We start from the raw sequence: 43,887 nt of genomic DNA on the forward strand, positions 1-43,887 counted from the left end.
AAGGAGAATATTATCCAATGTTCTCCATCAACCGACGGGATTGCTGAGAATAATTATGGCCAATATCGAGACCGTATCACTATGGACTACGGAAAAGTCTATGTCTATCGTCCGAAAGACAAGAAGGATAAGGATGATGACAAGGAGGAAGTAGATGCAGATACGTGTGGTGACAGCGATAGTAGTAATCTCAGCACTGATACTGGTCAGCCACTCGATGTTCCTTATACCATTACCCAACTTTTCGGTGCAGCAGCTAATGCAGGTGGACCAAATGCGGGTTCAGGACACACAGGAATGGACCTTGCAGCACCAGAAGGCTCTCCAATTTACGCTGTTACAGACGGAGAAGTAGTAGAGGTCAATGAAGAAGCGATGAATATTGACGGTAACCACGTGATGCATACTCTTCCAGATGGCACTATTATCTATTATGGACATATGCGTGATGTTCCTCTTGTTAAGAAAGGGGATAAGGTCAAAAAAGGCCAACTTATCGGATATGTTGGACAAACGGGAGCAGCTACTGGACCACATATTCACTTTGAACGTCGGAAAACGAAAGTCTTCCAGTACGGTGATTTCTTGAGTCCAGCGTCGATTATTCTAGGAGATACCCAACCACAAGTTGGTATGGTGATTGATCCTAGGACACAAAAAGGTGGAGCGCCGTCTAAAGAATAGACCAAAAGGAAGACATAGTAGTTAGTAATTAAAATGATAATTTTTACATAAACATAGTTATGTATATATTGGAATAAGGAGTCCCAAAGTGGGACTCCTTTTCTGAGTTCTTAATAGTTACTAGTAATACATAAAAATATATTATTGAATTATTAATATTTCGAACGGAACAAGAATGTTGATTTTTATGGTTCAAAAAATTTCAATAAAAAATAATTTTTTCTGACATAATGTATTTGTAAAGTCAAAAGGAGGTCAAATAATATAAATTTTAAAGAATAAAATACAGCAGGAAGGTAAGAGTACGATTTTCTTCTTTCTTGCTCAAAAAAATTTAACTGAAAAATAATTTTTTCTGACATAATATAATTGAAAATGAAAAAAAGGAGGTGAAATAATATGAATGGAAAAAATATGATACAACGAAGAGTTAAGAATACGATATTCTTCTTTCTTGCTGTGTTTTTATTTATTCTTCTATTCAGATTTGTATTGATAAATTTTGTACAAAACTAAGAATAGAAATATTAATTTTTTCGTTTTAGAATAAAATCTATCGGAACGTAATAAGTATGAAACTTGTTGTTCTTTCCGAAATTTTGTTCATTATAGTAATAGATTTCAAACTACCCCTTCATAATAAATGTAAGAGTAATTCTTACATTTTTTTCTGTTTGGATTAAAGTTGTACGCTGAACTAGGCAATAGATGCTTTTATTCGTAACTAATCACGTTGAGACTTTTTACTAATGAAATAAAATTTAAAGTGTTTTTGATTACTTCAGTCAATGCTATTTTGTTCTTGTCGATAGGTTGCAGGAGTCATTCCGTAGGATTTTCTGAAGAGTGAGTAGTAATGATTTAAGTTTGAAAATCCTGCTTCTAGGGCGATATCTCTGATAGAGCTTTTGGAATGAAGAAGAGCAGGTAGAGTAGACTCTAGGCGTTTTTTTTGGAGTAGCTTAATAAACGTTTCTCCTGTGTATTCTTTGACAAGAGAGCTGAAGTAACTAGCGTTATATCCAAACTGTAGGGCACAGCTATCCAATGTAGCGTGAGTATAGTTGTCTTCTATATAGGCTAATATTTCTAAGGTTAATTGTTTTTTGTGGGAATTTTGGTTTATAAGATTTGATTCGATTGAAAATGAACGAATAAGCTCCAAAAATATTAGTTGTAAGAGATGATTTTTGTAATCCTCATCCAGAAACTTAGGTTCGAATACCTCAAACAAAAGTTGTTGAAATAATAGTTTTAGGTTTTGTGATTCCTTACAGTGAAAGAGTAAAAACTGATTATGATTGTTAGTGTCACTAATAGCTTGAAAAAGAAATTTTGTTAATGCTGACTGATTCTGTAGATGATTAAAAAAATGTTTTTTAAAGAAGTTTTGTTCAATGTTGATACTGATGATGATATCAGCATAATCTGTACTATCAACCTTATGAGTTGCTTGTGTATCTATAAGAATTAAATCACCTTCAGATAAAGTGATTTTTTTACCATTGACGTAATGTGTGCATTTTCCATGATAAATATAGTTTAACTCTATAACATCCGTAATATGATCTGGTACGGGTGCAAAGCGGCTTTGTTTACGGATGTGGTATTGGGAATTATTTGAACCTCTTATCATATCTTTCATATAAAATTGGAATACTTCGGTATTATCTATATAAACAGATGAAGAAGACTGTCTGTAGTCCAAATATTCCTTTTTTTGATATCTTTTTTCGCTATCTGTTAACTCATAAAGTTTTTGTTCTAAAGTTTCAAAATTCATATAATCACTTCCAAAAAAATGGTATTAAATTCATGATAAAACGATATTTTTATTATAGCATGTAAGCGTTATAATTACTAATATAGTATATATTTTACTTATTGGTACTATTATAGAAAATTGATACTTGAAAATAAACTTTAGATAAAATATAAATATCTGGCTAGGAGAGAACAATGAAATATTTTGAAAAACAATTAGACAAAAACGGGTCTTATGCGAAATATTATTTACAAGAAGCAAATGGAGAAATTGATAGAGCAAGAGTTTATCCAGTTATTGTGATTTGTCCAGGAGGTGCGTTCTTTTGGACATCATTTCGTGAGGACGAAGCTGTCGCACTTCGCTTTTTAGCAGAGGGGTTCCATGTTATTGTAGTTCATTATGCTACAGAGGGCTTAAAGAAGATGGCTCCTGATAAAATTGAGGATTTACCTCAAAATCCAAGTAGTGCCTTTCCAAACTCTCTTGTAGTTTTATCAAAAACTGTTGCAGACATTAAAGAAAATGCGATGACCTACCGTGTAGATTTGGACTATGTAGTTGTTGCCGGTTTTTCAGCTGGAGGTAACATTGCTGGTCAGTTGGGAGTATATTGGGATAAAGAGTGGCTTCTAGATTTGGTAGCTAAGGAGGCAGAATTAATACGTCCAACTCACTTATTGCTATCTTATGCAGCTTTTGATGTTTACCCTAATGCGGATCTTTCGATATTTAATAAAGTTGCCTATGCTGCAACAGGTAAGGAGTTTCCAACTCAAGAGGAACTCGACAAAGTGAATCCGATAAAGAATGTTAGTAAAAAGACTCCACCAAGCTTTGTATGGCATACGATGGAGGATAAACTCGTTCCTGCAGAAAATGCCTTACGTTACTGTAGTGAGTTGGTAAGAGTAGGAGTTCCCTACGAACTGCATATATTTAATAAGGGGAAACATGGTCTTGTATTGGGAGACTTAAGAACAGGAGTAAAAGAAAGTAGTCAAAATGCTCAGGTCTATAAATGGGTAGACTTATTTTTGGAGTGGTTAGCACCTATAAAAAGTCGAAGACGAGGTTTTATTAACCCAATTGATGAGTGATATAGAATGAATCTCAAAGTATGAGGTTCATTTTTTATTTTGGAAACAGATTTGAAACTAGACACTCCAATTTAATCTAAAAAAGTGATAGTAATTACATAAAGAATGGTTATTTAATTACGAAAATGAAAGCGCTACAATAGTTAGTGTAAAAGAAGAAAAAAGAAAAATTTACTACACTAAAAAATGATAGTAATGGAAAGGTTTAAAATGTTCCAAGTTTCAGAAAACAAAAGGTACTTCGAGAAAAATGGTACTCCCTTCTTTTATCTAGCAGATACTTGTTGGTCAGCATTTACAAATATCGAAGAGAAAGATTGGGAATACTATATTGACTATCGAAAAGCACAAGGATTTAATGTTTTACAGGTTAATATGTTGCAACAATGGGATGCCAGTCAAACCGATTTAGACATTGTTCCTTTTAAAGTTAATCAAGATGGATCCTTCGATTTTAATAGTTATAATGAGCAATATTTCGAACGTGCGGGTCGAATGATTGCAAAAGCAACTGAGAAAGGGTTAACAATTGCCTTGGTTTTACTTTGGTCAAATTATATTCCAGATACATGGGCGAGTCAGATGCCTGTTAAACAGCCTGGACAGCTTCCCAAGGATATGATTCTTGACTATGTAGATAAGATGATGGGCCTATATGATCAATATGAACCTATCTATGTGATTAGTGGTGATACTGATTTTCAAACTTCCGAAGTTATAGAAGAGTACTATAATGTAGCTCTAAACAGGGTAAAGAAAAACAATCCTAATGCTCTAACAACTCTTCATATCAGAGGAAGAGAGAATGATATTCCGAGTGTACTCAAAGAAAATTCAAATCTAGATTTTTACATGTATCAATCGGGCCATAATAGTGATTTCCAATCAATGTCATATGAGTTAGCAGAAGCTTTTTACCAAAAAGAACCTAAGCGTCCCCTATTAAACTCAGAACCTTGTTACGAGATGATGGGATATAGTCGCAAAGTTTATGGCCGATTTTCTAGAGAAGATGTTCGCAAAGCTGCTTGGCAAAGTGTCCTATCAGGAGCATTTAGTGGAGTTACTTATGGAGCACATGGTATTTGGTCATGGCATGAGAGCGAGTTAGGATTTGATACGAATATTGGTGAAGCTTTTGAAACACCGTATGATTGGAGAGATGCGTTGCATTTCAAAGGAGCTTGGGACTATGCTTACATCAAAGAAGTTATAGAAAGTTATGATTTATTTGATATGGTCCCTTTGCAGGAGTTACTCAAGAATGATACAAGTGAAATACGTGTTTCCAAAAATGAAAACTATATCATACTTTATATACCTTCAAATATCACAATAAAATTGGAAGGGAATTACACATCAAAACGGATGATGTATATAGATTTAGAAAACAAAGAAAAAATGTTTCCAGACGCTATCTACCTAGACGATATGAATATTACACGTGTCTCAATGCATCGATTCACAAGGGATGCACTACTTATTATTAAGAAGTAAGCAAATAAAAAAGGAGAATACTATGGCATACGAACAAATGGTATCTGATATACTAAAAGCAGTTGGAGGTAAAGAAAATGTTTCTAAAGCTTCTCATTGTGCAACAAGACTTCGATTAGTTTTGAAAGATGAAAGTCTGGTTGATAAGAAAAGTATCGATAATTTAGATAAGGTTGCTGGTTCAGTCTTTTCAGGTGGTCAATATCAAATCATTATTGGTATGAGTGTACCAGATGTCCATAAAGAATTTTTAACGGCTATGGGAACACCTGAGGTCGATACAGAAGTCGAACAAGAAAAAGAGACTAACGTATTTAATCGATTCTTTAAAGCTATTGTCGGTATCATGACACCAACATTTGGTGTTATGGGTGCTGCAGGTATTATGAAAGGACTGTTAGCCTTAGCTTTAGCTTTGGGTTGGTTAAAAGAAGCGGATGGAGCTTATCAGATTTGGTACGCTGTTGCTCAAGGTTTCTTCTACTTCCTACCAATTTGGGTTGGTTTTAACGCAAGTAAACAATTTGGAGGAAGTCCATTTGTTGGTGCAGTGTTAGCAGCTGGTTTGGTTTATCCAACAATAGTTTCTGCTTATACAGATCACACAGCATTAACCTTCTTTGGAATCCCAATTGTAATGGTTAATTATACGCAGTCTCTTTTCCCTGCAATGTTGTCATCATATATTGCAGCAAAACTAGAGACCTTCTTCCGTAAGGTTCTTCCAGATGTTTTGAAATTAATGTTTGCACCATTTTTAACAGTTCTTATTGCAACACCATTAGTATTTTTGTTGGTAGGACCAGTGATGACATGGCTTTCTGATGTACTTGCTGCAGCAGTCATGGCTATTTACCATTTCAATCCTATTCTCTTTGGTATCATTGGCGGTGCCTTCTGGCAAGTAATTGTTGTTTTTGGACTTCACTATGCTTTTATTCCAGTTCTTATTAATAACATTACAAACTTAGGTCACGATCCAATCAATGCTGTTTTCCAAGTAACAGTCATGGCTTTGGCAGGTGCTGCAATTGGATATGCATTGAAAACAAAAAGCACAAAACAACGTACACTAGGTTTCTCAGTAGGTTTGACAGGACTCCTTGGTGTTACTGAACCAATTATTTATTCTATTGCACTACCTGTTAGACGTCAGTTCATTTATGCTTGGATAAGTGGAGGAGTTGCAGGTGCTATTATGGCTGCAACAGGTTCACTTATCTACAATTTTGGTAATGGTGGTGTTATGGCAATCCCATTATTCATTGCACCAGATGGTAAACTCTCAAGTATGTTTGCCTTCCTCGTGGCATCAGTAGTTGCTTTTGTAGGACCAATTGTTATGAATTTCATTTTTGGAACTGGCGAAGGGAAATAAAATAATAATGAAAATCTTGCTCTTATATAGTTATAGGAGTGAGATTTTATCGTTTTATGAACTTTGAATATGAAAGTATAGCGAGGAAAATAATATGGAAAATCATTTATTCCCTTTCTTCTGGCAACATGGAGAAGACGAGAAAGTATTAGTTGAATATGTTGAAAAAATCTACCAGTCTGGAATGAAAGCCGTATGTGTAGAATCTCGACCTCATCCAGATTTTGTGGGCGAGAAATGGTGGCAAGACCTAGATATCATTATAAGAGAATGTCAAAAACGTAAAATGAAAGTATGGATTCTTGATGATTCTCATTTCCCTACTGGTTTTGCTAATGGAAAAATCAAGAAAGAACATCCAGAGTATTTAAAACAATATTTAGCATTAAGGAGATATGATATTGCTGGCCCTTTAAAACACGCTAGAATTGATGCTTCCCAATTAAAAGGACGTCCATGGGAGAGTGGACAGACTGAAATTATTGATATTCTTGGAGTTTATTTAGTTGAGAGACATGCTGGATTAAATAAGAAGGGTGACCCCATTCAAATGGATACATTAGTCGAAATCTCTGATTCTTTCAAAGGGGATACGATTTATCTTGATGTTCCTAAAGGACATTGGAGTGTTTTAGTTGTCTTTTCAACACATGAAGGTGGTGAGGAATCAACAAAAGACTATCTAAATCCACTTGTAGCTGATGCAACACAAGTGTTAGTAGATGAGGTATATGAAAAACATTTTGAACATGTAGGTACTTCTTTTGGAAAGACTATCACTGCTTTCTTTTCAGACGAGCCCCGTTTTGGTAATGCTAAAGGTACAAATATAAGGATAGGGAATCCCGACATAGTTCTACCATGGCGACCTGGTTTGGAAAAACTGTTAAGCTTCCCTAAATCAAAATTGCCTTTGTTATGGATTCCTGCAGTAGATATGAGTGAGCGAGAAGTTCGTTATGACTATATGAACGTAATTACAAAAGAATATAATAAGAACTTTGTGAAAGTTCTGGCAGATTGGTGTTATGATCACGGAGTAAATTACCTCGGACATAATATTGAAGATAATGGCGCACATGCTCGGCTAGGTTATGGGGCTGGTCATTATTTCCGAGGACAAGAGGCACAGCACTATTCAGGTATAGATGTAATTGGTACTCAGATAGTTCCTGGAATGAATTATCATCATGATGCCTTTCAAACGGGAGGTAGTGACGGGCAATTTTATCACTATGCACTTGCTAAGCTTGGGGCATCTGCTGCAGAGCTTTATCCGCACAAAAAAGGACGGGCTATGTGTGAAGCTTTTGGGGCCTACGGTTGGAATGAGGGTCTAAAAATTATGAAATGGATAGCTGATCACTTAATTGTTAGAGGGATAAATAATATTGTACCTCATGCTTTCAGTCCAAAGGAATATCCAGACTTTGATTGTCCACCTCACTTTTATGCACGAGGCAATAACCCACAATTTAGGTATATGAGTAATCTTTCAGATTATATGAACCGATTGATGTCAGTATTCTCAAGGGGGAGACATCAGTCCTCAATAGCTCTTTTCTATCCAGCAGAATTTGAATGGGTAGGGGAATCAATGCCTATTGAAATTCCGGCAAGATTACTAACACAATCACAACTCGATTTTTCAATTGTTAGCACAGACTTACTGAAGAATGCCGAATTTAGCGACAAAAAATTTAGCATCAATCAACATCATTTTAATGTTCTAGTAGTACCTTTTGCAGAGTATATTCCAAAGTCCGTCATGCATGAGTTTAATAAGATGATTGATAATGGTATTAGAGTGATTTTCATAAACCAGTTTCCTATAAATCGTAGTGAATTTAGAAATGCACCGGAGCTTGTGAAACTTGAAGAGTTAGCATCAAAATTAAATGATATAGCAGATATTCACTTAGATATTCCATTTTCTGAACTAGTTTATTATCACTACCAAAAGGATGGAATAGATTACTGGATGTTTTTCAATGAGAGTGTTTCAGAAACTGTAGATGTCACTATTTCATTTTCCAATGAGGCACGACAGCCTATTGCATATGATGCTTATAAGGATACTTATTGGGTTGTAGAAAAAAATCATCTTGTTCTTGAACCTTACCAAACGATTATTTGGGTATTTGGAGATACTAAGGAACCTATGAGTTTAATACAAGAAAAAGTTCATGAAGAGGTGATTCATTCCGAATGGACGGTAGGTTTTGCACGTGCGGAGGGATACCCAGAGTTTCAAGAAATTACTAAAATGGATAAATTACAACCACTAAGTAACTTAGAAGATTTCGAGAGAGTGAGTGGAACAGTTTCTTACAGCACTAGCCTTACCCTAAATCAAGCTAATGATATCATAGAAATTGAGTTAGGGCCTACCTTTGAAATAGCAGAAGTATTTGTTAATGACGTGTCAGCCGGTGTTAATATTGCTCCGCCTTACCGTTTTGATGTATCTGGCTTATTTAGAGATGGGGAGAATGAACTGAGAATAGAAGTAACGAATACACTAGGGACGGAGTTTCGTGGAGGTTTGAATCAGTACCTAATGATTGAACCTTTCGGGCTCATTAGTGATATCAAAATGAAAAAGAGAATAATATAAGAAAATCTCCAATACTGAACTGTACCCCAGAAGTTAGACAGAAAAATCTAACTTTTGGGGTGTTTTTATTATGAAATTGACTTATGAGGATAAAGTTCTTATCTATGAACTGAGAAAGCAAGGAGAGAGCTTTAAACAGCTTTCAAATGAATTTGGGGTGAACGTTTCTGGTCTAAAGTACATGGTGAAATTAATTGACCGTTATGGAATAAACATCGTCAAAAAGGGAAAGAATCGTTACTATTCTCCTAAATTAAAACGAGAAATGATTGATAAAGTTATGCTTGAAGGTTGTTCTCAACAAAGTGTTTGTCTGGACTATGGCCTCTCAAATCGAGGATTGCTTATCAATTGGATAGCACAATACAAGAAAAATGGGTATACTATTGTTGAGAAAACTCCGATTGAGGGAAGTTAGATGCTGTACTCTAGGACTTTAAATAAGATTGATAGTTGGAGGTAGAATATGGTTACGATTAAAGAATTAAATCATATTCTGACTAGTCAGGGGATTAGTCAGCAACATATCGAAAAGATGAAAGAAAGGCGATTTGAAGCGGTAGATTTTTATTATAACTTTTTTGAGAAGAAGTGTAAGAAAGGAATACAAAAAGTCCCTTTATCTAAGTTAAAGGGGCTGGATACTGCATGGAATATTGTGGGAAGAAGTGTATATGATTGTTTTACTTCAATTGCTAGCGATTCGCCTTTGAACTCAAAATCAGAATGTATTGTTAAATATACTCGCATAATGGAAAATATTGATTCTTTAAAAAAGAATGGCTTGGAGTTTCAATATAATTTTTATGAAAGCGATTCTGAGAAGGGTTTACGAGCTGGACTCCCTAAATTTATACATTTTTATAATAAAGATTTAGGAATTGACTGTTATTTTTCTGATGCAACACATAGAAGTATTTGTGCATTGATGTTTGGGGCACCATTTTTAACTGGTTATGTTACGGAGTATGAGTTAAACATACAGAAATACGAAAATTATCAGTTTGTCGAGAAGACTTTAGTAGACTTAGTTAAAAAAAATTTTGGGCAACTTAGTTTGAAATTTTCGAGTCATTGCTTAAGCGAGTTTGAAATTTACTATAAAGGACATAATACTGAACTAGGAGGCAACATTCCGATACCTGTATTTTACGAAGACGACGAGATACTCGCATTCAAGCAATCCATTGATACACTTAACGAAATACTTAACCTCCTAAACAATAAAGTTCAAACCAGCATGACTTTAAAGCTTCTTAACAAATTAAGTGACGAAAATTCTTATATTACTAAGCTTATAGACGTTATATTTAGGAAGTTATTTAAATATGGCAATCAGTATAAGAAACCAGTAGGTCTCTATCTTTGTATAGAAGATGTTTTCAATATTTCTGAGACAACAGATGAGATGTTGAGAACACTAAAAAATGAGTATGTTTACTCCATTGTAAATAAACAGACCAATTGTGATAAATAATCACCAATATCATGATAGTGAAGTTCGTGACTATCTGAGCCATCTTTTACTAGAATTGAAATTGCAACCGGAGTACGACTACCCGAACCAAAGATTTTCCCGCCTTCTCTTCGGGATTGTTCTCCTAATGTTCTTTGGTCACCACGGAGATTAAAGATATAAAGATGATTAAATTCTTCATAAAGCCCTGCACGCAAGCCATCTGCTGAATTGGTATTAAGATAGTTACCATTTGTAACAAATCCAATCACTCCTTGATTTTTAAGACGATCTGATGCCCAACGGAAAGCTTTTATATAGCTGTCATATAATCCTTTGACAGAGTTTGAAACACTTATATTTGCATACGTCTCTGATATACGATTTTCTAATTTAGGATAAGAAATATTTTGGTTATTATCGTTCTGACTACCTTGCCCAATAGAATAAGGTGGATTTCCAATGATAGCAGTAATTGGTTTTTCTTGCTGGCGTTTTAAGCGTTTATCATTGGTACCAAAGAAGGAGTCATCAAGCGTATCTTCTGTTTCTGATGATTCAAAAGTGTCCGTTAAAACAATACCTTCAAATGGTGTATACGGTTCATCACCATTAATTTCATCAAATACAGCTTCAATATTAATAGCAGCAATGTAATAGCTTAGAAGAACAATTTCATTAGCATGAAGTTCTTGTGTATATTTTCTTAGAATGTCATCAAAGGTAATTTCACCATTATCCATCAGCGATTTCAAGTAATGCAATGTTCTAGTGATAAATGTTCCAGTTCCAGTAAACGGATCCAAAATATGAACATTTTCACTCGCTAAAGTTTTACCGAAGTGCTTTCTCAAGACCACATCCACGGATTTAACTATAAAGTCTACGACCTCAACAGGAGTAAAGACAATACCTAGACGTTCAGTTGTGGATTTGAAACCAGTAGAGAAAAACTTATCGTAGAGTGTAATGATGATTTTTTGTTTGGCTTGTGCATTATCAATTCCTTCAGCCCGTAAGCGAACAGAATCGTAGAATGGTTGAAGTTCTTTTTGCTCTTTCTCAAACCCATATTGAGAAAGTTCCTCGATTATTTGTTCCATTGCAGAACTTACGGGATTGTTATTTACAAAGCCATATTCTCCAAATAATGTGTCAAAAATTGGTAAAGTTATCAAATGCTGTGCCAGCATTTCAATTGCTTGATCTTGGTTGATAGACTCATTGATGTTATGTTGTAAACTACGTAAGAACTTATCAAATGCAACTTTACTTTCTTGATTCTGTTTTAGGATAATCTCAATTCCTTGAATATGACGTCTAGCAATCTCAGCAACATCTTTGGACCAATCTTCAAGATAGCGTCTATCACCAACTTTTTGAACGATCTTACCATAGATAGCTCCTTCGACAGCCTCCCATTCTAACTCTAGTTCAGTTTGGTAAGGTTTGAAAGGTTGTTCTTCATAATCTCCGTTTGCATGTAACGTTGGGTCATCTGGTGCACCACCTACTCCAATAACTTGGATGTTTTTAGGTTTCTTTTTATTTAGCTCAAGTTTATTAACTGTTGCTTCAAATCGCTCGTCAACGGAACGTAGTGCATTTAATACTTGCCAGACAACGTCGTAGGATTTGTTATTATCTAGAATAGTTTCCGGAGTCTCACCTGCTGGAACAACGATAGGAAGGATAATATAACCATATTCTTTTCCTTCAGACTTCCGGATGATTCGGCCAACTGCTTGTACGATGTCGACCTGAGATTTACGAGGTGATAGAAAGACAATGGCATCTAAGTTAGGAACGTCAATTCCTTCTGTTAAGAAACGAACATTTGAAAGAATACGGGCCGAATCTTCAGGGATATCATCGCTTGCTAGCCAGTCTAAAGCTTCGTTTTTCTGAAGGGCATTCATACTACCATCAACATGTCGCACATTTACAGAATAACCTTTATCACTATCAAGGTAATCATTTACGACATTCTCAAATTGTTCAGAAAGACGTTGACTATCTTTAATTGTACGCGAGAATGCAATTGCACGTTTCATTGGCTCTCCAGAAACCTTATCTGTAAAGCTTTCACGTTTAATCATACCATTCCAGACACCTATAATACGACCAACATCATCAATATTTAGTCCATTTTCCGGATCGGAAAGTGATTTTTGCATATCTTTTTGAACGATTGTTTCATCAACAGCTAGTACCATGAGTTTATAGTCAGTCAAAATATCGTGACTGATGGCATCTCCAAAGCCTAAGCGATAAAATACTTTCCCATAAAGGTTTTCATCGTCCATGCTTGATACTACAATCGAGTTGCTCTCAGCCTTTTTTCTAGCTTCTGTTCCGTATAGCTTAGGGGTTGCTGTTTGATAAAGTCGTTTATAACCTTTTACATTTGAATTACTGTGTACTTTTGTAAATGAAGAATCTTCCTCACCTAAAGCCTTTGCACCAGTAGTCCTGTGAGCTTCATCAGCAATAATCAAGTCAAATTCTGGGAATCCTTCCTTTTGAGCTTTACCCAAAACATCGATAGATTGATAAGTTCCAAATACAACTAGAAGTTCTTTCTTAGGCTTCGCCATTAGTTCTCGATAGTTACTAAGTACTTTTTCTGGTGATGTGGTTGCTGGATAACCAATATCACTAGCCTTAACTTGGATATTAGATTCATCTTGTTTCACAGAACTACGGCTGGCATTTCTATCGCTGGTAACAGCCATAGATGACATTGTCATATCAGTATCGTTATTCCAGCCTCTAAGTGTCTGGGTTAATAGTTGAATACTAGGAACAAGATAAAGAACGACATATTGTTCTTTATCAGACTCCTTAGCCATAGCTTCAGCAACTTTTAGGCTCGTAAAAGTTTTCCCAGTACCTGGTGCCATAATTAGCTGACCGCGGTCATTTTCTTTGAAATAGGTCAGAGCCTTCTCGATGACTTCTTTTTGATAATATCTAGGTTTCTTTTTAGCTTTGACAGTTACCTCATCAGGACGCTCAAAGGAAAATTTATCCCAGTCAATACGAGAATTACGAAGGTCTGAAAGCCCAATACGAACGACATCGCTTCTGTCTGCGAGAGCTTTTTCAGCATTTTTCCCCCATTTATCAGTAGAGGCGACAATAATGCCTGATTTATAGTAATTTTTACCTAGTTCACTTAGAAATGAATCAATATTTGATTTTTGAATCGCACGATCATAGAATTTTGCCTGTATAGCAACTAATTCGCCAGTAAAGGTTTCAGCGACCAAATCAACACCAATATCTGTTTTAGGAATACCATGCTTTTCTGGAACGTCAGCTAGCATCCATATATTTTTAAATTCATTTTGATATGTGGGTTCATTTTGAAAATAAGCTCGTGCAAGATATTCAAAGTATGTTCCTCTATCACGTTGTGTTTCAGCTAGTTCGTTTATTTGTTGTACCAGGCTGTCAAAGCTCATAAGTATGTCTCCTTTTTATAAAAAACTGCTAACAGATCCTAATGTATTCAGAAGTATAACCCCTATAATAGTAGTGGTAATTGTTCTTATTATAACATATAATATTAAGCAAAAATGAGGTTTGTATTTATGTCCATATCTGATTTAATACAGCTAATATCTATCGGAGCTTCAACTCTAACTAGTATTATTGGAATTTACTTATCTGTAAAAGCTATTAGGCAAACAAATGTTGCAAATAATTTAACTAGACAATCTGCTGAAGATATGGCTAGACCTTATGTTAATATTTTTGTCGATGCATTTTCTGTAAAAAGTCAGGACAAGGTTTATGTCATAAAAAATTTCGGGAATAGTCCTGCATATATTACCTCTATTTCAGTAAATGGTGAACTGGGAGAAATAAACAGGTACCATTTTCAATCTTTAGTTAACAATATGCTAGCCCCAGGACAAAAGATAACATCAACGATTGATAAAGACTTTAAGGGATGCTCTGAAATTACAGTTCATTACAGGGATGTTAATAAGAAGGTATATCAGGATACTTTCAATCTTGATACACAGATTTTTGATGATTTTGCTTTTAGAACAACAGAAGCTAGTAATTCCAATGAGACGGCATCAGCAATTCGTCAATCAACAATGGCTTTGCTTCGGGAACTAAAGTAGTACTATCATTTCAAGAGTTAATATTTTTCTTGGCTCTTTGATTTTTGAGAGGTATCATAGGTGATATAAACAACGCTTATTTCATACTAGGATTCTTTCGAGTTGAAATCGTTTAAATGTTATAATAGTGGTGGGAATGAAATTAGGAGGGTATGGTTATGCCTAAAAAAATACTTTTTGCGGTTCTGATGGTTGTTTCATTGTTTTTATGCAGTTCTGCAGTTAATAAGGCAATAACCTATGATAATGACTTCATCAATTCCTTAGCTAAAGGGTTAGATAAACGGTGGGAGGATGCCGCATCAAATTACGAGGATACTAGGGCGTACTATGAAAAGGCCACACAATTTGAGTTATCGGAAGTTGGAAGATATAAGGAAAGAACTTTTAAGGATAACAAACTCAAGAAATTAGCTATTGAATATATAAATGTTCTTGAGGATTCAAAAGAATTAACATCGAAGGAAAATGATCATTTCTCTTCTGATCGTTGGGTTGAGTACAGAAGAAAGAGATATGAATTGATACTTGATATTCATTCAAGAAAGAAGATACCTGTCCAGGATACTAGGAACTTACGTGATATACTAGACATAGGAATAAAAGTAAAGCAAACAAAAGAAATAATCCAAGAACTTAAAAAAATTTTTAAAGGGAACAACTTTACAATTAGTAAAAGTAGCGAAAATAGTGATGAATTGAATTGTTCTGGTGCATTTGAGAATACTACCAATTATTATCTAAGATATGTGCCCATGACTATTGTAGCTTGTAACAAGAATGGTAAGGTATTTTTTAGCACGCATTATGCAGTCATCACTGAGTGGAGAGAAGGGACAACTAAAGAATTAAATTTAACAGTTTATGATCCAAATCATGAATTCAATGAAATCAAAGTGTCGTTGGATGAAAAATATCTCCAATTTAGATAAATCATTTTAGGTATTACTGTGAAACAAAAAAGGGGGGTGTCACTCCCTTTTTCTCTTATATAAATGATGCTATACTGGGCATATGAAAAAAGATTCTAAGTACATTATTATTTTAGTGGTCATTTTCCTCGCTCTTGGAGTCATGTTCTTGGTCTCTGCGTTAATGAAGAAGAATGAACCTAAGAAAAAAGCAACACCGCCTAGCACCGAACAGGTGATTGAAGATTCATCCTCGGAAGACATTCCAAAAGAAGATAAGTATGAGAGATGGCGTAAAGAGGCACTTGCGACCTTAGAAACACAAACACCTGCAGATGATGCTGATACTCAAACTGTAAAGAATGCACTGAAAGAAATGTGTTCTTATGTTGAGACTGTTCAGAACGTAACCGATGTTAAGCCAGATTATCAAAATCACTTAACGATTACTGGAACCAAGATGCAGTATGAGCTTGTAGCGAAATTTATGCTAGGTTATAAGTACTCTGATGCTAAAACGCAAGTATTTAAAGCTAAAGCGGACAATGTTCGTCAGTTTGTCCTTGAGGTTGCTAACCCAGACGGAGCAAAACTTTATTTCTGTGGGAATTACGTTATGGGAACAACTCAAATAGAAGTAACATCAGTTCATGGAGTAGCTGAAGCTGACCATGCTGAACATGGCCATGACTAGAAGTAGTCAATGTGTCATACATATCTTGTTTAGCTTCATCATGAGATGGAGCCTTTCTTTATATATTTAACTCTAATAGGAATTTTTGTCCCTGTGTAAGTGCATATCTTCTTAATCCTTGATATAATAGTGCCATAGCACAAGGATTAAAGAATTAGTGATAATAAGAGAATATGATTAAAGAACGATTGGAGATGAGGGATCATGGAAAAAGAAACAAAGCGTCTTTTAAGAAAATTGGTTAGATTATATGACGGACAGACTAAGGAATTTCTTTTAAAATATACTGATGAGGTTTCTGAGTTAGATATCGAAGAACAAAGTAAACTAGCTCAAGAGTTACCAGCTAGACACCTAAGTGCTGAAATTCTAAGTGATATTCAACGAATAAAAAACGGTGAAGATCCACGTTTCTTTTCTAAGGATGGACAATATAAGGGACTATGTGTTGAAGAATACAACCAGCGTGACTTTATGACTCGTCAGCAACGTTACGTTCTAAGTTGGGCGTTCGGAATGTTACTCTTTTTAGCAGTCTTTACAATTGTATCCTGGAACTTTGTTCCCAATGTTATTCAAAAAATGGAAAGTAGTGCATCACTATTGAACTATACTGAGAACTATGGCACTCGTCCTGAACAGGTTTTTGCAATGGTTGTTTGTGGTGTCTTATTGATATTACTTTCGGTAGTTGTTTCACTAGTATGTTTGAAGAGGTATCGTAAAGATACTGAAGAACCTATCAATGTCGTATTAACTGATGAATTGAGACTATAAAAGCTGAAGCTTATGCCTCGGCTTTTTTTGGTGTCTTTTCACTAAATCACCCCATGTCACTGGGTTATAAAGGGGAATTTCTTTATGATAGAATTCGCTTATGATTACATACTTAGCAGAAAAAAGAGACCAAGGAATAGCCTACTATATGGCCCTTGCTGCAGATAATACACTTTCTGCAACTCAACTAGATGAAAAATATAAAAAACAAGGTTATATTCAATTTAAAAATGCTGCTTACCACAATGGCGAGTTGATCACGATTATCTGGGCTCAAGGACATATGCTAGAGTTAAAAGAACCAGAAGACTATAAAGCTGATTGGAAAGAGTGGCGTTTGGACACCTTACCTATTATTCCTGAAAAATTTGAATATAAGGTTATGACACAGAAGGAATGGCAGTACAAGAAGGTTAAGGATTTCTTTGAGAAATCTAGGATGATTGTTTGGGCTACTGATATAGACCGTGAAGGTAGTCATATTGCATATAGTATTAGCCTTATGACTGGTATTTTAGACCAGGAAGGTCCAAAGAAAATGATCAAGTCTCTTTGGGTTGATGAATTAACACCAACAAAGATTCAAGAAGGAGTGAAAAAACTACGTGAGATAGACTATCGTGTTTTGCAAGCTATTGAAGCCCAAACGCGAGCTATTGCTGACTGGCTTCTTGGGATGAACGCTTCCCGTGCTTTAAGTCTCCTATTAGAAGATAAGATAGGATTGAAATTGGATAGGTCTGGTAAGGACGGTAAGATTGCAGTTGGAAGAATCAAAACCGTAGCTCTATTTTTGATCTATTTAAGAGAATTAGCCATCCGAGATTTCGTTCCAACAACTTATTGGGAATTAGAAGCAACCTTTGAACATCCTAATGGCATCTACAAGGGTAATTATGTTCCTCTTGATATTCCGTACTCTAAAGGTGACAAGAAGGGTGAACCTTGGGAAGGCGACTGTCCTACTAGAGAAGATTGGGAAAAGCTAATTCAGAATCCAAAAATTATTGGAGATAGTAACAAAGGAGTTATCGTTGAACATGAGGTTGAACTAAAAGAAAAACGACCACCAAGGCTTTATTTCCTTGACTCGATACAAGAGGAATTAGGAAGAATTTTAGGAATGACACCAAAAGAAGTTTTAGAAGGACCTTGCCAAGAATTATATGAGGTGAGAAAACTAATTACATATCCAAGATCTTCGTCTTTTTACATTTCTAGGGAACGCTATGAGACTTTGAAGCAAGAAGCACCAGCATTAGCTCGATTAGTTGGTTTCAGTGAAGAAGATTTAGTATATCCAGATCGTCCAGATGGCTTTTTTGTAAATGACAAGAAAGCTGCAAACCACTCAGCAGTAGTTCCAACTACCTTAATACCCACTGAAGAAGAAGTAGAAGCCCTTCCTGATGCACTGAAGATTGTCTACAAAGCAGTTATCAGAAGAACACTAACTATGTTTTTCCCGAAATACCAGTATGAACAGACGACAATCATTACTCAGGTAGGTGCTGGACGGTTTAAAACGGTAGGACAAGTCCCTAAAAACCCTGGTTGGCAAGTTCTATTCCAAGATAGTGCGAGTCTGCTTGATGGAGTGATAAAAGAAAGTGAGGCGAGGGAGCTTATTAAAGTTCAAACTAACGATACTGTCACTTCGCACCTAGTGCCAGCGGAGAGACATGTTAAAAAACCGCCTCGCCACACGAATAGTACCTGGCTTCGAGCAATGAGAACTGCTGGTCGGGACCTAGAGGATGAGGAGCTTATCGCTATCATGAAACAAATCAAAGGGTTAGGTACCGCAGCAACTAGGGGAGCAATTCTTGATGAAATCGTAGTTAATAAGTGGGTGATAGTCAAACAAGGAAAAATCTATTTATCTGAACTTGGTTGGTTGATCTGTGAGACGCTTAAAGATGAACGTGTCTTATCTCAACCAGAAACAACTGCAATATGGGAGCAATCGCTCAGTAAAATTGCTGAAGGGACCAATACACAAGAGAAATTCCTGAGAAATATCTATAGGTATCTAGGTATTGAGAATCCTCACAACAACCTCATCGAAAATCTGGTTAATGCTGTCGATAGAACTGATTACACTCCTTTCCAAGACTTTATCGAGCAAGCAGTAGCAAAAGCTGATGGTAAGCTTGGTAACTGTCCTTTATGTGGAAAGGCCGTCAAAGTACTAGGAAAATCAAAAGTGGCTCAGTGTGAGGATAATATCTTATCAAAAGAAGAAAGAGAAGCAGGTGCAACACCTGTTTGTAGCTTTAACTTCTGGATCACTGTAGGTTTTATTAAAGACAAGAAAAAAACACTCACCAAGAAACAAATCAGTGACCTTTTATCTGATAAAGGACGAACAAACCTTATCAAGAACATCGAAGGTAAATATGGCCCATTCGATGCTTACGCTTATCTTTCCTTCAATGAAGAAAAAGGAATTTATCAAGTAAACCTTGAAGTTGATAAAGCAACGTCTAAAAAATAGTTCATTTTAAATGACTTTTAAAAATTTAGGGCTCTCTGCGCTTGCTCTTGTAATTTCCTCTGTGCTACACTAATTTTAGTTTAAGAAAAGACGAATCAAATATCTATGAAAGGAGAAAAATATGAATACACCTCGTATTAACCGATTTTTAGGTGAGTGGCTGGACAGACAGACGAGTCCTAACTTTTGTCAAGAAGGCTTGATTCTTCTGAATGCGTGTGACTTTATTGATAGTAACTCGGATGCCATCCCTGGTCTCATCGCTCATAAAAAAAGCCCTCTACGTCAGCAATTAGATGAAGCTCTCGCTAGTCGTGGGTACTGTTATCTTAAGCCTATTGAAGTCAATGCTCAAGACTCGATTGAAGTAGAGAAGTACTATCGATTTGAAGCTACACCTAAAGGTTCTAATGAAGCTATTACTTATTATGGTCTAGGTGCGTACTTTATTTGCCGTGCTATATTTAACAATGAATTCGACATTGATTTTGGCTTTCAATATGATGACGAAGAACTCTTTTATGAAGACATTGGATTTGATGCTCTATTCCATAATAAGTCCGTTTTCCTATTAGGAGACACACCCTCTGATGATATGGAGGTATCTTGGCAAGAAATTGGGATTTCAATGCGTAGACGAGCTTTTAATTAATATGCTTTTCAAGGACTTCCGCAAAACGTGTTATAATGGGAGAAGGAGAGTAAGAGAATATGAAAAATATTAATAATAAAGCTAGCATAAAGAGATATAATAGCAAATTGTTAGTCGAACCCTCAGAAACGTTGTTAGATATTTTCCAGATAATGTCTAAACGAAATAGGATAACTAATATTTTGGGAAAGGTTGGTTCTGGAAAAACCTACCTCGCAAGAAATTATATTGAATATTTAAGTGAAAACACCAATAATCTTATCATCTATTTTAATGGCAATAATAAGAAAGAAGTGAATTGTGACCTATCGTTTAGCGACTTTGATAGCTTCATAGATTTTTTGTTAAATGTAGAAGTCAAAGATACATCTATATATTTGGTTATTGATGAGGCATCCTCTTTAACTGACGAACAACTGGTACATTTAAATGCGACTCTCAATAAGTTACTCGCTAATGATTTGGAGGTTGTCGTATCTATTCTGTCCTATACTATATTACTAGATAAGTTTGAAGGGGAGCTTGAACGTTTCGTACTAGAAACAAAAAGGTCTTAAATAATTAGACGACAATAAATTTCATTAATAGATTACAAAAGAGCATACTGCTCTTTTTTTGTGTATTCATAGGGTGTCACTGGGTTTGAGTAAGGGATGACTTTTGCTATCATCTAATTGTAATTTTTTAAGAAAGGAAATTGCTTATTCATGGATAAAAACAAACGTTCAATGATCCTAAAATCTGGAGCTTTTTTAACAGCCCTTGTAGCAACAGGTTTGGTTAATAATGGGGTATCAGCAGATGAAACTGCCGCACCAACTGGACCAACAGATAATGCTACTGTTGCGACTGGACACTCCGATACACTTCTTCCTCCCGCTTCATCAACACCAGCGACACCCGGTACTAATACCACAGATGTCCCAGCTGCTGAAGCACCTAAAGTCGACACTCCTAAAAATGAAGGTGTAACAACTGAGACACCTAAAGTAACTGACGGTTCTACTGGTACTGGTGTATCTACACCTACAACACCAAGTGTTACTACGCCAAGTCAAGACGAAGGGAAGACATCAGAAACTTCTGAGGCTACACCTACAACTTCTGAAAATGCAAGTACAACTGCTGAAACGTCTACAGCTACCTCTGAAGGAAGTGAAGGAAACTCTACTTCTGATACAACTTCAACTGCATCAGAAACACCTACCCCTTCAGAGCACACAGTAACTGAAACTCCTACTAAGCCTAACGCTACGGATACTGCTAATGCTAACCATAATAGTGAAAATAACACTAGCAGTAGCAGTGAAAGTTCAACAAATACTGTTAATGATAAAGGGTCAACTGTTGCCACACCAACTCCAGCACCAACTGAAGGGAATAACGCTTCAAGTTCTGAAACACCTAGTGGCTCATCAACTTCAGCTGAATCTTCTTCAACAAGTTCAGAAACACCAAAGGTGTCTGATGGAACATCTGGAACAGGTGTGAGTTTGCCAAGTAGCGAAGGAAAAACATCTTCTGAGAAATCATCAACTTCTCCAGAACTGTCTGAAACAGCTACAAGTACACCTCACATTCTTGACGGGACTATTGGAACTGGAGTTTCTACGCCTACTGAACATAAATCAGATAGTCGTACAGAAGTAGCTTCAACTTCAGCAACTACTTCAAACAAAGTGGTTGAGTCACCTAAATCTGAAGAAACTCCTAAAGTTAGCGACACAAATGTTCAAGAAGCACCTAAACCAGGGGACGTTTCTCCTTCAACAAAACAAGTTGTACTTAATGTGACTCCTAGTCAACCAGTCGTTACAAATACTGGTTATAAAGTTGTCTCAACAAACAATAGTGATCTTGTCGTACAAAACTTCGATGGTTCTGTAGCCTCAGTTCCAGCTTCACAGGCAGGAGGAGCAGTGAATGAGGATGGAACTGTCTCTGTTAAGACCGAGGCTGGAGAAATGGTAACACTTCCTGAAACAGGGGAAGCTGGAACAAAACTCGTTACCTTTGGATTCTTGATTTTGGCAGTACTTGGTCTTCAACGTACAGCTGTAAAACAAGATAAATGGTACTCAAACTAAGAAAGGTGATTATTGAAAATGTTTAAAGACTCAAATAACACGAAAGGACATGGCTCTATTCGTAAAAATAAAGTCTATGGAGCTGTAGGTGTACTTGCACTTGGAGCTGCAGCAATCGTTGGGGGAACTTCCCAAGCATCCGCAGATGAAGTAACTGAAGCTCCTGTAAATTCAGAACCAGTTGCTACCTCACAAGCAAACGCAGACAGTCTTATGTCACAAGCTACAGCTGTTGCAACTTCAGATGTCTCTACTCCAACAACCACAGCGACTGCAACAAACACTACTGTTTCACAACCTACTGAAACAGTAGCAGAAGTAGCCACTACACAACCAGTAAGCACTAATGATAATAATGCTTACGCTGAAAAGGCTAATACATCTACGGAAGCTGAAAAGGTAACTATCGACAACACAGCCGTCACAGATACAGTTGCTACTGCCAAAGATAGCGGTGTAAAAGTGACACAAGATACTACCCAAGACAAGGGTACTGCGACTACAAGCGAAGAACTCGCAACAAAGCAAGCTGAAATCAAGGCCGACCAAAATGAACAAGTAGCTACAATCAAACAAGCTACCCAGGACGCATCTGGACGCCAATCAGCCTATGATGCAGCTGACAAAGCTCACGACACACTTGAAACTCAAGTAGACAAAGCGGTTAAAGATAGTAATGGACTTATTAAAGCTGAAGCTACTGAAATCTCAAGTGGGGATGGTAAAAATGTAGGTGATTACAACACCTATACTGAACAGGTTAATAAGCAGATTGCGTCAAACAAAGAAACCATCGACAAATTTAACAAAGATTATGCTGCTATGAAGGATAATGCTAACGTTAATGTTGACGGACGAGTAACAACACAAAATGTTGACCAGCTGACTTATGGGAACTCTGTTCAAAACGGTAGTGTTAATCCGGACGGTACCTTCTCATTTACTCATGATATGAATGACTCAGCTAATGATAGCTTGGGTGTTTTGGGTACAGGTACCCTTAATGGTAAGGTTAATTTCACGTCTGCAGCTAACGGAGACGGTTCGACAACCGTAACACTTAATAGTCTCGATTTGTGGAACTATGCTTATACAAGTAACCGTCTGAATACTGGTGTTAACCAAAATCTTAACTACCACGTTTACACAGACGGAGAAGAAATCTACTCAGTAAACCATGATGGTAACTCTAGCTTTGCGGAAGATATCAATCGTAGTATTGCACTTAACAAGTCCTATGTCTTGAAACCAGGCGAAACTACTGGTATTATCCCAATTCTTAACATTGATGATAACTGGATTATCAATACTCATGGTCAGTTGAGTCTTGATTTCACTAATCCAAACGTGGTTCCATCAGCTACAGTTAAAAAGGTTAATGAGCCTGTTAAACCAGAAATTCCATCTGTAAGCTACCATGACTACAGTATGAATTATCAACCAACTGTAACTAAAACTGTCCTCAACAGCGACGGCGAAAATGTTAATGGTAAGATGATTCCGAAAAGTGATGAACTTACGTACGTTTTGAATAATGGAAACATTTTTGCCAATGCAAAAGTTGGCGATACCGTAACAACTCGTGATCCTCTTGAATTTGGAGAAGTTCCTAACATCGAAGCCAACAAAGCTGAAAATGAGGCTAAAGGTTGGAACGTTGACTATGATGATGCTTCTAAGACCTACACATTTACGGCTAAATATGAAGGTAAAACTCTAGAAGCACCTACAATCAAGTTTGTAGCAACTGACGATAACGGTTTCTACGATAATACTTATAAAGCTGGTCGTAATGGTTACGAAACCTTCTCTGATACTGTCACTAACAAGACACCAACGGCTCCAAAACCACATAAGTCTGTTACGGACTCAAAAGGAAATGACATCGACGGTAAGACTACTGACGATGATAAAGTAACCTTCCATTTGACGACTGACTATAGCCCATACAAAGATATGGCTGCATCTAAACAAGCACTTAAATTTGCACTCCTTGATGATGTGCAAGATGGTGCCTTCACTGTAGATGAAGATGCTATTACTATTGTCGATAGCAAAAACAACGATGTCAAAGAACTCTTTGATATGTATCACGTACTTTCGGATGAAGGACGTACTGATGCCATCAACAAGATCCTAAATGAATCTGGTCTTAACCCAACTGGTGAATTCTATCTCTGGGTAGCCAAAAATCCAGTTGATTATTACCAAGACTACATTCTAAAAAACAATAATGTAACAGTTAATCTCCCTGCTACATTGCAAGTCCCTGCAGGTACTACTGTAGAAAATGATTTCTATCAGATTGATTTTGGTAATGCCTATAAATCAAATCTTGTTTCATTCGATACACCACCAGCAGCACCAGTAGGAGAGTCTGGCGGACCTACTTCTACCCCAGTAACTCCAGTAGAAGAAGTGCCTGTCCAACAACAAGCTATTAAAGTTCTTCCTAACACTGGTGAAAAATCAACTTCGGCTATTGCTACTGCAGGAGCAGTTATTCTAGCTACTGCACTTGGCATGCTTGGTTTCTCTAAACGTAGTAAAGAGTACTAAGATAGCACCCACTTCTTAAAATTCCTTTTCCCTATTCTAAATTCATAATTCCCTAAAAACACAGCTCACAAGAGTTGTGTTTTTTTAGGAGGTGTCACTAGGTTACAAATAGATATTTGTTTTCCTATAATTAGAAAGTACTTTAAAACGAACTAGGAAGGAAGTTGTTGCTTATATGAGGACTGATAATTTATATAACTATGGACTTATGAAATCAAGACAAGACCATATAAGTAGAAAGAAGGTGTCTTTTTGAAAAATAATAAATTAATGTTCATGTTACTGATGAAATGGTTTGCTGAAAGTATTTATTTCCTTGAAATCATATTTATAACAGCCACTTCAGTTCTGTTATTAGCAAACAATATTCTCAACGTTTCAACAAAGACGATTCATATTGTCGCCCTGGTATTACTGGTAGTTTATGTATGTATTGGTTTGTTATTAGCTAATCGAAAAAATAAATTTACGATGTCAGTTAATTACTTTAAATTGATAGGTGCATTGGCTTATATCGTACTTATCACCACTCTAAAAGGTATTGTCTTTGATATTCTGACACACCCACTAGTTACATTGGGGATTGCACTTCCTTATGTTGTAGCTATTGCCTTAAGAAACTTCAGCAAAGGGCAGATCAATAAAATCATTTTTGATGATAGACACAATGCAAATATCAGAGGACGATTTGACACCGTAGACAATATCAAAGAGTCGATGCGTTCATCCATTGCTAGTAGTATTTCTCATGAATTTAAAGGTCTTACGGAAATCAGAGATGAAAAGTTTAGACAAGATACAGAGGGGAATGTAGCTGGTATGTTCAAAGTGTTGCTGAAATCTGGCTTTTGGGGGCTTAAACACATCCCATTGACTAAAGTAACACTGACATTTAACTTAGAATAAGAGGTAATCACAATGAAGAAAAATATTTTAACAACGGAACAAGCAAGTTTTTTGAAGCAGTACAATTTCTCACTATACCAGGAACGATTTGAGGTATTATGTGAAGCTCAAAAAGCTGAAAAAGAAGGGCATCTAAATTTTGCCTCGGACGATGAATATAAAACATTCATTGATGCTGTAATGACTGGAGAATGGTCTGAAGAACTCTTTATGATCAATCTCTCAAATCCTATTGGATGCGAACACTTCCTTGCAGCACGAGAAGATAGTAATGGCGGACTAATTTGGGATGTCGTCGATTATAGTGAGGGAGACCGCTTCACTAAAGAACAAATCCAGACGATTGTTCCAGAGGCATATCGATATAGTGCCTTTATGGTCTCTGAGATTGCTGCAGAAAAAGACTGGGGCCCAGAAGCTCAGCACCAACGGATGGAACAGGCTATAAAACAAGCTAAAGAACATGAAAAGCCTATCGAGAACTTTCCAAAACCTCGTGCAATCACAGATGAAGAAAGACAAGATGAACTTACACAAAGTTCTATTAGAACAGTAGCCGCAACCTTGAGACCTGCACAATAAATATGGGACTAGCTAAGGATAACATATGAAGCTTTTATAAATCGAGTTAGAATTCTAATGGGAATAATTGGTGTATCAGAAAGTATGATGTTATTGATAGCTGGTATTGGTATGCCAATTTAACTGATTTTTCAGATAGAGTTTCGGCATTGTTTACATTAGCATATGGTTTAAAAATGTTATTTAAAAAGACGAATATAGATAAAAATAAATTGAAATATGTAATTATGATTAAACAGCCAGATTTTATTACAAGAGATTTTTGATTTAGCTATCAAGAGTGTTAGAGAGAAAAAAGCCTAATAAATTATATGATGAAATCATTTTTGATAAAGTAGAAGGAGGCAAAACAGTTCAGATTTTACATATTGGAAGTTTTGACACAGAACCACATTCATTTGAAAAAATAGCTAGTTTTATGGAAAAACATGGTCTTTTAAGAAAATTTGATTATCATACAGAAATCTATTTGAGCAACAAGAACAAGAACAAAAGAAGATTTATCATGCTCCTTGTATTGAAGTTTTTTTCACCAAATATGGTAACATTGGAATTTAAGACATTTAAGATTCAGTCTACCACCCCGGCCCTAGCTGTACTCCCAATGATTGCTAATCAAGGAAAAGGAGAAGTGGAACTTTCGACGAATGTGGTAACTCTAAGTACGTTGCTCATTATCATTGTTATTCTAATGCTCCAAACTTTATTAGGATAAGTAGGGGTATGGTGTGAATGAAAGTTATGAATTAAGAAATTTCCCTATTTAAAAAATATTGATTCAAATTTTATGAAATTCATTAGTAGATACCGTTCTTAAAATTCCTGATGTAGTGCTGTTTTTAGTTCAACTGAAAATGTTATGTTTTAAACCAGTCTTGAAAAAGGCTCATAAAGCATCATAACTTAGTAAACGTTAAAACTTATTTACATTTTTTGAAAGCATTTCGTATACAAAATACGAGATGCTTTTTCTGTTTCCCTCAAATTTTTGTAACTAAGTGATATTTGAAATTGATACAAATTTGGTTGTTTTTGATAAATCTAAGCAACAATAGATGGTTAAGTGAAGGGGGGTGAATCTGAAGGGAAATGTATCTCTGCTAGTACTCATTTATCATGAAATGTGATATTTTTATTAATTAGATGTATGAATATAGTATAATTGATTGCATAAGTAATTAATTAAGAGAGGTATATATTATGTTTTTTCCAAAAAATTGTCAAATTAAATTATATGATGATGATATAATCAATTATGTTTCATTTGGTTATGGAAACAAGAATTTATTATTGATACCAGGTTTGAATATCGAGCGAATAAAAGGAAAAGCTTTACAACTTGCTTTTTTCTATAGAATTTTTTTGAGAGACTATAAAGTTTTTATATTTGATCATAAAGAACATATCAATGAGAGTTACGAGATAAGTGATATGGTGGAAGAAATTGTTTATTGTATAAAAAAGTTGAATATAGATAAAGTAGATGTTGTAGGGGTATCTCAAGGGGGGATGATTGCACAACTATTAGCTATAAATTATCCTGACATTGTTGAAAAACTAGTTTTAGTGGCAACTACATCAAGAAATAATCCTACACAAAACAACGTCATAGATAGATGGATTGTTCTAGCTGAAAATGGTGAGTTACAAGAACTGCAAAAAAATATGCTTGAAACTGTTTATTCAAAAAGATATATAGCAAAAAATAAGTGGTTATCTATATTAGTACGAATTATATTTAAGCCAAAATTAAATCAGCTTGATAGGTTTATTATTTTAGCTAGATCGTGCTTAAAATTTGATGTTTTTGATAAATTAGATAAAATTCAATCTAAAACTCTGGTCATAGGTGCTAAATTAGATCAAGTTATCCCAGTAGAATTTTCTAATGAACTTGCTGAAAGAATTAATTGTCAGAAATTTATTTTTGAAAAATCTGGTCATGCAGTACATCAAGAAGTTTCTGATTTTAATAAAACAGTTTTAAATTTTTTGATAAGTAGTAATTGAGAATTTAATATATAATTAAAAATTCAATAATTGTTATTATTTTTGTTTTAGTAGTATTATGCTTTTATAAGATTCTTGTTAGATTTTCAAAGTGAATGTGATACAATGGAAATGGGGTTTTAGGTACTTGAACAAATTTTAGTTTTAGGAAGGGATCCCTTCCTTTTTTATCACATAAAAAAGGAATATTAATAGTTATTAACTATATCAACTATCTGGTGAAAATTACAATAGTGTAGTAGTCGGAAAACGTATATTTTCAGTATAAGAGAATTGACTATGGTAATTTTACAAAATGAGATACATGAAAGCAAGGAGGGGATTAAAATTTATATTTATTCGGTAGGGACCTTTTATCCTGAGTCTAGCATAAAAGTTGATGACTTTGAGAAATGTAGGGATGTACAATTAGTTGGTCAAAAAGCTGGAATTATGTCCATCAAGTACCCATCAATTATGGATACTGTTTCTGAAATGGGGAAAGCTGCAACGGAAAATGCTTTAAGACATAAAAATTTAGATGCAAAAGCATTAGACCAATTAGTATTCATTTCTGAAGGAATCAGTGATTATTTATATATGGATACTTCTAAAACAATAATAAAAAAATTAAATCCTGAAGCTGATGGTGCGATTCATGCTAATGATTTCTTTAAAGGATTTAATGGAACGATGGAGCTTATTCGATTAGTTTACAATCAATTAGAAAGTAACACCGATATAAAGTATAGTGCAGTATGTACGTCACTAAATTGGAAATATCATAGTAAAAATTTTATTATTGGTAATACCATATTAGGTAATGGAGCAGGAACAGTTATCCTAAGTGATAAAGGTGATAGAAATGAGATTTTAACGATTGAGTCACGAAATTTATCAGAGTTTAATACCATTCTAGGTTTTAAATATGGTGGAAGCAATGAAGATATTACTGAAGATACCATAAAAAATAAATTATTTAAATTAGAAATTATTAATAATGATCACTTTGAAGGCATACAGACTTTGTATCAAGAAGTCTGTTTGGAGCTTATTGATTTGATTTTAAATAGAGTTAATATTGATATTAATAGCATAGATTATCTAGGAATTGCTGCACCGACTCATAATATAATAGATACTTTGAGAGAAATTATTCCTCAAAATATTAATATTATTTCTTCATTATCCCAAAAAGGGTATTTGGGAAGTCTAGGTGTTATTGACCTCTTAGATAGCTTTATTAATAATGAGGAAATAAAGAATAATTCCTTAATGTTGGTATTATCAATAGGGCTTGATCCTAATATCGAATCTTTTATCATTAGAAAGTGATTTTATGACATATATCGAAAAGAAAATAGGGGTTGCTGGAATTGGATTGTATTTCCCAAAAGAAAAAATTGACACACTTGATCTTGTAAATGAAATTAACCTTCCAATAGAATCCTACAATAAAATTGGTATAACACAAATATTTAAGCCTTCACAATCAGATACTCCTAAAAAAATGGCGGTCAAGTCAGCTTTAAAAGCTATAAACAATGCAAATATTAATGTTGAGGATATTGATTTAATAATTGTCTCAGTATTCAAAAATGAATATTTAAGCTGGCAGATGAGTAATTGGCTTAAAGAGGAGATTAATGCGATAAATGCTCAAACAATGGAGTGTAAAGGTGGTTGTGGAGCATTCTTTCAAGCAGTTGAGTTTGCTGTAGATCAGATAAACTCAACTTCCAATATTGAAACGGTTTTAGTATTAGAGTCAGAAGTTTTATTTGGGTTTGGATGGCCTAGTTTTTTAAGTTCAGGGAGCCAAGCATTAATTATTAAAAATAATTGTGAAAAATTGAACTATATTGGCTTTGAAACGAATAATTATATTGAACATCATGATATTGCACATATTCCATTCGGTGGGGTGGCTAATCCATTTGATGAAAATACACCGTGGAAGAATGGGGTATTTAACAATGTTGTAACCGATATTGATAGATATTACGAAAATATACGGCCTAATTTTTTCATTAAATTTGACGAAGTAGTCACTAGATTATTAATGAAAACTGGATACTCAAAACATGATATTAATTATATGGTTGCTATTACTCAACAAAAAAACTTTGACGAAAGAATATTGAATGCGATTGGGCTGCCAAATTTAGAAAACGCAAATGAATTTAAAGCAACACTAGGTCATTTTGGTGGTGCTGATAATTATATACTTTTAAATGAAGCAATTAAAAATAAAAAAATAAAGAAAGGAGATCTTATTTTAGAACTTGTCATAGGTGGTGTTGCCTGGTATGCTTCTTTAATAAGATATTGAGATATGATTGGTATTAAAGGTATTGGAGTTTATGAACCGAGTAATAAAAAAGAACTGAAACATCTGTTTTCAGAAGAAGATTATGATCAAAAAATTAAAGATCTAGGAGTGACAAGTATTCCAATTGAAACTTCATTGACAGCAACTGATATGGCTATTGAAGCCTCAAAAGTAGCTCTAAAAAGTGCAAATTTAGATCCGTTAGAGATTGATTTAATCGTTAATACTCAGGCTAGTTTACATGATTATTTAATTTGGCAAGTTTCAGCCGAAGTTCAGGATAAAATCGGAGCTTTAAATTCATATTTTTTTGATCTTTATCAAGGATGTACTGGATTTATAATGGGATTAATTGTTGCTAAACAATTTTTAAATTCAGATAAGAGTACAAAAAATATTCTTTTATGCACTTCTGAGAAGTGGGAGTCATCACTTAATGAACAAAGAACAGTTGGAAAGTTGGTGTTTTCTGATGGTGGAGCTGCAGCTGTACTTTCAGATGACTGTACTAACGATCTTATTTTAGGATACAGTGTGATTGGAAAAGGAAACTTAAATGATGTTTCTAGGATGCAAATCGGAGCTGTTAATAAACCTGCAGATGTCGAGAATAATGAAATTTCCGATTACAATTATGGCATGGTTAATATGTTTAAAGCACTCAAAAAAATGGTACCTATAAATGTTGATACTTTTTATAAAGTTGGATTAGAAGCAATATTGAATAGTGGATTAAAATTAGAAGATATCAAGCATTTGATTTTTCCTAGTGTTGGTTTTGGGGTGTTTGAAAAAATGGCTAAAAAGTTTGAAGTTCCATTAGAAAATACAAATTTTAGATATGTACAAAATTCTGGGGATGGAAGTACTGTTGATTCGTTGTTGAGTTATTATAGAATGAAAAAGGATCAAATAATTAAAGAAGGTGATAATGTTTTAGTTATAGGTCAAGGAGCAGGAGCAACTTGGTCTGCAGTAGTTTTGCGAGCATAGAAGGAGATAATATGTATTATTCTAAAATCATTGGTATAGGTCATTATGTTCCTGAAAATGTAGTTACTAATAAAGATTTAGAGAAGACTCTAGATACAACTGATGAATGGATTAAACAAAAAATTGGAATTAAGCAAAGACATATTGCAAATGAGGAAGAGGTTTCCTCAGATTTGGGATACAGAGCAAGTATTGAAGCCATTTCAGATGCGAATATTAATGTAGATGAAATTGATATGATTGTCTTAGCTACGAATACACCAGATCATCTTAGCCCAGCAACAGCAATTCAAATTCAAAAAAAAATAGGAGCTAAAAATGCTTTTGGATTTGATATTAGGGTTGGAGGATGCCCAGGATTAATATATTCTTTAGCGATTGCTTCTAAATTTATTAGTGATGGCTCGTGTAAAAATGTTTTGGTTGTAACTGTTGACTTAAATTCTCGTTGGATAAACTGGGAGGAAAGATTAACTGCAGTTATCATGGGTGATGGTGCGTCAGCGGTTGTGCTACAAGCTTCTGAATCACCAGATAGAAGAATTGTTGATATTGATTTAAATACAAATCCAGAAGGCTATTATGATGCCTTTGTTCCTGCAGGTGGGTCAGTTGAGCCGATTTCAATAGATGCAATTAAGAATAAGCGTCATTATTTTAATATGGATGGAAGAAAAATTTATAATTTTGCTACAAAAGTTTTTCCAACCTCTGTTCGAACTCTAGTAGAGAGAAATGGATACTCGATAACTGATATTGATGCAATTATTCCCCATCAAGCAAATATAAATATTATTAAAGAGTCGATGTCTCGATTAGGACTTCCTATTGAGAAAGCTTACTGTAATATAGATATGTATGGAAATACTGGTGGTTCTTCAGTTGGAATTGCATTATCAGAAGCCGTTAAAAATCAATTTATAAAAAGTGGAGATATAGTTGTTCTAGTTGCCTATGGTGCAGGAAATAGTTGGGGTTCTATTTTAATAGAATTTTAGAGGGTTAATATGAAAAAAGATAAAATTTCAATAGGAATTATTGGTTCGGGAATGATGGGACAAGGAATTGTATATTCTTGTTTACAAAAAGGATTTGAAGTTTTTTTAGTTACAAAAAATGAAAATGATTTTAGATTTATTAATTACCTTGAAAAAAAGGTTTTACAAGGTAAAATTACTGAGGAGCAAAAAGAAAACTATTTGCACCAACTGTCTATTACAATCAATATTGAGGAGCTTAGACACTGTGATATAATCATTGAGACAATAACAGAAGATTTAACTCAAAAGATCAAACTCTTATCAAAAGTTGATTCAATATGTTCAGAAAATACCTTAATAGTTTCAAATACTTCCACGATTTCAATTTCTAAATTACAAGGTAATTGTCCTAACCATTATGGGAAGGTGGCCGGTCTCCATTTTATGTCCCCTGTTCCTCAAATGGAATTAGTTGAAATAATTAAAACTTTGGAAACGACAGAAGTTACTTTGGTTAAACTGCAAGAATTTGTTAAAAGCTTAGATAAGACACCATTAATTATAAAAGATTCTCCTGGTTTTGTCTCAAGTAGACTATTAGCTGTTTATATAAATGAGGCAGTGAAAATCTTATCTGAAGGAGTAGCTGATGCAGAGACAATTGATAAGATTGCAATGTTAGGTTTAAATCACCCGATAGGCCCACTTAAACTTGCTGATGAAATTGGCTTAGATACTTCACTTCGCATTCTTGATTCTTTATATTCTAATTATAAAGAATCAAAGTTCAATGCTCATGTGCTATTACGCCAATTAGTAGATTTAGGAATACTAGGAAAAAAGACTGGGCAAGGTTTTTACAAGTATAGTAAGTGAAGGAGAAAGTATGTACAGTGTTGGTATAGCAGGAGTAGGTTACTATCTTCCCAAAAGAGTAGTAACGAATAAAGAATTTGTTAAATATGTTGATACAACTGAGGAATGGTTAGAAGAAAAGATAGGTATTAAGGAACGGCGTTTTGCAGCTGAAGATGAAGCTATGTCCGATATATCGTACAATGCTGCAATTAAGGCTATAGCCGATGCAGAATTAAAAATTGAAGATATAGATTTAATTATTGTTTGTGCAGTAAATCAAGATCATCGTGTTCCTACAACCGCAGCAATTTTACAAAAAAAATTAGGTGCAAAAAATGCAGCAGCATTTGATATGAATTTAGGTGGATGTCCGGGGAGCTGTTATTCTCTAGTTGTCGGTCAACAGTTTATTAAGTCTGGAATGTATAAGAATGTTCTTGTTGTATCTGGTGAGATTTACTCTAAATTTGTGGATATAAGCAATAGAGAAGTATCTGTTTTCTTTGGAGATGGTGTCGGAGCAGTAGTACTTAGGAAATGTAGAGAAGGAAAGGGAATTATCACTTCCTTATTAGGTGCAGATGGAGAATCCGGCGTAGATAAAATTGTTTCTACTGGAGGTTCAAGAATCCCTTATAATATTAAAACTATTTCGGAAAATAAAATTAAGCAAAGTATGGATAATAAGGCAGTTTGGAAATTTGGGACATATATTTTTCCAAAAATTGTCAAAGATTTGGTAAATGACAGTGATTATAATCTTGAGGATTTAGATTGGATTATACCACATCAAGCAAATATAAATATTATTAAGTATGGTATGAAGAAATTGAAATTACCTATGGAAATGACTCATACAACAATTCATAAATATGCTAATACTGGTGGCGGATCTGTTCCAATTACACTTGCCGAAGCAGTCGAAGTCGGTAAAGTTTTACCGAATAATCTTATTATATTAGCTTCCTATGGTGCAGGATATGCTTGGGGAGGTTTACTTATTAAATGGTGCGATAAGAATGATTTTATTGACTAATTAGATGGAGACTAAATGTTAAAGAATAAAATTGCGATAATTTCGGGTGGTAGTTCCGGTATTGGATTGTCTTGTGTTCGAATGATGCTTGAAAAAAGATGCACGGTCGTTTCGTTCTCAAGAAATATTAGCTCTAGTGATTTGAAAAAGTTATCAGATAAATTTCCAAATCAATTATATCTTTTTGAATGTGATATTAGTATCCATAGTCAAGTAAAGCAAACTATAAAAAAGGTTATAGAAAAATTTAAAAGAATAGATATTGTTATTAATAATGCTGGAATAATTAATGACAGTTTTATACAAAATATGACCGATGAGCAATGGTTAAGTGTTATTAATGTAAACTTAAATGGACCATTTTACCTTCTACGGGAGGTCATACCTTTTATGATAGAACAAAAAGATGGAAATATTGTTAATATCTCCTCTATAGCAAGTGAGCGGGGGACTATAGGGCAATCCAATTATTCAGCTTCTAAATCTGCACTTAATGGATTAACGAGAGCTCTCTCAAAAGAGTTGGGAAAATATGGAATTAGAGTTAATTCTGTCATACCAGGCATTGTTCAAACTGATATGATAAGTGGAGTCCCTTCTAAAATATTAAATAAAAATATTGATATGATACCGTTGAGTAGAATCGGTACTCCTGATGAGATTGCACAGGCTGTTCTTTTTCTTGCCAGTGATGCTGCCTCATACTGTAGTGGATGTTTTTTAAATGTTGATGGTGGATTAAGAATTTAATTTGGAGAGATTAATGATTGTTTTAAAATTAACCAATGTTGAAAAGAAATTTGGAGACTTTTTGGCTTTAAATAAAATTAATTTAGAGCTAAAAAAAGGTGAAGTACATGGTTTTATTGGACCAAACGGTGCAGGGAAATCAACTACAATTAGGACGATACTAGGTATATATAAAGCAAACAAGGGAAGTATAAAAATATTTGGCTATGATGCTTGGAAAGATAGTGTAAAAGTACATTCAAAAATAGCTTATGTGCCAGGAGATGTGAACCTATGGAATAATCTAACAGGTATTCAAGTTATTAATATGCTTTTAGGTTTTAATGGAAAAATAGATAAAAAAAGAAGGGATTACTACATAAAAATATTTAATCTTGATACTTCTAAGAAGTGTCGAAGCTATTCTAAAGGAAATCGACAAAAAGTTGCATTAATTGCAGCATTTGCATCAGATGCAGAATTGTTAATTTTTGATGAACCTACATCTGGTTTAGATCCTTTGATGGAATCTGTATTCAAAAAATGCCTTCGAGAAGAAAAGGAAGCTGGTAAGACTATTCTTTTATCAAGTCATATTTTATCTGAAGTAGAAGAACTATGTGATAGAGTCAGTATAATTCGGAAAGGTGAAATTATTGAAACAGGTACATTAACTGATTTAAGGCATATTTCTAGAACAAATATTGAGTTAATTTCCGATATCTCAATTGATACTCTAAAAAATGCTGGAAAAATATATAATCTTTTACAAGATAATAATACTAAAAAATTGAAATTTCAAGTTGATACTGAATCTTTGACGGAAGTTTTAAAAATAATTTCATTGTACCATACGGAAGACATAAAGATTAATCCATTGAGTTTAGAAGAGCTGTTTGAATACTATTATCATGAAGCATGAAAGGTAAGCTATGAGTAGACTTTTTAATAATACGATTTTATATATTAGATTTTTACTAAAAAAAGAGAGACTATATTTGTTAGCATATCTTTTTATTGTAACATTTCTTGTGTTGTCTCAAGCAAGCTCATTTTCAGAATTGTACCCCAGTGCAGTTGAGCGAGAGATTGGTGCAAACTCAATGAATAATCCCGCAATGGTAGCAATTTTAGGACCGGTCTATAAGGATGAAGGTAATTTTACTTTAGGTGCATTATTAGTAAATCAGACTATTTTATTTACTTCAATTGTTTCTGCCATTTTTAATATTATTTTAGTTACAAGAAATACAAGAAGTGAGGAAGAAACTGGTAGATTAGAAATTATAAAATCTTATCCATTTGGAAAACTGACAGATTATGCCTCATTATTCCTTGTTATATTTTTTATAAATTTTTTGTCATTTATTACTATCGGATTTGGACTTCTCTTACTTAATATTGATGGAATTAGTTTAAAAGGATCGTTGTTATTTAGCGCTATAATTTCAAGTACGGGCGTATTTTTTGCAAGTATATCAGTTTTATTTTCAAATTTATTTGACTCGTCTAGAAACGTGTATAGTTCATCATTTATGGTTTTGGGACTCTCGTATTTAATCCGTGCAATTGGTGATTTAAATAAAAACAACCTTTCGTTTTTTTCTCCTTTAGGCTGGGTCTTGAAGTCAAGAGCATTCACAGGTAATAACTATCTTTATTTCATTTTACTTTTAATTTTATCAATTTTTATTTTTGTTGTTTCCCTATATCTATATTTGAAACGTGATATGGGTGATTATATCTTCAAGAACAAACGGAAGAAAGAAAATAATAGTTTTTTGCTAACTACTCCAACTGGGTTAATTTTGAAATTGTTAACAACAGGATTTGTTTTTTGGACTATCTTTATTGTTGTATTAGCAGGTTCATATGGGTATCTGCTAAGTGATATTGACAGCTTTATGAGCTCTATCTCATATTTGGCTTTACAGAGCTCAAATACTGATTCTATTAAACAATTTATAGCTACTATTTTTCCTTTAATGAGTGCGATTTCTTTAATTCCCGTTATTATAACAATGTTATATTCAGTCTCGGAAGAGAAGTCTGGTAGATTGGAAATAGTTCTATCAAAAAAAATTGGGAAGGCTTTTCCTCTTTTGAATTTAATTTTTATTGGAGTCATTCAAACTTTAATTGTTCAAATACTATTTGCACTTTTCTTTTGGTTAACTGGAAACTCTACTTTGCCTGAAGGATTATCTTACTATATGGTTACCAAAGCTTCACTTATGTTTGTACCAACTTTTGGGTTATTTATTTCAATTTCATCATTATTAATAGCTGTAGCCCCTAGATTGATAAATACAATTTGGATATATTATGGATTTTGTGTATTCATGATGTTATTTGGGGAAACTTTGGATATATCTAGACCTATTAGAAAATTATCCCCTTTCGAATGGATAGGAAATTACCCAATTGATTCGATTGAGATTGAACCATTAGTAGCTATTCTTTTTATTTCTTTTGTTTTGGTACTTATATCAATAATTTTTTATATAAAACGAGATAAGTTAAGGTCTATATAAAATATTAAAAAATGGCATTCAATTGAATTGCCATTTTTTGGCTCTTTGTCAACTGTAGTGGGTAACGAAAAGCTAACATCTTGAGAGGACCGGATAGATCCTCTTTTTATGTATGTTCAGAGTGATGAAGACACGTTTCTTAAAGTTAATGAAGTTTCTAAAACCGAATCCCAACCGTTTGATGTCTTTGATCAACTTGTTAGTTGCTTCAAGTTTTGCATTTGAATAGTCAGTTTCTAGTGCGTTTTTGATGTATTGCTTGTGTCTAAGAAAAGTCCTAAAGACCGTCTGAAAGTAGCGATTGACCTTGCTCATGTTCTCCTCTATCAACTCAAAAAACTCACCTACTCTCTTCTCCTGAAAGTGGAAAAGTAAAAGCTGGTAAAGAGTATAGTAGTCGGTGAGCTCTCCTGAAAAGTCCAGTGTTTTCTCAACGACTTCATGTGGTACTAAAGTTTGGCGGAAGGTCTTTGAGTAAAAAGAGTTGAGAGATAGCTTACGGCTATCCTTTTGAAAGAGACGCCAGTGATTTTTCAAGGCTAGATAGGGTAGTGACTTCTTATCAAACTGGTTCATAATAGCAATTCTTGTCTTTAAAAAGGCACGTCCAAGGTGCTGGATAATGTGGAAACGATCAAGAACGATTTTAGCATTGGGAAAAAGTTTTTTGGCTAGTGGGATATAGGCTCCAGACATATCTATCGTGATAAAGTATACCTGTTGTCGGACTTTCAATAGATACTTCAAAAAGTAGTTTCGGATAGTAGTTTGGCGACGATTATCAAGGATGGTTATGAGTTTGTTTGTCTCATAGTTCTGAGCAAGAAAGGCCAATTTCCCTTTCTTGAAACCAAACTCATCCCAGGACATAACCCTTGGAAGTTTGTCATAATGTTCTTTGAAAGTAAACTGGTCAAGCTTACGATAGACAGTGGACGTTGATACACGGAGTCTTCTGGCAATATCCGTTAGTGACACCTTCTCTGTTAGGAGTTGTGCAACTTTTTGACGGACTAGATTTGAGATCTGGCAATTTTTCTCAACGATTGATGTCTCAGCTACCGTGACTCGCCTACAACTTTTACATTGAAAACGGCGCTTCTTCAGACGTAGTAGAGATGGGGTTCCCGCTTGCTCGAGAAGAGGAATTTTAGAAGGCTTTTGAAAGTCGTATTTGATCATCTTTCCTTGGCAGTGAGGACATGATGGTGCAGGGTAATCGAGTTTTGCTTGAATCTCGATGTGAGTATCTTTTTCAAAAACAAGTGAAATTTTGATATGTTGGTCTTTAATTCCAATTAATTCTGTGGTATTCTTAATAAGTCTCATAAGTTCTTCCTAATGATGGTTTGATCGCTTTTCATTATAGTTCTTATGGTTTTTTTTGTGTATACTCAAAAAGCTCTATAATCTCTACAGTGGTTTTACCCACTACAGAAATTATAGAGCCCAAAAAGAAAAAACGCTTGAAGTCAGCGTTTTTCTTTTGTATTGAATCCTAATTTTACCTCAGTAAGAATGAATTATTTCTTAATACATTGAATTACCTTATACTCTTAACTTCAAAAAAGAGAAAATATTTATTTAGTATTGTTGATGAATAGTATCCTTAACTTCTAAACTCCAGTAATTTTCTTGAATAATAATCAAAAGACCACTTTAAAATGTTAGAACATTTAAGTATAATAAAACGGAATAATTAATAGTAAATCCCTGATAGCTATTTGGGATCCTGAAGACTTGTTTTTTGGAGATTGAAAATGAAATTTGATTTTATGAAAAAAATTGATACAAAGAAAAGTGCCATAATTTCTCTTATCGTACTATTATGTTTTGGTGTAGGGTACTATGTACTTGCAATTTCACCACATCAAAGAGCGGTACAGTCATTTAATGAAGTGACAGCTAAAATTCAAAAAGAAAACAGTAGCTTAGAGGAAACAATTAAAGTGTCTAAGAAACTACTTAGTAGTAAAGATAAGCCCTTAGACGAAAATCTGACGGTTGAACTAAAAAACGAAGTCTCAACCGCTGAAAAGAAGAAGCAAGTAATTCCTAAAATCAAAAAGAAAACAAGCGACATCAATAAACAAGTTAAATCACTAAAAAAATCAATTAACTACTCGACAGAAATAAAACATCTTAAAGATAAAAACCAGAAGTATTCAACAAGTGTTAAGCAGTTAAAACAAATTACCAATCCTTCCAATACATTTGTGGAAAGTCGTCTTAAGGAAATTGATACGATTTCAGATGTTCAATCAGCTACAGAGGATAATGATCCAAATCAAGGTTTAAACAAGCAAGGAAGTTATACGGCAGCAGTTTATTTCTCAGACAATCAAGTAACTAATCCAGTTGCTGGTGCTGATTTAGTAGCAAAAGGTACAGATGCAGGTGGATGTGTTGAGGTCTATAAAACGGCTGAAGATGCCCAAAAACGAAATGTCTATTTAAGTGCATTCGATGGTCTGCCAACTGTTATCAACCCTGGTTCACACTATGTTTATGGAACGGTTGTTATTCGTGTCGCAGCATCATTAACGGCATCACAACAAAATGCTTTGACGCAAAAGATATATGAGAAGTTAATTGAGATTAAAGATGATAGCACAAGCAAAAACTCCTCAAAAACGGAAATCCCATCCTCTACGAAACCATCATCATCTAGTTCAAGCTCTACTCAAGCAACTGTTAGTGAATCAGCTCAGAGTAACACCAAAACGGTAGCTGGAAGTGCCCCAACAACACCTGCACAACAACAAGATCCTGGAGTTACCGAATCATCAAAAGAAACGATGTTGAATCCTGAATATCATAGCCATATTGATGAAAATGGTTATAATTCACTCTTGGGTGCCTATGTCCTAGATAATAACAATGGGGGAAACAACTCTAATACTACTACCGAGTCGTCAGCAACAGAAAGTTCTGAATAAGTTGCTTATAACTCTATACTCTATTTTAAAAAGAATTAGAAGACTACTGAAAACGCCAATTGCAGCTATTGGTGTTTTTTTACTATCAAAGCTATTGGCAACACTGTATCACTTGAAAACCTCACCAAAATAGTCTATACTTTTGTTAGCTTATAAACTAACAAAAGAGGTGGCACATGGGATATTTTGATTATTCAAGAGAGCCAAGAAGCGATATCGCTTTTATCGATATGAAGTCTTTTTATGCTAGCGTCGAATGTGTTGAGAGAGGACTACATCCTTTAAAGACTTCTTTATGTGTTATGAGTAGAGCTGATAACTCTGCAGGTCTTATCCTTGCTTCTTCACCGATATTTAAGAAAGTGTTTGGAAAATCAAATGTTGGAAGAGCATACGACCTCCCTTTTGATGTTCAAACAAGAAGGTTCTCGTATTACAATGCCAAGAGACAAGGACTGAGAACAGATCCAGAATACGTGCGATTCATTGAAGATTGGGCAAAAGTGACTTTCATCGTTCCTCCCAGAATGGACGAATATATCTCAGTTAATATGGAAATTCAAGGCATTTTTCAAAACTATGGTAGTCCTAACGATATTTACCCTTATTCTATAGACGAGGGTTTTATTGACCTGTCTAGTTCTCTTAATTACTTCGTGCCAGAAAAACAGTTGTCACGAAAACAAAAACTCGACCTTATTTCTGCGAGGATCCAGAGAGACATCTGGAGACAAACTGGCATCTATTCAACCGTTGGTATGTCCAACGCTAACCCCTTACTTGCTAAACTTGCCCTTGATAATGAAGCAAAGAAAACACCAACCATGAGAGCTAATTGGTCTTATGAGGACGTGGAGCAGAAGGTATGGTCTATTCCAAACATGACAGATTTCTGGGGTATCGGTAAAAGAATGGAGAAACGCTTCAACACGTTAGGTATCTACTCAATCAAAGACTTGGCAAATGCTAACCCAGATATCTTGAAGAAAGAATTAGGAGTAACTGGTCTTCGATTATGGTTTCATGCTAATGGTATTGATGAAAGTAACGTTCATAAACCTTATAAACCAAAATCAAAAGGTCTAGGCAACTCCCAGGTTCTTCCTAGAGACTATTTTAGACAACGAGATATTGAAATTGTCCTTAGAGAGATGGCCGAGCAAGTTGCTATCCGACTGAGAAAGATAGGCAAAAAAGCGACTGTTGTTTCTATACACCTTGGCTACTCTAAGCAAGAAAACAAACGCTCTATCAATACTCAAATGAAAATTGAACCAACGAATAACACTGACGTGCTGACAAATTATGTCCTGAAGTTATTCCATAATAAATACACTTCAGGAGCAATCCGAAGTGTAGCGGTTAATTATTCTGGTTTTGTAGATGAATCTTTTGGTTTAATCTCACTGTTCGATGATGTCGAACAAATCGAAAAAGAAGAAAGGCTCCAGACAGCAATAGATTCTATCAGAGACCAATTTGGTTTTACCTCTCTGCTAAAAGCTAATGCACTTGATAGTGCATCGAGGAGTATTGCCAGAAGTAATCTCATCGGAGGACATTCAGCTGGAGGATTGGATGGTTTAAAATGATTGATCGTTCCTATTTACCATTTCAAGCAGCAAGAGAATATCAGGACCCTGGGATGCAGAAGTGGATGGGGTTCTTTCTGTCCGAGCATACCTCATCATTACATGCTGCTAAAAATCGTGTTGACTTCTCAACAGACTTAAGTAAGCCTCAGAAACTCTTATTACTTTCTCAACTCTATGCCAACCAACTTAAAGGGCAGTTCACTATCAAACATCTTGATAAAAAAGTTACTTTATTTGGCGAAGTGAGAGAACTGTCTCGTAAGGAAATATCAATAAAAACTAGTGAAGGGTATAGATTAGTCCAACTCGACAATATCCTTCAAATTCAGCTTTTGGAAAATCATATTCACTAAAAAAAGCAGCAACCTATATTATGTGGTTGTTGCTTTTTAACTATTTACTTTCTAACACTCTTAAGCCTATACATATATATATTGTACTATGTATCGTGTACAGCTAAAATAGAAGTGACAATAAACTACAAGTCACTCAATGCTTCCTTAGTCGTCTCTGCAGCTACGTGTGCATAAACCTCTACCATTGCAGTCCCCTTATGTCCTAATTGTTGGGAGACCAGGAGACTGTCTTTTGTTTGCTCATATAGACGTGTCGCAAGGGTGTGTCGCAGTTTGTGAGGAGTAGTAGGCTTACCATAGGCGGTAGATAACTTCTTCACCAAAAGCTCGACAGAACGTGTGCCAAGCCTTGCAGGCACTTTATTCTGAGTCGTTAAGAAGAATGCTTTATCTGAATCACTAGCTGAGTAGCGTCCCTTCCTAATTTCTAAATAACGCTCGATATAAGGTATGCCGAATGGAGCTATATTTACAACGTCCTTTTTCCCACCTTTTCGAATAACTGTAATTGTTCTTGTGGCTAGATTGACATCTTGCATATCTAGGTTCACTAATTCAGATAACCGGACTCCAGTAGAGAGTAGAAGTGCTATGACAGCAAGATCACGCTCTTTATTTTTGACAAAGGATACCTGGGCACGTTTAGAGATTTTCTTTTCATGTTCATTATCGATATAGTCCAAGAAAGACTGTGTATCATTTAAAAAGAGTTTTTCTTTCATGTTATCAGCACGACTAGCCAAGGTATCTTTAGGTTTCTTGATTTTGACCTTAACCATGACATTTCGGTAAAAATAAGGCTCACCCTCATCATCCTCAGTTTCTTGAGTAAGATACTTAAACAAACTTGAGAGAGCATCCTTAGTCCGAACAATGCTGACTTCAGAGATAGAACGACGCTCAGTATTTTCACGAAGATAGACAAAATAAGCTTCGATAATAGACTTTGGTAAATGAGCCAGCTCATCAATATGAACATCGGCAATCGTATCATAATCTGCATATCGTCTGGTTTCACCCAATTTCCCATGATCGCTAATCAACCATTCAAAAAATCGTCTGTATTCTTTTAAGTACTCATACAGTGTCTTATAGCTATATGGAATAACGAGCTTTGCTTGATAATATTCCTTAACATACCAAGGCATAATCTCAAGCAACTCGTTTATATTTTTCATTAGTGTTTCTTGTTTCATATTAACCTCAAATCTAACAATTTTCTTGTTAGTAGTAGTTTATCATAGC

At 34.8% G+C, this 43,887-nt stretch carries 32 protein-coding genes and 4 pseudogenes; 32 read left to right on the forward strand and 4 right to left on the reverse strand.

The window, feature by feature from the left end; translation table 11 throughout:
• The coding region (locus tag O3670_RS07895) for a M23 family metallopeptidase (protein WP_371595958.1) at nt 1–684 on the forward strand (684 nt) is incomplete at its 5' end.
• Between the two features lie 781 nt (nt 685–1,465).
• On the opposite strand, the gene O3670_RS07900 is transcribed toward O3670_RS07895, so the two are convergent.
• Nucleotides 1,466–2,467 carry an AraC family transcriptional regulator gene (locus O3670_RS07900; protein WP_371595959.1) on the reverse strand — a complete coding sequence of 334 codons (1,002 nt, stop codon included), beginning with the start codon at nt 2,465–2,467 and terminating at the stop codon, nt 1,466–1,468.
• 176 nt (nt 2,468–2,643) lie between these two features.
• Here O3670_RS07900 and O3670_RS07905 point away from each other — a divergent pair, with 176 nt between their 5' ends.
• The 6 genes and pseudogenes from O3670_RS07905 to O3670_RS07930 all read left to right on the forward strand — a co-directional run bounded on the left by O3670_RS07905 (nt 2,644) and on the right by O3670_RS07930 (nt 10,518).
• Nucleotides 2,644–3,549, forward strand: a complete 906-nt coding sequence (locus tag O3670_RS07905; protein ID WP_371595960.1) for an alpha/beta hydrolase — start codon at nt 2,644–2,646, stop codon at nt 3,547–3,549.
• Between the two features lie 195 nt (nt 3,550–3,744).
• Nucleotides 3,745–5,046 carry a glycoside hydrolase family 140 protein gene (locus tag O3670_RS07910; RefSeq protein WP_371595961.1) on the forward strand — a complete coding sequence of 434 codons (1,302 nt, stop codon included), beginning with the start codon at nt 3,745–3,747 and terminating at the stop codon, nt 5,044–5,046.
• 22 nt (nt 5,047–5,068) lie between these two features.
• Nucleotides 5,069–6,424, forward strand: coding sequence for a PTS transporter subunit EIIC (locus O3670_RS07915; RefSeq protein WP_371595962.1), 1,356 nt, complete (start codon nt 5,069–5,071; stop codon nt 6,422–6,424).
• 94 nt (nt 6,425–6,518) lie between these two features.
• On the forward strand, nt 6,519–9,041 hold the full coding sequence (locus O3670_RS07920; RefSeq protein WP_371595963.1) for a glycosylhydrolase-like jelly roll fold domain-containing protein: 2,523 nt from the start codon (nt 6,519–6,521) through the stop codon (nt 9,039–9,041).
• Nucleotides 9,042–9,111: 70 nt separating this feature from the next.
• A pseudogene (locus O3670_RS07925) lies at nt 9,112–9,441 on the forward strand (transposase); the annotation flags it as partial.
• Between the two features lie 66 nt (nt 9,442–9,507).
• Nucleotides 9,508–10,518 carry a hypothetical protein gene (locus O3670_RS07930; protein ID WP_371595964.1) on the forward strand — a complete coding sequence of 337 codons (1,011 nt, stop codon included), beginning with the start codon at nt 9,508–9,510 and terminating at the stop codon, nt 10,516–10,518.
• Here the strand turns inward: O3670_RS07930 and O3670_RS07935 are convergent.
• Nucleotides 10,506–13,964, reverse strand: a pseudogene (locus tag O3670_RS07935) (restriction endonuclease); the annotation flags it as partial. The gene O3670_RS07930 and the pseudogene O3670_RS07935 sit on opposite strands and share 13 nt — an antisense overlap.
• 129 nt (nt 13,965–14,093) lie before the next feature.
• Between O3670_RS07935 and O3670_RS07940 the strand changes: the two are divergent.
• From O3670_RS07940 to O3670_RS08045, 22 genes and pseudogenes are all read left to right on the forward strand, one after another.
• Nucleotides 14,094–14,636 (forward strand): DUF8453 domain-containing protein, encoded by a 543-nt coding sequence (locus O3670_RS07940; protein WP_270617668.1) that lies wholly within the window; start codon nt 14,094–14,096, stop codon nt 14,634–14,636.
• Between the two features lie 158 nt (nt 14,637–14,794).
• The gene (locus tag O3670_RS07945) at nt 14,795–15,568 is read left to right on the forward strand and encodes a hypothetical protein (RefSeq protein ID WP_371595965.1); all 774 of its coding nucleotides are present in this window, start codon (nt 14,795–14,797) and stop codon (nt 15,566–15,568) included.
• 82 nt (nt 15,569–15,650) lie between these two features.
• Entirely contained in the window at nt 15,651–16,241 is a 591-nt protein-coding gene (locus O3670_RS07950; protein WP_270617666.1) for a hypothetical protein, read from the forward strand.
• 204 nt (nt 16,242–16,445) lie between these two features.
• Nucleotides 16,446–17,018, forward strand: a complete 573-nt coding sequence (locus tag O3670_RS07955; RefSeq protein ID WP_371595966.1) for a hypothetical protein — start codon at nt 16,446–16,448, stop codon at nt 17,016–17,018.
• A 100-nt stretch (nt 17,019–17,118) separates the two neighbouring features.
• Nucleotides 17,119–19,515, forward strand: coding sequence for a DNA topoisomerase (locus tag O3670_RS07960; RefSeq protein ID WP_371595967.1), 2,397 nt, complete (start codon nt 17,119–17,121; stop codon nt 19,513–19,515).
• Nucleotides 19,516–19,636: 121 nt separating this feature from the next.
• The gene (locus O3670_RS07965) at nt 19,637–20,167 is read left to right on the forward strand and encodes a hypothetical protein (protein WP_371595968.1); all 531 of its coding nucleotides are present in this window, start codon (nt 19,637–19,639) and stop codon (nt 20,165–20,167) included.
• Nucleotides 20,168–20,226: 59 nt separating this feature from the next.
• On the forward strand, nt 20,227–20,724 hold the full coding sequence (locus tag O3670_RS07970; RefSeq protein ID WP_371595969.1) for an AAA family ATPase: 498 nt from the start codon (nt 20,227–20,229) through the stop codon (nt 20,722–20,724).
• Between the two features lie 150 nt (nt 20,725–20,874).
• Complete coding sequence (locus O3670_RS07975; RefSeq protein ID WP_371595970.1) at nt 20,875–22,254, forward strand: hypothetical protein; 1,380 nt, start codon at nt 20,875–20,877, stop codon at nt 22,252–22,254.
• An 18-nt stretch (nt 22,255–22,272) separates the two neighbouring features.
• Nucleotides 22,273–24,813, forward strand: a complete 2,541-nt coding sequence (locus O3670_RS07980) for an SspB-related isopeptide-forming adhesin (RefSeq protein WP_371595971.1) — start codon at nt 22,273–22,275, stop codon at nt 24,811–24,813.
• A 252-nt stretch (nt 24,814–25,065) separates the two neighbouring features.
• Nucleotides 25,066–25,719: a hypothetical protein gene (locus O3670_RS07985; protein WP_002887254.1), complete on the forward strand. Its 654-nt coding sequence runs from the start codon at nt 25,066–25,068 to the stop codon at nt 25,717–25,719.
• Nucleotides 25,720–25,731: 12 nt separating this feature from the next.
• Nucleotides 25,732–26,301: a hypothetical protein gene (locus O3670_RS07990; protein ID WP_371595972.1), complete on the forward strand. Its 570-nt coding sequence runs from the start codon at nt 25,732–25,734 to the stop codon at nt 26,299–26,301.
• Nucleotides 26,302–26,659: 358 nt separating this feature from the next.
• Nucleotides 26,660–27,016 (forward strand): annotated as a pseudogene (locus O3670_RS07995) (AEC family transporter); the annotation flags it as partial.
• Nucleotides 27,017–27,501: 485 nt separating this feature from the next.
• Nucleotides 27,502–28,311 (forward strand): alpha/beta fold hydrolase, encoded by an 810-nt coding sequence (locus O3670_RS08000; protein ID WP_371595973.1) that lies wholly within the window; start codon nt 27,502–27,504, stop codon nt 28,309–28,311.
• Nucleotides 28,312–28,590: 279 nt separating this feature from the next.
• Nucleotides 28,591–29,625, forward strand: coding sequence for a hypothetical protein (locus tag O3670_RS08005; RefSeq protein ID WP_371595974.1), 1,035 nt, complete (start codon nt 28,591–28,593; stop codon nt 29,623–29,625).
• 4 nt (nt 29,626–29,629) lie between these two features.
• Nucleotides 29,630–30,622: a 3-oxoacyl-[acyl-carrier-protein] synthase III C-terminal domain-containing protein gene (locus O3670_RS08010; protein WP_371595975.1), complete on the forward strand. Its 993-nt coding sequence runs from the start codon at nt 29,630–29,632 to the stop codon at nt 30,620–30,622.
• 3 nt (nt 30,623–30,625) lie between these two features.
• Nucleotides 30,626–31,615, forward strand: a complete 990-nt coding sequence (locus O3670_RS08015; protein ID WP_371595976.1) for a 3-oxoacyl-ACP synthase III family protein — start codon at nt 30,626–30,628, stop codon at nt 31,613–31,615.
• A gap of 11 nt (nt 31,616–31,626) precedes the next feature.
• Nucleotides 31,627–32,613 carry a 3-oxoacyl-ACP synthase III family protein gene (locus O3670_RS08020; protein WP_371595977.1) on the forward strand — a complete coding sequence of 329 codons (987 nt, stop codon included), beginning with the start codon at nt 31,627–31,629 and terminating at the stop codon, nt 32,611–32,613.
• Nucleotides 32,614–32,622: 9 nt separating this feature from the next.
• Nucleotides 32,623–33,471, forward strand: coding sequence for a 3-hydroxyacyl-CoA dehydrogenase family protein (locus tag O3670_RS08025; protein WP_371595978.1), 849 nt, complete (start codon nt 32,623–32,625; stop codon nt 33,469–33,471).
• Between the two features lie 10 nt (nt 33,472–33,481).
• On the forward strand, nt 33,482–34,489 hold the full coding sequence (locus tag O3670_RS08030; protein WP_371595979.1) for a 3-oxoacyl-ACP synthase III family protein: 1,008 nt from the start codon (nt 33,482–33,484) through the stop codon (nt 34,487–34,489).
• A gap of 15 nt (nt 34,490–34,504) precedes the next feature.
• On the forward strand, nt 34,505–35,239 hold the full coding sequence (locus tag O3670_RS08035) for an SDR family NAD(P)-dependent oxidoreductase (RefSeq protein ID WP_371595980.1): 735 nt from the start codon (nt 34,505–34,507) through the stop codon (nt 35,237–35,239).
• Nucleotides 35,240–35,252: 13 nt separating this feature from the next.
• Nucleotides 35,253–36,140 (forward strand): ABC transporter ATP-binding protein, encoded by an 888-nt coding sequence (locus O3670_RS08040; RefSeq protein ID WP_371595981.1) that lies wholly within the window; start codon nt 35,253–35,255, stop codon nt 36,138–36,140.
• Nucleotides 36,141–36,216: 76 nt separating this feature from the next.
• Nucleotides 36,217–37,752: an ABC transporter permease gene (locus O3670_RS08045; RefSeq protein WP_371595982.1), complete on the forward strand. Its 1,536-nt coding sequence runs from the start codon at nt 36,217–36,219 to the stop codon at nt 37,750–37,752.
• A gap of 82 nt (nt 37,753–37,834) precedes the next feature.
• Here the strand turns inward: O3670_RS08045 and O3670_RS08050 are convergent.
• Nucleotides 37,835–39,081, reverse strand: a pseudogene (locus O3670_RS08050) (ISL3 family transposase); the annotation flags it as partial.
• 620 nt (nt 39,082–39,701) lie between these two features.
• Here O3670_RS08050 and O3670_RS08055 point away from each other — a divergent pair.
• From O3670_RS08055 to O3670_RS08065, 3 genes are all read left to right on the forward strand, one after another.
• The gene (locus O3670_RS08055; RefSeq protein WP_371595983.1) at nt 39,702–40,691 is read left to right on the forward strand and encodes a hypothetical protein; all 990 of its coding nucleotides are present in this window, start codon (nt 39,702–39,704) and stop codon (nt 40,689–40,691) included.
• A gap of 176 nt (nt 40,692–40,867) precedes the next feature.
• A complete protein-coding gene (locus O3670_RS08060; RefSeq protein ID WP_371595984.1) occupies nt 40,868–42,283 on the forward strand; it encodes a Y-family DNA polymerase in 1,416 nt (471 codons plus the stop codon).
• Nucleotides 42,280–42,639, forward strand: a complete 360-nt coding sequence (locus tag O3670_RS08065) for a hypothetical protein (protein ID WP_371595985.1) — start codon at nt 42,280–42,282, stop codon at nt 42,637–42,639. The genes O3670_RS08060 and O3670_RS08065 overlap by 4 nt, the downstream gene beginning before the upstream one ends.
• Nucleotides 42,640–42,764: 125 nt before the next feature.
• Here the strand turns inward: O3670_RS08065 and xerS are convergent, their stop codons facing one another.
• Nucleotides 42,765–43,838: a tyrosine recombinase XerS gene (xerS, locus tag O3670_RS08070; protein ID WP_371595986.1), complete on the reverse strand. Its 1,074-nt coding sequence runs from the start codon at nt 43,836–43,838 to the stop codon at nt 42,765–42,767.
• Nucleotides 43,839–43,887 lie beyond the last annotated feature (49 nt).

Origin of the sequence: Streptococcus sp. 27098_8_74, assembly GCF_041431705.1 — a bacterium.
Lineage (GTDB): Bacteria > Bacillota > Bacilli > Lactobacillales > Streptococcaceae > Streptococcus > Streptococcus salivarius_E.

Bases quoted from the DNA above. Each gene is read 5' to 3' on its own strand.
- O3670_RS07900 (WP_371595959.1), bottom strand. From the start codon at position 2,467: ATGAATTTTGAAACTTTAGAACAAAAACTTTATGAGTTAACAGATAGC.
- O3670_RS07905 (WP_371595960.1), top strand. From the start codon at position 2,644: ATGAAATATTTTGAAAAACAATTAGACAAAAACGGGTCTTATGCGAAA.
- O3670_RS07910 (WP_371595961.1), top strand. From the start codon at position 3,745: ATGGAAAGGTTTAAAATGTTCCAAGTTTCAGAAAACAAAAGGTACTTC.
- O3670_RS07915 (WP_371595962.1), top strand. From the start codon at position 5,069: ATGGCATACGAACAAATGGTATCTGATATACTAAAAGCAGTTGGAGGT.
- O3670_RS07920 (WP_371595963.1), top strand. From the start codon at position 6,519: ATGGAAAATCATTTATTCCCTTTCTTCTGGCAACATGGAGAAGACGAG.
- O3670_RS07930 (WP_371595964.1), top strand. From the start codon at position 9,508: ATGGTTACGATTAAAGAATTAAATCATATTCTGACTAGTCAGGGGATT.
- O3670_RS07940 (WP_270617668.1), top strand. From the start codon at position 14,094: ATGTCCATATCTGATTTAATACAGCTAATATCTATCGGAGCTTCAACT.
- O3670_RS07945 (WP_371595965.1), top strand. From the start codon at position 14,795: ATGCCTAAAAAAATACTTTTTGCGGTTCTGATGGTTGTTTCATTGTTT.
- O3670_RS07950 (WP_270617666.1), top strand. From the start codon at position 15,651: ATGAAAAAAGATTCTAAGTACATTATTATTTTAGTGGTCATTTTCCTC.
- O3670_RS07955 (WP_371595966.1), top strand. From the start codon at position 16,446: ATGGAAAAAGAAACAAAGCGTCTTTTAAGAAAATTGGTTAGATTATAT.
- O3670_RS07960 (WP_371595967.1), top strand. From the start codon at position 17,119: ATGATTACATACTTAGCAGAAAAAAGAGACCAAGGAATAGCCTACTAT.
- O3670_RS07965 (WP_371595968.1), top strand. From the start codon at position 19,637: ATGAATACACCTCGTATTAACCGATTTTTAGGTGAGTGGCTGGACAGA.
- O3670_RS07970 (WP_371595969.1), top strand. From the start codon at position 20,227: ATGAAAAATATTAATAATAAAGCTAGCATAAAGAGATATAATAGCAAA.
- O3670_RS07975 (WP_371595970.1), top strand. From the start codon at position 20,875: ATGGATAAAAACAAACGTTCAATGATCCTAAAATCTGGAGCTTTTTTA.
- O3670_RS07980 (WP_371595971.1), top strand. From the start codon at position 22,273: ATGTTTAAAGACTCAAATAACACGAAAGGACATGGCTCTATTCGTAAA.
- O3670_RS07990 (WP_371595972.1), top strand. From the start codon at position 25,732: ATGAAGAAAAATATTTTAACAACGGAACAAGCAAGTTTTTTGAAGCAG.
- O3670_RS08000 (WP_371595973.1), top strand. From the start codon at position 27,502: ATGTTTTTTCCAAAAAATTGTCAAATTAAATTATATGATGATGATATA.
- O3670_RS08005 (WP_371595974.1), top strand. From the start codon at position 28,591: ATGGTAATTTTACAAAATGAGATACATGAAAGCAAGGAGGGGATTAAA.
- O3670_RS08010 (WP_371595975.1), top strand. From the start codon at position 29,630: ATGACATATATCGAAAAGAAAATAGGGGTTGCTGGAATTGGATTGTAT.
- O3670_RS08015 (WP_371595976.1), top strand. From the start codon at position 30,626: ATGATTGGTATTAAAGGTATTGGAGTTTATGAACCGAGTAATAAAAAA.
- O3670_RS08020 (WP_371595977.1), top strand. From the start codon at position 31,627: ATGTATTATTCTAAAATCATTGGTATAGGTCATTATGTTCCTGAAAAT.
- O3670_RS08025 (WP_371595978.1), top strand. From the start codon at position 32,623: ATGAAAAAAGATAAAATTTCAATAGGAATTATTGGTTCGGGAATGATG.
- O3670_RS08030 (WP_371595979.1), top strand. From the start codon at position 33,482: ATGTACAGTGTTGGTATAGCAGGAGTAGGTTACTATCTTCCCAAAAGA.
- O3670_RS08035 (WP_371595980.1), top strand. From the start codon at position 34,505: ATGTTAAAGAATAAAATTGCGATAATTTCGGGTGGTAGTTCCGGTATT.
- O3670_RS08040 (WP_371595981.1), top strand. From the start codon at position 35,253: ATGATTGTTTTAAAATTAACCAATGTTGAAAAGAAATTTGGAGACTTT.
- O3670_RS08060 (WP_371595984.1), top strand. From the start codon at position 40,868: ATGGGATATTTTGATTATTCAAGAGAGCCAAGAAGCGATATCGCTTTT.
- O3670_RS08065 (WP_371595985.1), top strand. From the start codon at position 42,280: ATGATTGATCGTTCCTATTTACCATTTCAAGCAGCAAGAGAATATCAG.
- xerS (WP_371595986.1), bottom strand. From the start codon at position 43,838: ATGAAACAAGAAACACTAATGAAAAATATAAACGAGTTGCTTGAGATT.